58 protein-coding genes and 5 pseudogenes (1 of these 63 running past the window's edge) are annotated in these 55,678 nt (G+C 56.6%); 31 read left to right on the forward strand and 32 right to left on the reverse strand.

Annotated elements, in window-relative coordinates; genetic code table 11:
- The first annotated feature begins 69 nt into the window (after positions 1–69).
- Together ACYZTR_RS11130 and ACYZTR_RS11135 are read left to right on the forward strand one after the other, a co-directional pair.
- On the forward strand, positions 70–528 hold the full coding sequence (locus tag ACYZTR_RS11130) for a GNAT family N-acetyltransferase (RefSeq protein WP_461978777.1): 459 nt from the start codon (positions 70–72) through the stop codon (positions 526–528).
- A 157-nt stretch (positions 529–685) separates the two neighbouring features.
- Positions 686–820 (forward strand): annotated as a pseudogene (locus ACYZTR_RS11135) (glucarate dehydratase); the annotation flags it as partial.
- Here the strand turns inward: ACYZTR_RS11135 and ACYZTR_RS11140 are convergent.
- Positions 795–932, reverse strand: a pseudogene (locus ACYZTR_RS11140) (DUF7693 family protein); the annotation flags it as partial. The pseudogenes ACYZTR_RS11135 and ACYZTR_RS11140 sit on opposite strands and share 26 nt — an antisense overlap.
- A gap of 109 nt (positions 933–1,041) precedes the next feature.
- Between ACYZTR_RS11140 and ACYZTR_RS11145 the strand changes: the two are divergent.
- Positions 1,042–1,431 (forward strand): c-type cytochrome, encoded by a 390-nt coding sequence (locus ACYZTR_RS11145; RefSeq protein WP_461978779.1) that lies wholly within the window; start codon positions 1,042–1,044, stop codon positions 1,429–1,431.
- An 86-nt stretch (positions 1,432–1,517) separates the two neighbouring features.
- Entirely contained in the window at positions 1,518–2,645 is a 1,128-nt protein-coding gene (locus ACYZTR_RS11150) for a sterol desaturase family protein (RefSeq protein ID WP_461978781.1), read from the forward strand.
- A gap of 840 nt (positions 2,646–3,485) precedes the next feature.
- Here ACYZTR_RS11150 and phnE (ACYZTR_RS11155) read toward each other — a convergent pair.
- From phnE (ACYZTR_RS11155) to ACYZTR_RS11185, 7 genes are all read right to left on the reverse strand, one after another.
- Positions 3,486–4,253 (reverse strand): phosphonate ABC transporter, permease protein PhnE, encoded by a 768-nt coding sequence (gene phnE, locus ACYZTR_RS11155; RefSeq protein WP_461978783.1) that lies wholly within the window; start codon positions 4,251–4,253, stop codon positions 3,486–3,488.
- Entirely contained in the window at positions 4,250–5,077 is an 828-nt protein-coding gene (phnE, locus tag ACYZTR_RS11160) for a phosphonate ABC transporter, permease protein PhnE (RefSeq protein ID WP_461978785.1), read from the reverse strand. Before phnE (ACYZTR_RS11160) ends, phnE (ACYZTR_RS11155) begins: the two co-directional genes overlap by 4 nt.
- On the reverse strand, positions 5,071–5,868 hold the full coding sequence (locus tag ACYZTR_RS11165) for a phosphonate ABC transporter ATP-binding protein (protein WP_461978787.1): 798 nt from the start codon (positions 5,866–5,868) through the stop codon (positions 5,071–5,073). Before ACYZTR_RS11165 ends, phnE (ACYZTR_RS11160) begins: the two co-directional genes overlap by 7 nt.
- Complete coding sequence (locus ACYZTR_RS11170; RefSeq protein ID WP_461978789.1) at positions 5,865–6,716, reverse strand: putative selenate ABC transporter substrate-binding protein; 852 nt, start codon at positions 6,714–6,716, stop codon at positions 5,865–5,867. Before ACYZTR_RS11170 ends, ACYZTR_RS11165 begins: the two co-directional genes overlap by 4 nt.
- 175 nt (positions 6,717–6,891) lie before the next feature.
- Positions 6,892–8,607, reverse strand: a complete 1,716-nt coding sequence (locus ACYZTR_RS11175; RefSeq protein WP_461979654.1) for an amidase — start codon at positions 8,605–8,607, stop codon at positions 6,892–6,894.
- A gap of 114 nt (positions 8,608–8,721) precedes the next feature.
- Positions 8,722–9,150 carry a nuclear transport factor 2 family protein gene (locus ACYZTR_RS11180; RefSeq protein ID WP_461978790.1) on the reverse strand — a complete coding sequence of 143 codons (429 nt, stop codon included), beginning with the start codon at positions 9,148–9,150 and terminating at the stop codon, positions 8,722–8,724.
- Between the two features lie 319 nt (positions 9,151–9,469).
- Positions 9,470–9,598: a hypothetical protein gene (locus ACYZTR_RS11185; protein WP_461979931.1), complete on the reverse strand. Its 129-nt coding sequence runs from the start codon at positions 9,596–9,598 to the stop codon at positions 9,470–9,472.
- Here ACYZTR_RS11185 and ACYZTR_RS11190 point away from each other — a divergent pair.
- Together ACYZTR_RS11190 and ACYZTR_RS11195 are read left to right on the forward strand one after the other, a co-directional pair.
- Complete coding sequence (locus ACYZTR_RS11190) at positions 9,587–10,108, forward strand: hypothetical protein (RefSeq protein ID WP_461978792.1); 522 nt, start codon at positions 9,587–9,589, stop codon at positions 10,106–10,108. The two genes, ACYZTR_RS11185 and ACYZTR_RS11190, sit on opposite strands and share 12 nt — an antisense overlap.
- 101 nt (positions 10,109–10,209) lie before the next feature.
- Positions 10,210–10,404, forward strand: a pseudogene (locus ACYZTR_RS11195) (AraC family transcriptional regulator); the annotation flags it as partial.
- Positions 10,405–10,662: 258 nt separating this feature from the next.
- Here the strand turns inward: ACYZTR_RS11195 and ACYZTR_RS11200 are convergent.
- From ACYZTR_RS11200 to ACYZTR_RS11225, 6 genes are all read right to left on the reverse strand, one after another.
- The gene (locus ACYZTR_RS11200) at positions 10,663–11,163 is read right to left on the reverse strand and encodes a GNAT family N-acetyltransferase (RefSeq protein WP_461978794.1); all 501 of its coding nucleotides are present in this window, start codon (positions 11,161–11,163) and stop codon (positions 10,663–10,665) included.
- Between the two features lie 213 nt (positions 11,164–11,376).
- A complete protein-coding gene (locus tag ACYZTR_RS11205) occupies positions 11,377–12,105 on the reverse strand; it encodes a class I SAM-dependent methyltransferase (RefSeq protein WP_461978796.1) in 729 nt (242 codons plus the stop codon).
- 118 nt (positions 12,106–12,223) lie between these two features.
- Complete coding sequence (locus ACYZTR_RS11210) at positions 12,224–12,571, reverse strand: DUF6463 family protein (RefSeq protein WP_461978798.1); 348 nt, start codon at positions 12,569–12,571, stop codon at positions 12,224–12,226.
- Between the two features lie 152 nt (positions 12,572–12,723).
- Complete coding sequence (locus ACYZTR_RS11215; protein WP_461978800.1) at positions 12,724–13,269, reverse strand: DUF2867 domain-containing protein; 546 nt, start codon at positions 13,267–13,269, stop codon at positions 12,724–12,726.
- Between the two features lie 102 nt (positions 13,270–13,371).
- Positions 13,372–13,692 carry a DUF1330 domain-containing protein gene (locus tag ACYZTR_RS11220; RefSeq protein ID WP_461978802.1) on the reverse strand — a complete coding sequence of 107 codons (321 nt, stop codon included), beginning with the start codon at positions 13,690–13,692 and terminating at the stop codon, positions 13,372–13,374.
- 261 nt (positions 13,693–13,953) lie between these two features.
- Positions 13,954–14,574 (reverse strand): DJ-1/PfpI family protein, encoded by a 621-nt coding sequence (locus ACYZTR_RS11225; protein WP_461978804.1) that lies wholly within the window; start codon positions 14,572–14,574, stop codon positions 13,954–13,956.
- A 126-nt stretch (positions 14,575–14,700) separates the two neighbouring features.
- Between ACYZTR_RS11225 and ACYZTR_RS11230 the strand changes: the two genes are divergently transcribed.
- A complete protein-coding gene (locus ACYZTR_RS11230; RefSeq protein WP_461978806.1) occupies positions 14,701–15,255 on the forward strand; it encodes a TetR/AcrR family transcriptional regulator in 555 nt (184 codons plus the stop codon).
- A 268-nt stretch (positions 15,256–15,523) separates the two neighbouring features.
- Here the strand turns inward: ACYZTR_RS11230 and ACYZTR_RS11235 are convergent, their stop codons facing one another.
- Positions 15,524–15,961: a GNAT family N-acetyltransferase gene (locus tag ACYZTR_RS11235; protein WP_461978808.1), complete on the reverse strand. Its 438-nt coding sequence runs from the start codon at positions 15,959–15,961 to the stop codon at positions 15,524–15,526.
- Between the two features lie 1,167 nt (positions 15,962–17,128).
- Between ACYZTR_RS11235 and yiaY the strand changes: the two genes are divergently transcribed.
- Positions 17,129–18,277 (forward strand): L-threonine dehydrogenase, encoded by a 1,149-nt coding sequence (gene yiaY, locus ACYZTR_RS11240; protein WP_461978810.1) that lies wholly within the window; start codon positions 17,129–17,131, stop codon positions 18,275–18,277.
- A gap of 108 nt (positions 18,278–18,385) precedes the next feature.
- On the opposite strand, the gene ACYZTR_RS11245 is transcribed toward yiaY, so the two are convergent.
- The 8 genes from ACYZTR_RS11245 to napE form a co-directional block, all read right to left on the reverse strand.
- A complete protein-coding gene (locus ACYZTR_RS11245) occupies positions 18,386–18,556 on the reverse strand; it encodes a hypothetical protein (protein WP_461978812.1) in 171 nt (56 codons plus the stop codon).
- 87 nt (positions 18,557–18,643) lie between these two features.
- On the reverse strand, positions 18,644–18,859 hold the full coding sequence (locus tag ACYZTR_RS11250; protein ID WP_461979933.1) for a hypothetical protein: 216 nt from the start codon (positions 18,857–18,859) through the stop codon (positions 18,644–18,646).
- Between the two features lie 308 nt (positions 18,860–19,167).
- The gene (locus tag ACYZTR_RS11255; RefSeq protein ID WP_461979656.1) at positions 19,168–19,650 is read right to left on the reverse strand and encodes a LysR substrate-binding domain-containing protein; all 483 of its coding nucleotides are present in this window, start codon (positions 19,648–19,650) and stop codon (positions 19,168–19,170) included.
- Positions 19,651–20,363: 713 nt separating this feature from the next.
- Positions 20,364–20,960: a cytochrome c3 family protein gene (locus ACYZTR_RS11260; protein WP_461978814.1), complete on the reverse strand. Its 597-nt coding sequence runs from the start codon at positions 20,958–20,960 to the stop codon at positions 20,364–20,366.
- 9 nt (positions 20,961–20,969) lie between these two features.
- The gene (locus ACYZTR_RS11265; RefSeq protein ID WP_461978816.1) at positions 20,970–21,455 is read right to left on the reverse strand and encodes a nitrate reductase cytochrome c-type subunit; all 486 of its coding nucleotides are present in this window, start codon (positions 21,453–21,455) and stop codon (positions 20,970–20,972) included.
- Between the two features lie 11 nt (positions 21,456–21,466).
- A complete protein-coding gene (napA, locus tag ACYZTR_RS11270) occupies positions 21,467–23,971 on the reverse strand; it encodes a nitrate reductase catalytic subunit NapA (protein ID WP_461978818.1) in 2,505 nt (834 codons plus the stop codon).
- Positions 23,968–24,228, reverse strand: a complete 261-nt coding sequence (locus tag ACYZTR_RS11275) for a chaperone NapD (RefSeq protein ID WP_461978820.1) — start codon at positions 24,226–24,228, stop codon at positions 23,968–23,970. The genes napA and ACYZTR_RS11275 overlap by 4 nt, the downstream gene beginning before the upstream one ends.
- A gap of 33 nt (positions 24,229–24,261) precedes the next feature.
- Entirely contained in the window at positions 24,262–24,429 is a 168-nt protein-coding gene (gene napE, locus ACYZTR_RS11280; RefSeq protein ID WP_461978822.1) for a periplasmic nitrate reductase, NapE protein, read from the reverse strand.
- Between the two features lie 279 nt (positions 24,430–24,708).
- Here napE and ACYZTR_RS11285 point away from each other — a divergent pair, with 279 nt between their 5' ends.
- The gene (locus tag ACYZTR_RS11285; RefSeq protein WP_461978824.1) at positions 24,709–24,945 is read left to right on the forward strand and encodes a hypothetical protein; all 237 of its coding nucleotides are present in this window, start codon (positions 24,709–24,711) and stop codon (positions 24,943–24,945) included.
- Between the two features lie 445 nt (positions 24,946–25,390).
- On the forward strand, positions 25,391–25,756 hold the full coding sequence (locus ACYZTR_RS11290; RefSeq protein ID WP_461978826.1) for a histone-like nucleoid-structuring protein, MvaT/MvaU family: 366 nt from the start codon (positions 25,391–25,393) through the stop codon (positions 25,754–25,756).
- A 90-nt stretch (positions 25,757–25,846) separates the two neighbouring features.
- Here ACYZTR_RS11290 and ACYZTR_RS11295 read toward each other — a convergent pair whose 3' ends face one another.
- Entirely contained in the window at positions 25,847–27,175 is a 1,329-nt protein-coding gene (locus ACYZTR_RS11295) for an SDR family oxidoreductase (protein WP_461978828.1), read from the reverse strand.
- A gap of 202 nt (positions 27,176–27,377) precedes the next feature.
- On the opposite strand from ACYZTR_RS11295, the pseudogene ACYZTR_RS11300 reads away from it, so the two are divergent.
- A pseudogene (locus ACYZTR_RS11300) lies at positions 27,378–27,485 on the forward strand (DUF2188 domain-containing protein); the annotation flags it as partial.
- 47 nt (positions 27,486–27,532) lie between these two features.
- Here the strand turns inward: ACYZTR_RS11300 and ACYZTR_RS11305 are convergent.
- Entirely contained in the window at positions 27,533–27,919 is a 387-nt protein-coding gene (locus ACYZTR_RS11305; protein WP_461978830.1) for a low affinity iron permease family protein, read from the reverse strand.
- A gap of 58 nt (positions 27,920–27,977) precedes the next feature.
- Between ACYZTR_RS11305 and ACYZTR_RS11310 the strand changes: the two genes are divergently transcribed.
- The 4 genes from ACYZTR_RS11310 (at position 27,978) to ACYZTR_RS11325 (ending at position 32,116) form a co-directional block, all read left to right on the forward strand.
- The gene (locus tag ACYZTR_RS11310; protein WP_461978832.1) at positions 27,978–28,193 is read left to right on the forward strand and encodes a hypothetical protein; all 216 of its coding nucleotides are present in this window, start codon (positions 27,978–27,980) and stop codon (positions 28,191–28,193) included.
- 546 nt (positions 28,194–28,739) lie between these two features.
- Positions 28,740–30,116, forward strand: a complete 1,377-nt coding sequence (locus tag ACYZTR_RS11315) for a cytochrome ubiquinol oxidase subunit I (RefSeq protein WP_461978834.1) — start codon at positions 28,740–28,742, stop codon at positions 30,114–30,116.
- Between the two features lie 11 nt (positions 30,117–30,127).
- Positions 30,128–31,129, forward strand: coding sequence for a cytochrome d ubiquinol oxidase subunit II (cydB, locus tag ACYZTR_RS11320; protein ID WP_461978836.1), 1,002 nt, complete (start codon positions 30,128–30,130; stop codon positions 31,127–31,129).
- A gap of 297 nt (positions 31,130–31,426) precedes the next feature.
- Positions 31,427–32,116, forward strand: a complete 690-nt coding sequence (locus ACYZTR_RS11325; RefSeq protein WP_461978838.1) for a glycosyltransferase family 2 protein — start codon at positions 31,427–31,429, stop codon at positions 32,114–32,116.
- A 92-nt stretch (positions 32,117–32,208) separates the two neighbouring features.
- On the opposite strand, the gene tnpC is transcribed toward ACYZTR_RS11325, so the two are convergent.
- The 6 genes from tnpC to ACYZTR_RS11355 form a co-directional block, all read right to left on the reverse strand.
- Positions 32,209–33,735: an IS66 family transposase gene (tnpC, locus tag ACYZTR_RS11330; RefSeq protein ID WP_461978840.1), complete on the reverse strand. Its 1,527-nt coding sequence runs from the start codon at positions 33,733–33,735 to the stop codon at positions 32,209–32,211.
- 61 nt (positions 33,736–33,796) lie between these two features.
- Positions 33,797–34,132: an IS66 family insertion sequence element accessory protein TnpB gene (gene tnpB / locus ACYZTR_RS11335; protein WP_461978842.1), complete on the reverse strand. Its 336-nt coding sequence runs from the start codon at positions 34,130–34,132 to the stop codon at positions 33,797–33,799.
- On the reverse strand, positions 34,129–34,452 hold the full coding sequence (gene tnpA / locus ACYZTR_RS11340) for an IS66-like element accessory protein TnpA (protein ID WP_461978844.1): 324 nt from the start codon (positions 34,450–34,452) through the stop codon (positions 34,129–34,131). Before tnpA ends, tnpB begins: the two co-directional genes overlap by 4 nt.
- 459 nt (positions 34,453–34,911) lie before the next feature.
- Positions 34,912–35,727, reverse strand: coding sequence for a DUF1206 domain-containing protein (locus ACYZTR_RS11345; RefSeq protein ID WP_461978846.1), 816 nt, complete (start codon positions 35,725–35,727; stop codon positions 34,912–34,914).
- Positions 35,728–35,884: 157 nt separating this feature from the next.
- Positions 35,885–36,319: a hypothetical protein gene (locus ACYZTR_RS11350; RefSeq protein ID WP_461978848.1), complete on the reverse strand. Its 435-nt coding sequence runs from the start codon at positions 36,317–36,319 to the stop codon at positions 35,885–35,887.
- A 63-nt stretch (positions 36,320–36,382) separates the two neighbouring features.
- Entirely contained in the window at positions 36,383–36,553 is a 171-nt protein-coding gene (locus ACYZTR_RS11355) for a DUF7693 family protein (protein ID WP_461979658.1), read from the reverse strand.
- A gap of 209 nt (positions 36,554–36,762) precedes the next feature.
- Here ACYZTR_RS11355 and ACYZTR_RS11360 point away from each other — a divergent pair, with 209 nt between their 5' ends.
- From ACYZTR_RS11360 to ACYZTR_RS11395, 8 genes are all read left to right on the forward strand, one after another.
- Positions 36,763–38,199, forward strand: coding sequence for a J domain-containing protein (locus ACYZTR_RS11360; RefSeq protein WP_461978850.1), 1,437 nt, complete (start codon positions 36,763–36,765; stop codon positions 38,197–38,199).
- Positions 38,200–38,336: 137 nt separating this feature from the next.
- Positions 38,337–38,915, forward strand: a complete 579-nt coding sequence (locus tag ACYZTR_RS11365) for a diguanylate cyclase domain-containing protein (protein WP_461978852.1) — start codon at positions 38,337–38,339, stop codon at positions 38,913–38,915.
- A 479-nt stretch (positions 38,916–39,394) separates the two neighbouring features.
- Positions 39,395–40,039: a hypothetical protein gene (locus tag ACYZTR_RS11370; protein ID WP_461978854.1), complete on the forward strand. Its 645-nt coding sequence runs from the start codon at positions 39,395–39,397 to the stop codon at positions 40,037–40,039.
- Positions 40,039–40,470, forward strand: coding sequence for a phage holin family protein (locus tag ACYZTR_RS11375; RefSeq protein WP_461978856.1), 432 nt, complete (start codon positions 40,039–40,041; stop codon positions 40,468–40,470). Before ACYZTR_RS11370 ends, ACYZTR_RS11375 begins: the two co-directional genes overlap by 1 nt.
- A complete protein-coding gene (locus tag ACYZTR_RS11380) occupies positions 40,467–41,291 on the forward strand; it encodes a DUF3618 domain-containing protein (RefSeq protein ID WP_461978858.1) in 825 nt (274 codons plus the stop codon). Before ACYZTR_RS11375 ends, ACYZTR_RS11380 begins: the two co-directional genes overlap by 4 nt.
- A 362-nt stretch (positions 41,292–41,653) precedes the next feature.
- Positions 41,654–42,583: a ZIP family metal transporter gene (locus ACYZTR_RS11385; protein WP_461978860.1), complete on the forward strand. Its 930-nt coding sequence runs from the start codon at positions 41,654–41,656 to the stop codon at positions 42,581–42,583.
- Positions 42,584–42,787: 204 nt separating this feature from the next.
- Complete coding sequence (locus tag ACYZTR_RS11390) at positions 42,788–43,099, forward strand: hypothetical protein (protein WP_461978862.1); 312 nt, start codon at positions 42,788–42,790, stop codon at positions 43,097–43,099.
- A 16-nt stretch (positions 43,100–43,115) separates the two neighbouring features.
- The gene (locus ACYZTR_RS11395) at positions 43,116–44,276 is read left to right on the forward strand and encodes a carboxylate-amine ligase (RefSeq protein ID WP_461978864.1); all 1,161 of its coding nucleotides are present in this window, start codon (positions 43,116–43,118) and stop codon (positions 44,274–44,276) included.
- A gap of 91 nt (positions 44,277–44,367) precedes the next feature.
- On the opposite strand, the pseudogene ACYZTR_RS11400 reads toward ACYZTR_RS11395, so the two are convergent.
- A pseudogene (locus ACYZTR_RS11400) lies at positions 44,368–44,520 on the reverse strand (arginine deiminase family protein); the annotation flags it as partial.
- A gap of 325 nt (positions 44,521–44,845) precedes the next feature.
- Between ACYZTR_RS11400 and ACYZTR_RS11405 the strand changes: the two are divergent.
- From ACYZTR_RS11405 to algG, 8 genes are all read left to right on the forward strand, one after another.
- Entirely contained in the window at positions 44,846–45,943 is a 1,098-nt protein-coding gene (locus ACYZTR_RS11405) for a carboxynorspermidine decarboxylase (RefSeq protein ID WP_461978866.1), read from the forward strand.
- Between the two features lie 27 nt (positions 45,944–45,970).
- On the forward strand, positions 45,971–47,215 hold the full coding sequence (locus tag ACYZTR_RS11410; RefSeq protein ID WP_461978868.1) for a saccharopine dehydrogenase family protein: 1,245 nt from the start codon (positions 45,971–45,973) through the stop codon (positions 47,213–47,215).
- Positions 47,216–47,902: 687 nt separating this feature from the next.
- Positions 47,903–49,213, forward strand: coding sequence for a nucleotide sugar dehydrogenase (locus tag ACYZTR_RS11415; protein ID WP_461978870.1), 1,311 nt, complete (start codon positions 47,903–47,905; stop codon positions 49,211–49,213).
- A 60-nt stretch (positions 49,214–49,273) separates the two neighbouring features.
- On the forward strand, positions 49,274–50,755 hold the full coding sequence (locus tag ACYZTR_RS11420; protein WP_461978871.1) for a glycosyltransferase family 2 protein: 1,482 nt from the start codon (positions 49,274–49,276) through the stop codon (positions 50,753–50,755).
- Positions 50,756–50,820: 65 nt separating this feature from the next.
- Positions 50,821–52,035, forward strand: coding sequence for a PilZ domain-containing protein (locus ACYZTR_RS11425; protein ID WP_461978873.1), 1,215 nt, complete (start codon positions 50,821–50,823; stop codon positions 52,033–52,035).
- On the forward strand, positions 52,032–53,432 hold the full coding sequence (locus ACYZTR_RS11430) for an alginate biosynthesis protein AlgK (RefSeq protein WP_461978875.1): 1,401 nt from the start codon (positions 52,032–52,034) through the stop codon (positions 53,430–53,432). The genes ACYZTR_RS11425 and ACYZTR_RS11430 overlap by 4 nt, the downstream gene beginning before the upstream one ends.
- A gap of 41 nt (positions 53,433–53,473) precedes the next feature.
- Entirely contained in the window at positions 53,474–54,862 is a 1,389-nt protein-coding gene (locus tag ACYZTR_RS11435; protein ID WP_461979660.1) for an alginate export family protein, read from the forward strand.
- Positions 54,863–54,948: 86 nt separating this feature from the next.
- Positions 54,949–55,678, forward strand: the start of a protein-coding gene (algG, locus tag ACYZTR_RS11440) for a mannuronan 5-epimerase AlgG (protein ID WP_461978877.1). It continues 788 nt past the right edge of the window; 730 of the gene's 1,518 nt are visible here — the first part of the coding sequence; its start codon is at positions 54,949–54,951; its stop codon lies off the right edge, out of view.

Genomic DNA, 55,678 nt, shown 5'->3' on the forward strand with positions numbered 1-55,678 from the left:
TGCGGTGCTAGCCTTTCAGGCTGATCAGCCCCAGGCACTTTCGACAGCTTTCGTACGGAGACGACAACCATGGATATCCAGGCCCTACGCGGCGACGCAACCCACATTGATAAAATCGCCAGCCTCTTCGACGCCTATCGAGGCTTCTACGGCCAGCCGTCGAACCTGCCGCAGTCTCGCGCGTTCATCGCCGAGCGTATCGCCCGGGATGAATCCGCGATTTTCTACGTCCAGGCCCCCAGCGGCGAAGCGCTGGGTTTCGTCCAGTTGTACCCGACGTTTTCCTCCATCGACGCACACCGCACATGGCTGCTCAGCGACCTCTTCACAACCCCCGCCGCCCGAGGGCAAGGGGTAGGAACGTTGCTGATGAACACCGCGCGAGCCTTTGCGGCGTTGACCGGTGCCAAAGGCATGGTGCTGGAAACGGCCACGGACAATTTCAGTGCGCAACGGTTGTATGAATCCTTGGGCTATGTGCGCGATACGGGTTACTACACCTACTGCCTCGATTTGAAGCAAGGCTGAGCCAACCGCTGCCGGTTACATCAGCTCCACGGCAACTGGTCACAGGAAACTTCGATTCGCATGGCTGAACTGCTGGGTGATACACACACACACACACACACACACAGGCGCTGGCCAAAATGTGCGTCACCTTTGGCCTTGGCGTGTCCATGCATTCCTGGGTCTGGAGCTGGACCACGATCAACTGGGCAAGCTGCATGACCAATACCTCACCTGCGGCATTCGTCAGCGCGATGACGTGAAACAGATGCAGCGTTACAAGCCGGAATGGTCAGGCGCCAGCCCTCGATATCGACTTGTAACTGGCCGGGCTCGGATTGTTCGTCGAGGCGCAGCAAAGGGCAGATGCCTATCGCGGCGTCGCGCAGTGGCTGGTAAACCTCGCGGGCGGTCAGAGGCGGCACGTGTGTCTCCAGTGAGTTCGTGGCGTAGAAACGGGGTGCACAGGATAGACGATCATGGTGAAATCTCCGCGAGCTTCTGCTCTGGACACCCACTGATCTGGAACCCTACATGAAGAAAGCCGCCGTACTCACCTTCGCCTTGATACTCAGTACGGGGCTGTTCAGCACGCAAGCACATGCGGCCGGCGATGCTGAAGCGGGTGCGACACTGTTCAAGCGGATATGCGGTGGCTGCCATCAAGTCGGGGAGTCGGCACGGGGTTCTTTCGGTCCTGAGCTCAATGGCATTTTTGGGCGCCATTGCGGCAGCACGACCGACTACCAATATTCCGACGCGATGAAATCAGCCGGCATCGTCTGGACCCGCGAAACGCTGACCGCGTACCTCGAAGATCCCAAAGCAGTGGTACCCGGCACGCGCATGATTTTCTGGGGGCTCAGCGATTCGCAAAAGATCGAAAATCTGTTGGCGTACCTTCAGACGTTTCAGCAGCAGTAGGACTTTACGACATTCGTCAGGCGCGGAACACGCGGTGGTGCCAATCTGATTTACACTACCGCCCCTTTGACGGAGGGCAGCCGTTCATGGGTGTTTTCGCGCTTCTATATGACTACCTGATCAAGTGGGTGATCGGGCCTGTCACGGACCAGTTTTTTAGCATTTTCGATCTGAACGGCCGCTTCGGCATCGTGTTTCTCTGCTTGTCCTACAGCATCGCCTACAGCCTTTACCGATTCAGACAGTCTCGCGGGTTGACCGACGCACGTTCTTTCGGGCAGTTCATCGGCGGACGCCGGGTTCATTTTCATCGCTCGGCGTTGCTGGATTACCGGTACTACTTCGTGCGGGGCATCCTGAAAGTCGCGCTGGTGCTGCCCATTGTTGGCCTGGTTGACCCGTACGTCCTGCGCTCCGGCGACTACATCTCGTTTTTTACCCATCTTTGGGGCGCGCGCGTGCAGGTGGGGGAGAACCTCTCACTCTCCTTGCTCTACGGGCTGGGCGTGTTTCTGGTGCAAGACTTCATCCATTACTGGGCACACCGCGCCTTTCATTCCCGGTATCTGTGGGCGTTCCACAACGTCCATCATTCCGCGCCCGTCCTGGTACCGGCGACGGCAAGCCGAATTCACTTTGTGGAAAAAATTGTCGAAAAACTGATAGACACTGTCTGCCTCGGCGCCTATGCCGGGGTCTTTTGGTACGCCTGTGGCGGGGAGATCAGCCGGTATACCTTGTTCGGCGTGACCTATATGGTTTTCATCCTCAATGCATTGGCGGCCAACCTGCGTCACAGCCATGTCTGGCTCTCATTTGGGCCTGTGGTCGAGCATGTGCTGAACAGCCCCGCGCAACACCAGATTCACCACAGTGACGCGCCCCGACACTGGAACAAGAACTTCGGTACCAACCTGTCACTCTGGGACTGGATGTTCGGTACGCTCTACGTCACACACTCGACGCCCGAGCCCATTCAGTTCGGCACCGGCGAACAGGATCACGACCGTTACCTGACGCTCTATAGCCTGATCGTCACCCCCTTTGTGGACATAGCCCGCAAGATTCCCACCAGACGCGCCATGGAATGGGCGTCGCGTCTCTCCGAAAGATTGAACACGGTGCCGCAGGCGACGGAAACATCAGCCCGTGTGTGCCACCGTGCGGATTTCAATCAGCGAGTGCGCGAACGCCAGGCCCGTCACGCCGATTAGGGTGCCGGCCGGTCGGTGATCACCCACATACGCCTTGAATAAACCCACACATTGCTCGAAATGCTCTTGCGGGCTCATCAGAAGATCTCCATCACCTTAAGCTCGGTGTTTCCAGGACACACATGCGTAGCGGCGGGGCGGTGGATCAAGAGCGAGGCGGCCGACCTTCCTTTTGTTGATCGTGTGCATATCCGTTTCTGTGGTAATGGCCGCTATTGGTTTCGCTTTTACAGCGAGTCACTTGGAACAGCCCCAAGTAACCAAGGGCTCTTGCCCCTGACGTTCGGTGCCTCGCTAGTGCTCGGCATGCCCTCGCTCCGGTCCTGCTCCGTGGGCCCGCCGCCATCGGCCATCCATGGCCGGGGGCGGCTAACCCGGCATCCATGCCGGGTTGCCCACTGCGCAGAACCTGCGCTCGGCCTCTCGAGGGGGTGGTGCATCAAGATCAAGAGCTGCAGGCGAGCTAACGCTCGGCCTGTTGAGTGGTGAACAGCAGGTGTACGCCGATCTGCTTTATGTGGGAGCGAGCTTGCTCGCGAAGCTGTTGATCTTGCCGTTGCCGTTGCCGTTGCCGTTGCCGTTGCCGTTGCCGTTGCCGTTGCTTTGGCTTCAGATCTGCCGCCCCTTTCCCAGAGGCCGAACTCAGGCGTTGCGCAGGGGGCACCGCGGCAAGGATGCAGTGGTAGCCGCCCCCGGCCATGGATGGCCGATGGCGCCGAATGGCGGGGTAAAAGCCTTTGGTGACTTTGGGCTTTTCAAAGTGACTCGCTGTAAAAGCGAAACCGCCACCAGCCATCACCGCAGAAACGGATATGTACCCCAACCTTAAGTGAAACAGCATTAGGCTTTGACCCAGCGTTGGCGGCTCCAGCTGCTCAGCGAATCGACGGCCAATACCAGTAACAGCATGGCCAGAATAATAGTGCTGGCTTGAGCTTCCTGGAACAGGCTGAGGCTGACATAGAGCATCTGCCCCAAACCACCTGCGCCGACGAAGCCGAGCACGCTGGCCATGCGGATGTTGTTCTCCCAGCGGTACAGGATGTAGGCCAGTAGCTGTGGCAATAGATTGGGCAGTGTGCCGTACCAGAAAGCCCACACGGCATTGGCGCCCTGCAGGCGGATAGCTTCGGCCGGTTCGGGTGGGGTGTTTTCCAGCGCTTCGGCGAACAGGCGGCCGAGCACGCCGGTGGTGTGCAGGGCTAATGCCAGGGTACCGGCATTCGGGCCAAGCCCGGCGGCAAGGACCATCAACGCGGCCCACACCAGTTCCGGAATCGCGCGCAGGGCGTTGAGCACAAGGCGCGACGCGCTCTGCAGCGGCCAGCCGAATCGCCCGGCCGCGGGTAATGCCAATAGCAGACCGAGCACCGCCGCGAGCAGGGTGCCAAGGGCGGACATGGCGATGGTTTCCAGGGCGCCAAGGCCGATGGCTCGCAGATGCGCCGTGCTCAGGTCCGGGCTGAGAAAACGCTGCGCATAGGCACCCATCTGGTTCAAATTGCCGGTGTCACCCAATTCGGTGAGGTCGATGCCCAGATAGGTGAACGACGCGGCGACCGCTGCGCCGATGCACAGGACCAGTACCAGGTTGAACAGGCGATTCACGCCAGTCTCCAGCGCAGCAGGCGGCTGAGTTGATCGGCGAGCAGCACCAGGACCAGGAAGGTCAATAACAGACTGGCCACTTCACCGCCGGCAAACATGCGCAGCGACAAATCCATTTGCTGGCCCAGACCGCCGGCGCCGACGAAGCCCATCACCACCGAGGCGCGGATGGCGCATTCCCAGCGGTACACCGTGTACGACAGCAGCTCCGCAGCGACATTGGGTAAGATCCCGTAGCAAAAGGCCGCGAGCCGACTACTGCCGGCCTGCAGCAACGCGTGGGCCGGGCGCTGATCGACCGACTCGAAAATTTCAGCGTAGACCTTGCCCAGCATGCCGCTGTAGGTGATGGCAATCGCCAGTACCCCGGCAGTCGGGCCGAGGCCAACGGCGCGCACGAACAGCAAGGCCCAGACGATTTCCGGCACGCTGCGCAGGAAGATCAGTAAACCGCGTACCGGCCAACGCAGCAGCTGGCCCCAATAGCTCGGATGGCCGGCACGGGAGGCAGCAGACAGTGACAGCGCCCGGCTGGCCAGCAGGCTGGCGGGGACTGCCAAGAGCAACGCCAGGGCCATGCCGGCTGTGGCGATGGCCAGGGTCTGCAGGGTGGCTTGCAACAACAGCTCAATGAATTCCTCGCCATGAGCCGGTGGCCAAAAGGCTGAGACAAATTTGCCAATATCGCTCTGACTGTCACTGGCTACCAGTACGCTCAGGTCCAACTCGCTGTAGTGGATGCCAGGCCACAGCAGGGCAAGGGCCAGCAGAATGAGCAGCAGGCGGGGGCGGGTGGCGGGGTCTCGGGTATCGCGCGTCAGCATCGGGGAATCTGCACACTCATGGGTGCCGGAGGAACCGGCGAGGCTTGCAGCTGTTCGTTGGCGTAGAGCTTGTCGAGCAGCTCGCGGTCGACAACGCCGGCCGGCAGGTCGAACAGGATCTGTCCATCACGCAGGCCGATGATGCGCGAAAAATGCACCAGGGCCAGTTCCACCGCGTGCAGGCTGGCGACCAGGGTGACGTTGTGCTCCCGGGCATGGTGGCAGAGCACCGAAAGCGTGTGCTCGGCGAGCACCGGGTCCATGGCCGACACCGGCTCATCGGCCAACAACACCTCGGGCGCTTGATATAACACGCGGGCAATGCCTACGCGCTGTAGCTGTCCACCGGACAGCTGCTGGCATTGCGCGAACAACTTGTCACTCAGGTCCAGCCTCGCCAACGCCGCGCGTACGCCCGGAATATCCAATGGATGCAGCAGGTTCAGCAGGCTCTTGCCCAGACCCCACTGGCCAAGCTTTCCGGCCAGAACCGCAGTGACCACGCGCAGGCGCGGTGGCAGAGGGGGCGACTGATGTATCAGACCGATGCGAGCGCGCAGACGCTGACGCGAACGGGCAGAAAGCTGCCAGGCTTGCTCGCCGAGCACCTGCAGCTCGCCGTTGTCCGGTCGCAGGGCGGTGGCCAGCAGGTTGAGCAGGCTCGACTTACCCGCGCCGGACGGGCCGATGATGGCGACCTGTTCGCTTGCACCGATGTGCAGGTCCACGCCACGCAGCGCCTGGACGCCGTTGGCGTGGGTAAGGCTGACCTGGGTCAGATGCAATGTCATTTGAGCAGGTCGGAGGCGCGTGCGGCTTCCTCGATACCCTTGTAGTTTTCAGGCTTGGTTTCGATGAAGCGGCTGGCGGCCTGCAGGTCCAGAATCTCCTTGTCCTTCGGGTTCGCCGGATCGAGCGCAAGAAAGGCGGCCTTTATCTTGGCCGCCAGCGCCGGGTCGAGCGTCCCGCGCACCGTCCAGTTGTAGTCGTAATAGGTCGGAGTGGTAGCAAATACTTTGACCTTGGTGGTATCGACCTTGCCGGCGGCGACCAGTTTTTCCCACACGCTGGCGTTCAGTACCCCGGCGTCTACCTTACCGGCCTGGACCCAGGCGACGGTGGCGTCATGGGCACCGGAGTAACCCACGCGGCTAAAGTACGTTTCGGGCTTGATGCCGTCCTTCAGCATGAAATAGCGCGGCATGAGACTGCCCGACGTGGATGACACCGAGCCGAAGGCGAAGGTCTTGCCCTTGAGATCGGCGAGGGACTTGATGGCTGGGTCGGCAGTGATGAACTTGCTGGTGAACTGGGCGTCCTGTTCGCGCTGTACCAGCGCAATGGCATTGCCGGTTTTCAGGCGTGCCTGCACGAACGTGAAGCCGCCCAGCCAGGCCATATCGATTCTGTCAGTGGCCAGCGCCTCGACCACGGCCGGATAGTCGCTCACAGGCACGAACTCGACTTTCATGCCTGTTTGTTGTTCCAGATAAGCGCCAAGGGGCTTGAACTTGCGGAGCAGTTCGGTCGGGGCTTCATCGGGAATCGCGCTGACTTTCAAGGTGTCGGCGGCCTGCGCCAGCAGGGTACAAAAAGACAGGGTTAAGCCGATGGCCAATGCCAGGTTACGCTTGAGCATGTAAGTTCTCCGTTTCATTAGCGCAAAAATGTCGCTGCGCTAGGCACACGCTGATTGCTGAATGGCGTTTGCGAGGGTAGACGAAACGCAGCGAATATATGTGATCCTGCGTCGTTGGCCTGCTTTGCCGTTAGTGGGCGGGATTGAAGCGTGTAATGCCCCAATCCCGCCACTTCTATTTTTTGCCAACCGGCAATGGAGGGGTGCGAGGCGGGATCAATCGTTTTGTCCCAATCGACTCGAACGCCGACGCCAAGCGAAGCAGCGTCGAATCGTCATAGGCACGACCGGCAAAGGTCAGCCCGACGGGCATGCCGATGTCCGGCATGATGCCCATTGGCACAGTGACTGTGGGAACGCCGAGGTGCCGGATGGCGAGATTGCCATTGGCGACCCATACGCCGTTACTCCACGCGATATCCGCAGACTTCGGATCGACATCGGCATTCGCCGGCCCCACGTCGGCTACTGTCGGGAATACCACCGCATCAAGCGCCAGCCGATCCATCCAGTCTTCAAGATCGATTCGACGCGTCTGTTCAAGTCCGCGCAGCCCGTCAGGCAATGTGGTGATCTGGTCCCACGGTGTGATGCCGCGCTCGGCCATCCTCACATATTCGTCCATACCTGCGGCAAGGTCGTCCTCCCGGTTGGGGAGCGTCCCGGGGTCGTGCGGGAAAATCAGCGGTCCATCGACATCGGCCAGACGGTTCAACGTGGGATCGCTATTGGCTCGCAGAAAATCATCGAACGCCCAGGCCGACAGGTCCCACAGCTCATGATGAAGGAACTCTTTGGACACCAGGCCCCGCGTAAACACCGTCGGCGCACCAGGACGATCACCTTCGCAATTGGAGACCAACGGGAAATCGACTTCGACCACTTCCGCACCGGCAGCTTCGAGTGCCTGGCGAGCGGCTTCCCAGAGCCCGATCACGGAAGGACGGGTGATGATTTGCTGCCCCGTCGGACCACCGATGCCAGGCGCATCGCCTGTCCCCGCTTCGGGATCCGCGTTGATGTACATGCGGGGAACGCCAAATCGCTTTCCGGCGAGCGCATCAGTATTCGCGGCAAGCGACCCATAGGAGGCGGGACGCACCGAGGCAACGCTCGGAATCGGCACCCAGGGTTGCATCCGCCACAGGTCGCCCCGAGTGTCGGGATCATCCGCCACCACCACGTCGAGCACCTCGAGGAGGTCGGCCATGGATCTGGCGTACGGCACGACAACGTCCATCGTCGGCGTCAACGGCCAGTTCCCGCGCACCGAGATCACCCCGCGCGAAGGCGTATAGGCGCACAAACCATTGTTCGAGGCAGGACCGCGTCCGCTCGACCAGGTTTCTTCAGCGAGGCCGAATGCCGCAAAACTGGCGGCGGTGGCAGTACCGGCGCCGTTTGATGAGCCCGATGCGAAAGGAGCGGTGAGATAGTCACCGTTGTACGGGCTCTGCGCACGGCCGTAGACCCCGCGCTGCATGCCGCCGTTTGCCATGGGCGGCATATTGGTCTTGCCCAGGCAGATCGCACCAGCGGCGCGAAGTCGCTCGATCGTGAACGCATCGCGATAAGCAGTCAGGTTCGCGAACGCGGGACTTCCAGAGGCGGCGGTGAGCCCCTTGACCAGATAACTGTCCTTGGCCGTGTAGGGAATGCCATCGAGTGGACCCAGCGTCTCGCCTTTGGCCCGACGGGCATCGGACGCCTGCGCCTCGGTGAGCGCCTCGGTGTTTCGAACCACCACCGCGTTGAGGGCGGTGGACGTGTCGGGTCCGTCGTAGGCGTCGATCCTGGCGAGGTAGGCCTGGACAAGCTCAACCGCTGTGGTTCGGCCAGACTCGAGCGCGGCACGCAGCTCGGCAATGGAAACCTCGGTGACCTCGATCATGCTGTTACCACCGGCGGCGTTGGGTTCAGGGACATCACTTATCTCAAAATGGGTATTCATCGGTGTTCTCGTTGCGCGGCTTTATGCGTTCTATTTGACACCACGCCGGGGTCATCAGGCTTTGCTGGCCGCCAGGTAAGCGCCAAGGCGTTGCCCCATTTGCTCGCCCAAGGCTTGCAGGCCACTCAAGGGACGGACCATCACCTCAAACTCAATGATTTTTCCTTGTTCGTTGAAGCGGATCATGTCGATGCCCTTCAGCTCTTTTCCGCCGACGTTGGCGCTGAATTCCAGGATGACGTTCAACCCGTCGGCCGTCGACAGCTCCCGGTGGTAGACAAAATCCTCAAATACCTCGATGACCGTGTTAAGAATCATCGATACCACGGCCGCTCCCGGGTAAGGCGTGTGAGCCATCGGCGAGCGAAATATCGCCTGTGGGTCCAACAAACCGGGCAAGGCGCTCAAGTCACCCTTGCTGATCATTTCATGCCAATGGTTCAGGGATTCTGCGGCTTTGGGATGCAATTTCAGTTCAGACATTTTCAACTCCTGTATTTTTATTGTTTTGCAAACGCTTCAGTGTTGCTCCGGATTTGGTTGCAAGCTATCGGGCGCCGGGGAGGGCGCGCGGGCTTGTGCGCTGCAGGCGAGAAAACCGAGGACGGCGCAGGTCAGCAGTTGCGGTAAGCGTGGGGAACGGCGCATCGGCAAACCTCATTGGGTACGGGACTCGCAATCAGGTGTTATGTATCACAGGTGTGGCAGAGGCATTAAGTGGGGGATTGATTTATTTTGTTCACGAAAAAGCCCGGCTTGTCAGGCCGGGCTTTTCGTTGAGTACTGCGGTAAAGCTATTCATTTATGCAGCGCGGTAGTTGATCAGGCGATCCGAGCCACCTTCAGCGACAACCGGGTGAGCAGGGGTAACGGCGAAAACGTTCACTGCAAACACCGAGAAAGCGATGCTTAGGAGGATTTGGCGTTTCATGATGGTGTGCTCCACACGCCGGCAATGATCATCCTGTCGTCCATTGAACAGGAGTTGAAAGAGGCCGTGGCTCAGGCCCGGCTGGCGACGCAAGCCGCGCTGGCACCTCTCGACGGCGCAACACCGGTGGAACAAGCGCTGATCCGTGCTCTGGAACAACGCTACCAGGCCGGTCAGGCGACCAGCCTTGAGCAACTCTTCACCTGGAACGATGCCTATGCGGCGTCCATGCGCGATGTCTACAAAACCTTTCCCGACGATCCCGACGTCACAGCGCTGTTTGCCGAAGCGATGATCGACCGCACACCCTGGCAATTGTGGGACCTGAAAACCGGTGAACCGGCGGCGGGCGCCGACACGCTTGGCCTATCGGGCCGATCTGGGACTGGACAACACACTCAGCCGTGCGTCCTGGCATCTGGACAATGTGTGGAGCCTGCACGGTTATGTGGAATGCCTGAAACGACTGGGTCGGGACGCCGAGGCAGCCGCTGCCCAGACGCGACTTGATCTGGCAATGGCCCGCGCTGATGTGGAAATCACGGCATCGTGTTTTTGTCGGGTTGGAAAGCGTTGTTGCAACTGACGCCCCAACGCGCCGGAGATTGCCTATGGATCGCTTGTCTACGTTGTTGTCGCAGTTCGGCGTGCGCGCAAACCTGTTTTACAACGGCAAGCTTTGCGGCATGGCCTTATGCGATGGCGCTGACCAGCGCGGTCATATTCAACTGCTGCAGGCGGGTTCCGTCACGTTGCTGGGGCCCGATCGGAAGGACTTGCTGCTTACTCAGCCCAGTCTGATTTTCTGCCAGTTGCTCCTTGTCAACGGCCAGAGCATCGCCCGGTTCGAGGGGCAATCACACACCACCCCTGGTCCTCGGAATCGGTGCATCAATTGCGGCGGTCGCACTGTGGGTCTGGTTTGGTTGCTGTGGCTCTTTGAGAATGCTGAGCGGTGAGAAGGCGTGAGTCCGGGCATTGGAAAGGCGGCTTTCGACCCAATATAGACGGCCAAGCGGAAGCACCGAACCTGGACGATTCATATTGGCCAGTCATTCACTCATCTAAATCGAAAGGCTAAACCGATACTCGTGCTCTGTCCCTTCTTGCCGAGATATAGGTTCGATCAAGAAGCCACACCGTTTGAGTACTTTTGCCGAGCCGATATTTCCAGCGTAGACGTTGGCAACCAGTTGTTTAAGGTTCCAATGCGACTGCGCCTCCTGGATCAGATGCCTCACCGCCAGCGTTGCCAGTCCCCGTCCGCAAGCACTTTGAGCAATCCGATAGCCGACTTCTGCCGACCGCTCGGGCATGTCGATGCCTTTCAGGTTCGCTCGACCCATTATTTTTCCATTAGGATCTTCGATGACAAATGGGTGCCAGGCTCCGGCGGCATAATCAGATAAATAAGCCGCAATGTGGTCGGTGACGCCCTGCACCGAGTAAAAAGCAGAAGCGCGCGCGTCAATGTAGCGCTCGAACCATTCGCGATTGTCCAGTTCAAAAGTCAGCAACGCCTCAGCATCATTACTTTGTAGTGTACGAATTTTGACAGGCTTCATGAGTCGCTCCCCTTTCTGGAAGAACTACTTGGATAATTGTGCAGTGGAACAACGGTCCGCTCTTGGCCGAAAGCTACCTGTCTTGAATGGCTGCTAGCGACCCAAAGCTGACATTCAGAGTAAGAAAATAAGTCAGTCCCCTTTTCCCTTTTGGTGCAGGCAGCTAACGTTTGAGTTCAGCGGCGGCCGAAGGCCGTCCGCTGGAACGAATGGTTAGACGCTTGTTGCGACAACACGGACCCTACCTCCAAGCCCTGGCTCGACGTGAACGGAAAAGCCGTTCGCCTGAAGTGCCGTGGATACCCACTCTGGCGAAAGCCTGAGCTTCCGATAGGCGCTGACCCGTAGCCGCCAAGTAGAAGCAATTCGTTCATGGAGCACATCGTGCACATTGACGTAATAGGGTTCGTACTCAAGAAAGCAGGTCAAGATTCGATCGGTGTCGCTCTTTACGGAGACAAAGCGCCCTTGGCCAACAAGTGGAGAGGTGTAGTCTCGGAACGTGGCGATGAACTTACCACCCGACCGCAACGATTGCGCAGCAAGAGAGAACAGCTTCTCGACGGACGCCAGTTCTGGCAGGTGAGTCAACGTGTCTCCCATGCACAAGATTAGATTTGCCTTTGCGTCGAGGTGGCGCTGAAATGACAAGAGGTCATCCTCGACCGCTCTGACGGGCAGCGCTTCAGCGTGCACCCGCAGCTCGTCAAGCAGGATAGAGGATGTGTCCACGGCGACCACTGAGCAGCCGCGGCGAGCCAATGGAATGGCGTGCATGCCGAAGCCCGCGCCGAGATCAACGGCGGTGGTTCCACTGGCTAGATTTGGGAGAACGGCTTCGATCTCGGCTTCGCCCCGAGATACGGCGGCATCAAAGCCGCCGGCCATCCACAGGTAGACAGGAGCGAGGTGGGTCTCGTAGTGATCAGCGACGGTGGCCATGAATGTGGGTTCCAAGCGTCTAACGTTCAGGTTAAGGGGCCGCGGTACGCGGTCCCAGTGAGCGGAGCGAGCGATTTGAACCGTTTGTTAGGTATTGATGCGCTTAAGGAAGCAAGCCTTACCCCGCCGCGATGAGTAGCGGAGAGACCAGGAGCGTTGCCCAGAACCCTGATTTTGGAACGGCAATGACGCAAATGATTGAGGTGATGAGCACGTAGATGCCAACGATTTTGAGTAGTGCGAGGTCGCCAACTGCTACGGCATGAATGGCTGCGTGCCCGGCGAGCATGAAAAGCGGCCCCAAAATGGTAAACCAGAGTGCAGTACGCCGAACTTCATGCGCTCTGAACTGGTCGACGAAGCCGGCGCTCACGGCTTCAGCGAATGCTGTTTTGAACTTGATAATACCGAATGGAATATGGAAGACGCCCAAGGCGAACAGGGTCCATGCGACGATGTTTGACATGTCTTATGCTCCGTAACGGTAAGGTGGAATGAGTGGGCCTAACGACCGAGTTGAGGGGCGCGCATGAAGCGGGCGAAGCCCGCAGATGGCGCGTCCCGCTCGAACGACTGGTTAGACCTCAGTGGGCTGCGCATGGCGACTGGGAGTTTTGCTCACGCCTCCGTGGCCATTGGCCAACCGATTCGTGCGGCACGACGGAGATTGGATTGAACGACCAAGCGGTGGAACGGGGCGATGACAAGAATATAGAGACGACCCAGGCGGTTGTGGCAATGGACCACGGTTGACAGAGTCAGGTGACGTTTGCCTCCCGCCGACGGCTGATTGGAACAGAGGACGGAGAGCCTGAAGTCCAGGTGCTTGTCGTCTTCTCCAAGGATAACTTCGGTCGGACTTGTGCCATAGATCCTGAAGATGCCGACGCGGCCTGTCTTGCTCTCCGCACCAAGTGACGCAAGTTGCTTGGCAGTTTTGAGGCCGAATCTGCCGACCACCGCATCTCGGACTGCCATGAGGCTGCTGACCCACGGTGCTTGTTGGGAGAAGATGAACCTCGCCAACAGTTCGGGATTGGTCGACGCTCCGGGCGGAAGCTCGATTGAGTAAGCATCAGCAAGATTCGTCGATGCGTAGGCTCTGGCAATTGCCGACTCCGGAGGAAGCGATACCGGCGTTGCGCGATGCTGTTGGGTTGACATGTGTGCGGTCCAGTGGTTGGGTTCTGAGGTCTAACGCGCCGTTGAGCGGCGCCGGAGCGCGTAGCGCGGAGGCGCCCGCTCCAACGGCTGGTTAGGCGTCATTCACATCGTTTCCAGCAGACGGAGATTCTTCTCTAAGTCCAATTCTTCCACCGTAACAGCAATTCCTTTTGAGTTGTCTGTGCGGAGATGAATGATCTTTTGGTACTCGGGTGAGTGGTACCAACTATTAAGCGCTTCCTTTGATTTGAATCGAATAACGACCGTCATCGAGCCTGGCTCACCCTCTAACGGTTCCGATTCGTAATCGGCTACGAGTATTTCTGCGCCGTGCGCTTCAAGCGTCGGAAAGACGGCGGGGACATAAGATTTAAAGCCTTCCGGCTTCGTGAGTTCGAAGTTGGCAACCAGATATGCGCTCATCAATTTATCCTTGACTCGTCGTGTTAGTAACTTGGTTTTGTCATTTCGTCGAGGAACCTAGCCGCTGCAGGATAATGGGACGGCTGCGTGACGCCTAACGATTAAGTGTGGGGTTCACGGCAACTTCAGGTTCCAGGCACTAGCGCATCAGGAGCGGAGCTCGCATGGATCGTGGCGATGCCGTCCGGATAACCAATGTCCACACCTTGATGAGGTCCAGAGCCCGCTGAGCGATCAAAGCTTCCGAAGGAACAGCATGAATTAAGTGGATGTTGTTGAGGCGCCAACTTCTCCTTGTCGGATACTGAGCCCGATCAAGGCATCATAGAGCTCTTGCTGCCCAGCTGGCAGAACAGGGAGCAACGTCGCACGGCGCTTGTCGACATCGAACCAGGATTCAACCAACCATCCCACCAGATAGAGCGCCGAAAGGCATCCGCCAGCGGTTGCAATGTTCCCCTGGCATACAAGAGGCTGGTCCACGGGCTCAAGTCCCAGAGCTTGCAAGCTCGATCGTGCATCCGGGTGTGTAGTTGCTTGGCCGCTGAGCAGCCCAAGCCGTTCGAGAATGAAGGCTCCGGCGCATATGGAGCCGATTCGCTGGCGTCTGGGATCAAGTTCAAACGACGGCAGGAAATCTGGAGCGGCAAGTGCGGCGGGTATCCCTTCCTTGCCGCTGACGAACAGTACCGCGTCGGCGTTATTGGCCTCGGAAAGCGGACCGTGCACCGAAACAGGCAGGCCGTGCGCCGATCGCACGATAGAGCTAGAACCCAATATTCGGACGTGCCAGTCCTCAGTGTTGCGGCCTAAAATGTCCCACATCAGGAAGAGGTCGATATCAGTGAATTGGTCGAAAGCAACCAGAACGATTTTCTTCAAGGCGAGCTCCATGAAAAGTGCTGGCGTGCAAAACGCAACGGCCATCTTTGCTGGTGTTCGCAGCGTATCAATCGGTTGCGCACCATACACAGTCTGTATGGCGCTAAATATGGAGCGAAATAACTGGTGAGAAAACTAACTCGTAACCATTGGATCGCGGCTGGTTTTGAGGCCCTCGACCAAATAGGGCATATTGGCGTTTCGGCCGAGAGTCTATCGCGCCGATTGAATGTGACCCGCGGATCGTTCTATCACCATTTCCGCAATCGCGAAGACTTTGTCCGCACCTTGCTGGCCGCTTGGGAAGACGACTACACGGAGCGCATGCTCGCTTATGCGGCGCAGGGTCGTAGCGCGGGCGAAATCTTGAAACGCTACTTGAGTATTGCCGCTGAGAAACAACCTGGGCGGGAGGTTTCCATCCGAGCCTGGTCGCTGCACGATCCGTTGGTAGGCGAGTTTCAGCAGCGTGTTGACACAAGACGACTGGACTTCGCGATACGGACGTGCCGCCGCTTGGTCCATATGCCAGGCGAAGCAGAAGTAATTGGTCTGGTGGCCCATCTGTGCCTGATTGGAGGTCAACAGGCAGGGCTGCGGCGTGATGCCGCTCGCTTCAACAGTTTCCTGCATCGAGCCTTTTCACTTTTCGAAGGGGCTCTTCCACCGTGGCGGGCCTAAGTCATGAACTAAATTGGGTAACTGAATAAATAGAGGTCGCGTGCCTGCCTAGCCTGGGTCAGTACAAGAGAAAGCGGTGTAGTCTTTCATCGCCCGAGTTACAGACTGAATCGCCCCTAATTTCGTAGTCACTCGATGACCGCTTCTGGCCGATTGCTGCTTTTCATGAAGGGCATTTGACGACCCAATGCGGACGCTGACCAGCATTTGGTTAAGGGGCGGGCTTTAGCCCGTCCCAGTGAGCGAGGCGAACGGTTTGAACCAGTTGTTATGCATGTTTTACTAGCCGTTTCTTTAAATGATACAGGTTAGTCCCGATGGGTCGATCCTCAAGAACACCATAAATCTCATACCCATGCTGCTCATAGAACTGTTTAGCATCAACGGTTTTTAAGAATGCAACTACTGCCCCATTGTTGGCGCCAATCGTTTCTGCTTTTTCCAATAGCATAGAACCGACTTTTCTACCGCGATGAGATTCCTTAACCCAAAAGGTATCAATTTCTAAGCCATCCCAGTAACAATTACAGCTTATTGCACCGATGTAGTCGCCTACTTCATCGTGTGCAACCACCATAAATATTTTATCTTCCGATTCTGGCGGTAGACTTGGATATTGAATTCGAAGATATTCTGAAAACCTATTATTCAGAACTCCTTGATCCTTTTCTGTTGGAGAATCCAATATATCAATCTTGATTTCCACTTTATTGCTCCGATCATTCAACTTTGAGTTGCCGTACGGCTTTTGGCATAACAATTAATTTTGCGACATGCGATGTCGCATAATATTCCATGTTCATGCGTAATCCCTTGAACAATCAAAAAATCGAGTCGGTAAACGCGACATCAAGAAGGGGGAAAGCGGCATATTTTTTTGCACATTACTGACGTATTAGCTGCGTGTCCATGGTCTGCTTGTGGCCGAAAGCTGCCTTTCGAAACACCCTCAGATTCATTTGTCACATTTAGATTGAGCTGCTTGATTTGGTCGGAGAGGTGGCGTCGTAGGGTAGGGGTTGCGGAAGCGACCGAAAAGATGCGGAAATGACACAGAGGTGGTGCAACAGAAGTCGCGTACCCCAGAAACGACAAAGCCCCGAATAATCAGGACTTTGTCGTATAAAGATGGCGGAGGCGATGTCTTTTATTTTGATGTTCATTGACGTCCATTAAGGTTCAATTTGGAGCGTAAAATAACTTTAAAAACAGTCAGTTATGAAGTTTTTTGTCTTTTGTGTTCCGCGTACAACCACGGAAAGCCAGGGGCCAAGGTATGGGCTGGAGTATGGGCTGAAACTCATCTAGATTGAGTCATCATCCTTTAAATTTCCCCTACAAAACGACTGGCTCTCAGTAGAATCCTCACAGCTTTCGTCCAGGCTGAATTAAGCATTAGCGCTCAACAGCACTGTCTAGAGCGGCGTTTTTCAAGATAGTTGTCGCGTCCACTGTCTCGCTAAGCGACTTTTACCACTACGGTCAGCTCCCTCGCCACAGGTGTGAAGTTCACCTGAAGTTCACCTGAATATCCTTAACTGACTGGCATTGGGGCAAGCCCGGCTCCCACAAGTCTCGCGTCGGCCTTGTCGGGGCGCATTACCTCCCAGTACTAAAGGAGGTGCCAATGAAAGCTAAAGGACCATTCCAGTCTGGCGCCATAGGTTTAGGGTTAATCCCATGATCAAAAGATACCGGCTGCGATGGCCCATCCACCTCTGCATCTTAAAACACTGTTCGCCTGAACACTTGATGCAGCACCGTCTCCCGCTGAACTTCGTCAATGATGACAATCAGACGAGCCTCACAGCCTGCGATATGAGTAGAAGACCTCACCTGATTTCCGGGTTTCCAGAATAAAAGAGGATTTATCATGAGCAGCACCTTCTTCATTCCATCCGTGAACATGATGGGCATTGGCAGTCTCGACGAAGCGATGCTCGCAATCCGCAAATATGGTTTCCGTAAAGCCTTGATCGTCACTGATGCAGGCCTGGCCAAAGCCGGCGTGGCCGCCAAGGTAGCCTGCCTTCTGTCCCAGCAGGACATCAACTCCACCCTGTTTGATGGCGCCAAACCGAATCCGACGGTCAGCAATGTCGAGAAAGGCCTTGAACTGCTTGGTCGCAGCGACTGTGATTTCATTATTTCCCTGGGCGGCGGTTCACCCCATGACTGCGCCAAAGGCATTGCCCTGTGCGCCGCCAACGGCGGGCACATCAGTGATTACGAAGGCGTGGATCAATCCGCCAAGCCACAGATGCCGTTGATCGCGATCAATACCACCGCTGGCACGGCGAGTGAAATGACCCGTTTTTGCATCATTACCGACGAAGTCCGGCACGTGAAAATGGCCATCGTCGACCGTAACGTCACCCCACTGTTGTCGGTCAACGATCCTTCGCTGATGGCAGGCATGCCCAAAGGCCTGACCGCCGCCACCGGCATGGACGCGCTGACCCACGCTATCGAAGCCTACGTGTCGACTGCGGCAACGCCGATCACCGATGCCTGTGCACTCAAGGCCGTGGAATTGATCTCGGCCAACCTGCGCACTGCCGTTGCCCAGGGTGACGATATGACCGCCCGGGAAAATATGGCCTACGCGCAATTTCTTGCCGGCATGGCCTTCAACAATGCTTCGCTGGGCTATGTCCACGCCATGGCGCACCAGCTGGGAGGGTTCTACGATCTGCCCCACGGCGTCTGTAATGCGATCCTGCTGCCCCATGTCGCCAGCTTCAACGCCAGCGTATGCCCGGCCCGGTTTAAAGACATCGCCAACGCCATGGGTGTCGACACTCAGCATCTGGATGCGGAAAAAGGCGCCGCCGCGGCTATCACCGCCATCCGTAAATTGTCTTCGGATGTCGGTATTCCGAGCGGCCTCGCCGAACTGGGCGCCAAGGCCGACGATATCCCGATCCTGGCAACCAATGCCATGAAGGATGCCTGCGGCTTTACCAATCCGCGTCCTGCTAATCAAGACGAGATCGAGCGGATTTTCCATACCGCGATGTAACCGATGTGAAGTGACGCCAGCCAGATCAAAAGCCCCGCCTTCGGTTGAAGTGCGGGGCTTTTTTTAAAAGCGCTGAAATTGAACCGAATCGTCTTTCCTCTATGCCGCTCAAATCGGAAAGTAATTCAGCCTGACCGTAATGGTGATGGTGATGGTGATGGTAATGGTGATGGTGATCATAAGAGTGTCCATGACTGTGTCATGGCCTGCGCGCCCACCAAACAGTGCGCTGATGTAATCTCCGACCATGCCATCACGACGAACAATATCAGGCTTCATAGGAATTCTCGGTGTTCAGCTTAAGCACCAACGGCGCGGCGCATCCCTGCGCCTGGACAACTTAGAAGCTGTACTTGGCGGTCAGCATCAGGTTGCGGGGGAACCGTAGGTGTCGCCACCATAGCTCACGGAATTGGAGATGGACGAGTAGTACTTGCGGTCGAAGAAGTTGTTGGCGTTGATCTGCAGATCCAAGTGCTGGTTGACCTCGTTTTGCTCTTCGAGCCCAATAACGAACGCATGCTTTCCCGGCCGAAGCAAGCTCCAGGCACAGCTAGCTGGCCAATCGAAGCAGCCCGACATCTCCTTAATGCCTAAAGCGATCAAGCGTAGCGGCTAATCAAGGCGTCAGGCGCCAGCGCCGAGAATGTCGTCAAAATACAAGTGTTAGTGGTGGATCATAAAGAAGAATACGTCGGCTATATCCAGTCCGAGATGAAAAAACTGTTTGGGGTGCATCTCCCTGCCAGCACATTAAGCTCTGTCCCTGGATTGGCCAGCAGCCGTTCAAGTCTGCCTGGAAAAGGCGACTCAATTCATCGCACTGGCACCCGGCATCGGCCGCTCTTGCTCCAGCCAGTCGAGGAACTCGGAAAAGCCGCTTGAGCGCTTCACCCGCTTTGGATAGACCAGCGTGTAGCGTCCGCCGGTAATGATGCTGCCAGAATGCACTCGCACCAGTTGCTGAGCGAGCAACTCATCGCATGTGAGAACGGGTCGACAAGCGCTATGCCCTGACTACATTTCACGGCGACGATGGCGGACTCCAGCGTATCAAACGTCAGATGTGCGTTATCGGGGCCGGTTGAACCTGGGTAGTATTCTTCCCATCGGCGCCAGTCCAGGCGATCCATGCTTGCGTCCACAAGCCGAGCGGTCTTGAGTACTTCTTCCGGGGTTGTCCCGGCGAGCAATGCCGGCGAGCACACCGGAATCAGTTGTTCTTCCCACAGTTCCAGTGCTTCGAAGTCGGGCCATGTGGCTGTGCCGTACGCGATCATGGCGTCGATCGATTCAAACGCAAAGTCTGGAAAACGGTGATACACCGTGTCGACACTGACGGTCACCTCCGGATGCAGGCGATAGAAGGCGATCGCCGGTCAGCAATCGTCTCGCGCGTGGGGTCTTGTTCGCCAGCAATCGCGTGACGAAGCCGAAGTGCCGCTGATGTAAGCCAGCATCGAAATCTGGCGCTCGCTTGTGCACGAACGCCAGACCGACCTTGGATGGCGCAACGACGGCTGTCTTTTCGTCGCGGGCACTGAGGCCGAACGTGACGGATACGAATCGTGGCTGAGCGTCGCGCGCAGCTTTTCGGTGGTATCGCGATGGAAAAGACATCGATAAATACACTTAAGGACTGGATAAGGAACGGCACAAAGAAGATCGTCAGTTGTAACCGCATCACTTTTAACTGCCGGTCTGATTTCTCATCCCGGCATTGCCCATGCCGAAGGTGATATTGAGAAAGACATCAGAGACAGCGCCCGTGACGGGTTGATGTATCGGCAGGATGGGAATTACAGGGCAAGCCAGCGACTAATAAATCAAACGCTGCCTTGCCTGTCCTGATACCTAGCTCTGGGGCGCTACCCGTGCTTCGCTACCGGTACCTTCAACGTAAACGTTCATGCCTTTGGTCAGCGACGGGTTGATTGTTCACGTTAGTCGAAAAAAACTGGCACGTGCTTTTATGCTCATCGCGGCTTGCTGCGATCAATACATTGAAAATTCTCGCCTACGATCACAACTACCAGGTTGCTAGCAGGCCTTTAGGCAGGTCTGCATTCGGCTCATCACTGCATCCTTACCAGCCTTTTACTCCGCTCATATCGGGCAGCTTGTGAGCGATGCCTTTGTGGCAGTCGATGCAGGTGGCCTCACCTTTGGCCAGAGACGTCGAGTGCATGGCAGAAGCGCGCTTGCTCTGGCGGGTGAAGTCCATGAACTCGAAGTTATGGCAGTTGCGACATTCGCGAGAGTCGTTGGCCTTAAGCCTGGCCCACTCGTGTTCGGCCAGTTCGCGGCGCAGGATGAGGAACTTGTCGCGGGTATCGATGGTGCCGAAAATCTTCCCCCAGACTTCCTTTGAAGCTTGCATCTTGCGCGCGATCTTGTGTGTCCATTCGTGGGGCACGTGGCAATCAGGGCAGCTGGCGCGTACGCCGGAACGGTTGGTGTAGTGAATCGTATCCTTCAGCTCGACGAATACGTTGTCACGCATTTCATGGCAGGAAATGCAGAACTCCTCGGTATTGCTCAGCTCGAGCGCGGTGTTGAAACCGCCCCAGAAAATGATCCCGGCGATAAAGCCCCCAAGCGTCAGAAAGCCCAGGCTGTAGTAGAGGCTTGGACGACGCAGAATGCCCCAGTAATCCTTGAGCAGGGCGAACAGTGCTTTCATGTTGCCTCCTCAAGGTTTCTGCGCGGCGTTGGCGTCGTCTTGCAATATTTTGTCGATGGTCTCGAAGCTGTTCCCCACGAGGGGTAGCACGTCTGTTTGCGGCACGTGGCATTGGTTACAGAAGTACCGACGCGGTGACACCGCCGCCAGTGCCTGGCCATCGCGGTCCATGTAGTGAGTGATGCTGATCATCGTTGCCTGGGTCCGTGCGCTGTTGGCCCGGCTGTGACAGGACAGACATTTGTTGCCGTTCATGTCGATCTGATAACCGCGAATGCTGTGGGGGATGGTGGGCGGCTGGTCGGGGTAATTGCGTTCTCGCTTGAGATCCTTGTTTTCTTCATTGGCGATGGGCGGGGCCGGCATGCTCTGGGTCAAGGTTCCACCGGGCCGGCGCCCGTCCGGCCCTGACGCATCGAGCGGGTAGTTGACTTGCGCAGCGATCACCACGCCCATCACAGCGAGCAGGAGCAACGGCAAGATTCGAAAAGGCATGACGGTTCTCCTCAGGCCACGCTGACCAACTCAATTCGGATCGCGCATTTTTTGTAATCGGTCTGCTTGGAGATCGGGTCGGTGGCATCGAGCGTGACCTTGTTGATCAGCTTGTTGGCATCGAAGAACGGTACGAACACCAACCCCTGAGGGGGTTTGTTGCGGCCGCGAGTTTCGATGCGCGCTCGGATTTCACCGCGTCGGCTGATCAACTTCACTTCACTGCCTCGCCGTGCCTTCAATGCTTTCGCATCTTCGGGGTGCATGTAGACCAGCGCGTCAGGCACCGCTTTGTAAAGTTCCTCGACGCGTTGGGTCATGGTACCGGTGTGCCAGTGTTCGAGGACGCGTCCGGTGCTCAGCCAGAACGGGTATTCGGCGTCCGGGGCTTCGGCCGGCGGTTCATAGGGGAGGGCGAAGATAATCGCCTTCTTGTCCGGGTATCCGTAAAACTGCACCTCGCTGCCTTTCTCCACGTAGGGGTCCAGCCCTTCGCGGTAACGCCAGAGGGTTTCTTTGCCATCTACCACCGGCCAGCGCAGGCCTCGTTCGCTGTGGTAACGGTCGAACGTAGCAAGGTCATGGCCGTGGCCGCGGCCGAATTGAGCGTACTCCTCGAACAAACCTTTTTGCAGGTAGAAGCCAAAGGCCTTGGCTTCATCGTTTTTGTAGCCGGCTTCCATTTGCTCGACGGGGAACTGATCAACCTGGCCATTCTTGAACAGCACCTCGAACAGGGTCTTGCCCTTGTGTTCAGGCGACTTGGCCAGTAATTCGGCGGGCCAGGTTTCATCGGTGGTGAAACGCTTGGAAAACTCCAGCAACTGCCACAGGTCCGACTTGGCGTCCCCCGGCGCAGTCACCAACTGATGCCAGAATTGCGTACGCCGTTCGGCGTTGCCAAACGCCCCTTCCTTCTCAACCCACATGGCGCAGGGCAGGATCAGGTCGGCGGCCTGGGCGGAAACGGTGGGGTAGACATCGGAGACAATCACGAAGTTATCCGGATTGCGCCAACCCGGCAGGACTTCCTGCATGATGTTCGGCCCGGCGTGCATGTTGTTGCTGGCCTGGGTCCAGTAGACGTTGAGCACGCCGTCCTTGAGCATGCGGCTCTGTTCTACTGCATGGAAGCCGGGTTTTTCCTGAATGGTGCCGGCGGGCAGCTTCCAGATTTTTTCGGCGGTGGCACGGTGCTTGGGGTTGGTCACGACCAGATCGGCGGGTAAGCGGTGGGAGAAGGTCCCGACCTCGCGTGCCGTACCGCACGCTGACGGCTGGCCGGTCAACGAGAAGGGGCTGTTGCCCGGCTCGCTGATTTTGCCGGTCAGTAGATGGATGTTGTAAATCAGGTTATTGGCCCAGACGCCGCGAGTGTGCTGGTTGAAGCCCATGGTCCAGAATGACACGATCTTGCGCTTGGGATCAGCATACAACTCGGCCAGGTTTTTCAGCCGTTCAGCCGGGACACCCGTCTCCTTGGCGGTTCGCTCCAGGGTGTAGGGTTTGACAAAGGCGGCGTACTGTTCGAAGGAAATATCCGTCCAGGTATTGGCCTTGTCCGCATTTTTCGCTTTCATTTCCCGTGGATCGTCAGGGCGCAGGCCGTACCCGATATCTTCAGCGCCTTTGGCAAACCGGGTGTGCTTGCTGATGAAATCCTGATTCACCGCGCCGCTTTCAATAATATGATTGGCGATGTAGTTAAGGATCATCAGATCGGTTTGCGGCTTGAACACCATGGGGATGTCGGCCAGTTCGAAACTGCGGTGTTCAAAGGTGGACAGCACCGCTACTTTCACGTGAGGCTGGCTCAGGCGCCGGTCGGTGACCCTGCTCCAGAGCACCGGGTGCATCTCGGCCATGTTCGAGCCCCAGAGTACGAAAGCGTCGGTGGCTTCGATGTCGTCGTAGCAACCCATTGGCTCATCCATGCCAAATGTGCGCATAAACCCCATAGCCGCCGAGGCCATGCAATGCCGAGCGTTGGGGTCGATGTTGTTGCTGCGAAAGCCTGCCTTCATCAGCTTGTTGGCGGCATAACCTTCCCACACCGTCCATTGCCCGGAACCGAACATGCCTACTGATTCAGGACCCTTGCTCTTCAAGGCGTCCTTGAATTTCGTTTCCATGATGTCGAAGGCCTTCTCCCAACTGATCGGTTGGAACTCGCCCTGCTTGTCGTACTGGCCATTCGTCATGCGCAAGAGCGGTTGGGTCAGGCGATCGACGCCATACATGATCTTCGATAGAAAATAGCCCTTCACGCAGTTCAGTCCGCGGTTGACCTCTGCCTTGACGTCGCCATGGGTGGCGACCACTCGGTTGTCTCGAGTCGCGACCATCACGCTGCATCCGGTGCCGCAGAAACGGCAGGGCGCCTTGTTCCAGTCCAGGGTGACCATGTCCGCTTCGGTCACCAGATTACTGGCGGAGGTCACAATCGGCAGGCCTGCAGCGGCGGCCGCAATGGCGGCGGCCTGGGCCTTGACGAATGCTCGACGGGTGATGCTCATTCGGTGTCTCCTTCGGGTTCGAGGAGTTCGTGATAGATCAACGCGGCGTTGAGTACGCCCGGCAGGTTGTTGATCTGTTCAATGCATTGAAGGATCTGGTTTTCGTGTACGGCCTCAAGGACCACCACCAGTTTCCCAGCAGCACTTTCCTGATGCAGCTCCAGGCCGTCCAACAGGCGCAGGTTGGCTTTAACAGCGTCGAATAATTCAGGCCGGGCAAGTACTACGAGACTGGCAATATGCAGGGCTTCGTCCATGTGCTGACTCCAATAGGCCCCAGGAAAAGGCTATTAGTTGGGGGGTCCCGGTGGGCCATACAGCATCTGGAAAAACCACACGAGAAAGCCGTAACCGCCGACGATAGCAACCGACAGCAGCGGAAAGAGGCAGACGACAAGAAAAAGGAACAGCCGGGTCTCCTTGCGGCGCTCGGGTTTGTGTTCTTCAACCAATGGCATTGAGCAATCTCCTGCCGAACTTGCACTCAGACTAGATCACAAAGTTTTCGCAAGTTTGCTGGCGCGGGCTTTTAACGACCGGCGGTGATTCTTCCATGCCTGGGTGTTATATAGGTTATAACGCCTTACATTTTTATTTCATCGAGTGCCTCACGTTGGCTTCTGGGCGTACGCGATCGACCATCGGCAGGACGAGTACAGGGGGCTTTCCCATTTGAACTAGGAGTCGACTATTAAGTCTGGATACATAGCTGCACTTCTCCTATCGAGGATCCCACCATGCGCAAATACACCCTGGAATACCTGTTCAACGGCGAGCCCCGCACGCACATGTTCGAATTCAAGCAGCTTCAACTGCCCGTACATGAGGCGGCGATGCACCTGATACAGCTGCATTTTGGGGATGGAGAGAACAGCCTGATCATGCCCACTGCGGACGCGACGCCGGAGGAAATTTTAGAGCAGGCTGAGCTGGTAGGGCTGACGCAGATTAAGGTCGTCGATCAACCCAGTTGATGCCAGGCCAGCGACCAGCAACGCGCGCAGGATCGCCAGATGTTTTCGCTGCTTCTACCTCACGTCGCGCTGCCATCAGTTCAACGACGAGGCGCTGTCGAGAAAGCCGTTAGCATCAAACGAATGCGTCAGTGACGTGCTCAGCAGTGAAGTCTAAACAAGGCCGATAAACGACAAAATAACGAGGACGATCACAACTGCCCCGACGATGTAGATAATGTTGTTCATGAAAGCTACCTCTCTATCTGAATAGGAATTCGACACCAAGGTGTCTAATACAAACGACACCTTCGCACGCAATTCCGTTCCACAAATCAGTCTCAAAAGCGGCGTCATCGCAGCAAAATTCCTTATTTGTGATTTTTCAAACATTCTCTCGTCACCGCTTCATGCACATCGCTGTTTTTGGTGTAACGTTAGGGGATCGATCACATAGAGATTGCCCATGTCTAAGCTCGCAGAATTTCGTCAGCTTGAAAAACACCTGGCAGAACAGCTCCAAGCGCTCGAAACCATGAAAGGTGATACTGGCCTCAAGCAGGAAATCGAATTCGAAAAGAAGCTTCGTGATCTGCTTGCCAAGTATGGCTACAGCTTGAAAGATGTGATTAGCCTTCTTGATCAACAGGGCGGCCGTCGTGCACCAGCGACCCCGTCGAAGAGCAGCTCTCGCAAGCCTCGCCAGACGAAGGTCTATAAAAATCCTGAGTCCGGCGAGGTGGTTGAAACCAAGGGTGGCAACCACAAAACACTGAAAGAGTGGAAAGCGAAATACGGCTCGGACACGGTAGAGTCCTGGCTCACCAAGTGAAATTGGTTTGAGTACAAAGGGCCCTCAGGGCCCTTTTTTACGTTCAGTGGTAACGGCAAACTTCTCTAATGAGTGGCGTACCCCAAGTTGCTAGCGGGAACGCTCTCGCCGTCCATGACGATTAAGCGCGTAGAGGCATCCGCCTACCAACAATGTTGCGCTTACTAGAACCAGCAAGGAAGGTCCGTGCTTAGCTGCACGCCATCCTCCTTCAATTCGGCGTTCACCGCTTGGCGGCGCAAACAAGTTGCCTGAGGACGATGCGGACTGCGGACTACGCTCCAGGCCCAAACGAGTCAACCATCCTGACAGGAGGGGGAAGCCAGGTACCAAGAAATGCGCCAGACGGGCCATCGTGGCGGCAACTCCCACAGTGGTGTTGGGCCTTGGACGTAACGCACAGGCAACCATTGCCTGGGCGACGAGATGCGGATCATAGATGGGTGGCGGTGGCTTGAGCACATGACCAGTGAAATTACCGCCATCACGAAATCCAGGCGTGTCCATAACGGCTGGATAAATGTCGCACACATGGATGTCAGGGTATCCATTCAACTCTCCGCGTAACGCTTCGCTTAAACCGCGCAAACCATATTTACTGGCCGAATAAGCTGCGGCGTAAGGCTGCGCTACCCAACTCCCCAAGGACAAGGTATTGATCAGAATCCCGCGTTTTTGCGCCTTGAAATATGGCCATGCCACATAGGCGCCGCGCAGGTAACCGAGCAGATCTGTTTGCAACACCTGCTCATGGGCTTCAAGAGGTGTTTCCTCGAAGCTGCCCACCGCTCCGACACCTGCATTGTTAATCCATATCTCGATGCATCCGCCGCCAAACGCGGCAGCTTGATCTGCCAATGCTCGCATCTGTCCGCTGTTCGTAACATCGGTGCGAACTGCTAAGGCCGTGGCACCGCGTGCAGCACATTCGTCGACGACTTCAGCGAGTGCCGCTTCGTCACGTGCACCCAGCACCAAGCGAGCGCCCTCACTGGCGAACGCATGAGCCGCCGCCCGGCCTATGCCGCTGGATGCCCCAGTGATAACCACCAGTTTGTTATAGAGAGGGCTTGTCGTGTCTCTGCGGTGCACATCACGATGGTCTTTAACTTCTGATGAGGGTAACTCTACTTGGGCGTTGTATCGCACTTTGTTCAGTTTCAGACGTGCACCATCAATCAGGATCAACGTCAGGTCTTCGATGGTGCCGGCGACTCGATCTGGAAATACCGGTTCGCCTGTTGGATCAAGTTCGTCATACAAAAATTGCTGACCTTCCAGCCACCCGACGGCGGTCATTAATTCGGGGCCCAAGTAATATTTTCCGTCGAGAAAGAATCCAGGAAAATTTCGTGTGCGCTCGAGGCTCTCGACGGCGTAACGCTCGCCTGGCTTCATGCCGGTTGATGAGTCGATCATGGTCATATCCTCAGGTTCGCTGGTGTTGCGATAGAGGATGGGCCGCAACCAATGTTCCATCGAGATGACTGAAAGGCTTTATAGGCATACCAAAGACTCTCGGGTTACGATTTTTTCAAACTCGTTGAAGTGCTAGATGTCAACCGATCACCACATTGCAGACGCGCTTGATTGAGCGGAGATCACCGCGATAGCCAGCGACTTTCTGCAGGGGAAAACAGCGTCGCTGAAGATTTACAAGGAAGACGGGACGATTCAGGAAGAACGCACATTCCCTCGTGCGGCAGACCCTCGAAAATCCAAGGGCTAAACGTGACGCGATCTAGCTGGCCGGTAAACGTGAGCGGCTGAGCCAGATCACACCGCATCCTCCTCACTTGAATCGATATTGACCTGACCAGCCTCGCCGAGCGAGCTGTACTGCTTGCGCAGTTTCCTTAGCTCTCTAGCGCCCATATTGTCCAAGGACAAGGTGGCGTTTTGCGCTTCCTTGGTAGCTCGAATCAGCTCATCGATTTTCAAATGTAAGATGTCGTTGTCCCGGTTCTGGGTATTCTGGATCAGAAATACCATCAAGAACGTGATGATCGTCGTCGACGTATTGATGATCAGTTGCCACGTATCGTTGTAATGAAAATAGGGGCCCATCAGTGCCCACACAATGATGAGACAAATAGCCGTGAGGAACGTCTTCGAGCTGCCTGCCCAATTGGAGAGTGCTTGGCAGAATTTTGCGAATTTCATGATTGCGAGCTCTAGGTTCGGTGATTGATAGACCACAGCAAGTCTTTGAAATTCTTTGTTGAAATTTCCTTTCATCGCCACACCCCAGCCCCTCGAGCTTTTTCGCCGTGTACGGGAGCAGTTGGCCGATCAGTTCGGAGGCGTGACGGCGTTCACCCGCAATCCGGCGAAAGGAATATCGCTGCTGGAAGACAATGAAAGATCAGAGGCCGACATCATCGTTCATGAGGTCATGGTTGAAGCTGTTGATCGGCTTTGGTGGCAAAGCTACTAACGCAATCTTGAAGAGCGTTTTCAACAGAAAGAAATTCTACTCCGTGCCACCGCCATAAATGTCATTCGCTAATCATCTTCGAGCTCGGTGGCGAGAGGGCGCGCCCTTACTTCGATACCGCGCTGCGCTCGCGCCCTGATCTCCTGCGCAAACCAAGGCACCCTACTGTTGCTGCACCAGTGTGAGATACCGACCGACCAGCATCCACCTACCGCCGGACAAGATCATCTCCTTGTGGAGATTTTTTTGTACGCAGTGAGGTAAGTTCCGCTGAGGAAGCTAATGTCAACGTGTGCTCCTCGCCAATTGCAGCCCAATCAGCTTGTCCCTGAAGCTAACTCCCGCTTGATTCCGCTTGTCCAGAAAGGGGCTTTGCTCGATCTAATCTGTCGGAATCATTGGCACTGAGGAGAGTCCACCAACAACTACTGCACTGGACAGGTGTCATGCCTATTCTCGCCATCATCTTTAGCCATCCCTGTAACCATTACGTGCTGCTGTTAGCACCTCATTTCTGTATGCGTTGGCCACAGCTCAGTGGACAGCATGGACGCAGTTGATTCGGCGCTAATGGCGGCGCGTGCCCAGTTCGCGATTACCATCAGCTTTCATATTGTGCTGGCCTCCCTCACCATCGGCCTGGCGAACTTTTTAATGGCGCTTGAAGCTCTTTGGCTGTGGCGCGGGCAGCAGATCTACCTGGACGTTTATCGTTACTGGCTAAAAGTATTTGCCCTCACTGTGGCGGTGGGCACCGCTTCGGGCCTGATTCTGGAGTATCAGTTCGGGCTCAACTGGTCGCGGCTTTCGACGCAGGCGGGTGACATCCTCGGCCCCTTGATGTTCTACGAAGTGCTTGCCGCGTTTTTTCTTGAGGCTGGTTTTCTTGGCATCATGCTCTTCGGATTGAAGAAAGTCGGCCCTCGGATTCATTTCTTCGCTACCTGCGCGGTGGCCCTCGGATCGCTGATCAGCGCGTTCTGGATCCTGTCAGCCAATTCCTGGATGCAGACGCCTGCCGGTTACACCATTGGCATCGATGGACGCTTTCTGGCCGAAGATTGGTGGGCGATTATCTTTAATCCGTCGTTCCCTTATCGGCTTGTGCACATGACGTTGGCGGCGTTCCTTGGCACCGCCACTCTGGTGGCCGGTGTCAGCGCCTGGCAATTGTTACAAGAGCCCCGGAACCCACGAGTACGCCTTCAATACTCCATGGCGCTGTGGGCGATTGTCATGCTTACACCCCTGCAAATCGTGGCGGGTCACTTTCATGGTCTGCACAGCCTCGACGTTCAGCCCCAGAAGATCGCTGCCATCGAAGCTTCCTGGGTTCGGCCGTCTGATGGTGCGGGGGAACCACTGCGCTTATTCGCCATTCCAGACATGGCTGAGCGGCGCAACCATTGGGAAGTTGCGATTCCACGGATAGGTTCGCTGTACCTGCGGCATGACTTGAGTGGCACCATCGCCGCTCTGGATGAATTCCCCCCACAGGACATCCCACCGGTGCTGGTGGTGTTTTTTGCTTTTCGCGTTATGGTCGGTCTGGGCTTGTTGATGCTGGGGCAGGGCATTGCAACTCTGGTATTGCGATGGCGACGACGGCTATACGCAGCGCGCTGGATGCTCCGATGGAGTGTGCTGATGGCCCCTGCCGGACTAATAGCAATGCTCAGTGGCTGGGTGGTGACCGAGGTGGGTCGCCAACCCTTTACCGTCTATGGATTACTGCGTACGGCTGACAGTCTGTCGTCGGTGTCCCGACAGCAAGTGGTCGGGTCAACATGGGTGATCCTGGCGTTTTACCTGCTGATATTCGGCGTTGGCCTCTGGGTGCTACTGCGAATACTGCGTGACCCTGCGCACAAGGACGAGCCCGGGCCGCAGCCTACCTTGGCTGACGAGACTGGGGATTCCTGAGGGCATGCGCCATGTTCGATAATGATGTCCTGACACTGCTGTGCGCTGCAGCCCTCGGGTTCTCGGTACTGAACTATGTACTGTTGGACGGCACTGATCTTGGCGTTGGCGTACTGCTCGGCCTTACTCGCTGTAGCAAGCAGCGACGTGCCATGGCGGTGACCATTTTGCCGATTTGGGATGCCAATGAAACCTGGCTCGTACTAGGGGGAGGCGGCCTGTTTGCACTTTTTCCGCTGGCCTACGCCATCTTGCTGCCGGCGCTTTATTTGCCCTTTATTCTGATGTTTTTGGCGTTGATTCTTCGAGCGGTAGCGTTGGAGTTTCGTGACTACGCGAGCAGCGCCAAAATCAAGCGTGGCGTCGACGGCTTGCTTTTGGGCGGTTCACTGCTCGCCGGTGGATCGCAGGGGATGGTGTTGGGTACGCTGGTACAGGGCGTACCTAATCATGCCGGGCAATACAGTGGTGACGGCTGGGAGTGGCTGGCTATGTTTCCGCTGTACTGTGGTGCAGTGCTCGTGGTGGGCTACACGTGGCTGGGGGCCTGCTGGCTTTATTGGCGTACTGAAGAAGATCTCCATCGGCGATCAGGTCGTCAGGCGAGAGCGCTGGCAATCGTAACCGTGGTGCTGTTGACCGTGTTGGTGCTCTGGACAGCGACATTGGATACTCGATATGCGCAGCGGCTTTCAGATGGTCTTGTCTGGCTGCCGGCAGCAACCTTGCTCACTGTATTGCTGATCGGCTTCATCCTGGGTTTGCGCAGCCGCCGGCACTATTTTCCCCTGTTCGCTGCATTGGGGGTTTTCGTTGTGGCATTCGCAGTGATGATCGCGGTGCTTTATCCACTCATTGTCCCTCCGCATCTGACTTTGCAAGCTGCCGCATCCAGTCCGACCAGCCAGATTTTCATGCTGGTCGGTTTCGCCGTGCTAATACCGGTGACGCTCATCTACAACACATACGGCTTCAAGGTCTTTAGCGGAAAGGTTCGTGCCGCTCGTGATTGACGTCAGTATGATTTCCAGTCTTGAGCTGCGCCGCATCATCGAATGCGGCTTTCTGCCTCTTTCTTGTAATTGCAAGGCGCCCAACCTGACCTGCCCTATGAAAGTTTTTGAGCTGAACGCTAACGCCTTTCATCGAGGGCCTCCTGAAGATTGAAGCTTCGGTGAGGGATGCACAGGGTTGAACTGATCTTGAACATTCCGGCTCTCCGGATGAGATCGCATATTCTTTAAACCTTCTGATGAAGCAATGAGTCGATAGCTAAAGACCTTAAGCTTTGATGGACAGAGGGAACATCAATGATCGGAGTAGTCATCCCCGCACATAACGAAGAACAGCACATCAAGGCCTGCCTGACATCCATCTTGCTGGCTACGAGACATCCAAGGCTTGGAGGACGTCCAGTACACGTTTTGGTCGTCCTGGACGAATGTTCAGACAGCACTGAACACTTGGTGCTATCTGAAGACATCGAAACGCTCAAGGTTTCCTTTCGAAATGTAGGTAAGGCAAGAGCGACGGGAGCAGAGGAGTTACTTAACGCTGGGGTTCAGTGGTTGGCGTTTACAGATGCGGACACTGTCGTTCCTCACGATTGGCTGGCTCGGCAAATCGAGTTCATGGCTGACGCAGTGTGTGGAACTGTCGAAGTAGACAGCTGGGTTGATCATGGTGAGTTGGTGCGTTCCAGGTATTTGGAGCTGTACCAATTTATTGAGAATCATCGTCATATCCACGGTGCCAATCTTGGGCTGAGTGCCAACGCGTATCGAAAAGCTGGTGGATTCCAGCATTTGGCTGCGCACGAGGACGTTCGCCTTGTTGCTGATTTGGAGAGGATCGGCGCTAGCATAGTGTGGACGGCGACCAACCCAGTGATCACCAGCGCACGCAGGAATTTCAAATGTCGTGGGGGCTTTGGTGACTATCTTGCGTCCCTCGGCGCGGCGCTAAGATTTCCCCCACTTGATCCGCAAGCGAATGCTTAAGGCACTCTCTAGAAGCGAGCGGGAGATTGAATTTGGAATACATCGATTATGTGCAATGGCCGTAAGCGTCCGCCGAAGTCACCTTGCGTGACTCAGGCAGATACCCACTGATGCGGCAGCAGTTGGTCGATCTCACTCGCTCGCTGCGTCGGCAGCCGCGTCAGCACATCTTTAAGATAGGCATACGGATCGTGCCCATTCATGCGCGCCGACTGGATCAAACTCATGATCGCCGCCGCCCGTTTACCGCTGCGCAGCGACCCGGCAAACAACCAGTTCGAGCGTCCAAGTGCCCACGGCCTGATCTGGTTTTCGACTGGATTGTTGTCGATGGGTACAGCTCCATCTTCTAGGTAGCGCGTCAGCGCGACCCAGCGTTTAAGGCTGTAATCCAAGGCTTTGGCCGTCGCTGATCCGTTGGGTACAAGATCGCGCTGGGTCAACATCCAGTCGTGCAGTGCTTTCGCTAACGGCACCGCTTTTTCTTGCCGTATCCGCCAGCGATCCTCATCGCTCATGTCGCGCGCTTGGCGTTCAACTTCGTACAAGCCGCCAATAGAGTGCAGCGCCTGTTCTGCCAACTGACTTTTATTCGCCACGTGCAGATCGAAAAACTTGCGGCGTGCGTGGGCCATGCAACCAATTTCGGTCATGCCCTTCTCGAAACCGGCTTTGTAGCCAGCAAAATCGTCGCACACCAGCTTGCCGTTCCATGAGCCGAGGAAGTTACGTGCATGCTCACCGGCGCGGCTCGGGCTGAAGTCATAAACCACTGCCTTAAGCGCCGAGAACGGCGTGGTGCAGTAAGCCCAGACATAAGCGCGGTGAGTTTTCTTCTCTCCGGGCGCAAGCATCTGCACCGGAGTTTCGTCAGCATGGACAACTCGTTGGGCCAGAACAGCTTCTCGCAAGGCATCAACCAATGGCTGAAGCTGTACACCGGTCTGCCCAACCCATTGCGCGAGAGTTGAGCGCGCGATGGCCAAGCCGGCGCGGCCAAAGATTTTCTCCTGCCGGTACAGCGGCAAGTGGTCGGCGAATTTCGCCACCATTACGTGAGCGAGCAGACCTGCTGTAGGTATTCCCTTGTCGATTACCTGGGCCGGCACCGGTGCCTGGATCAGTGTTTCGCACTGACGGCAGGCCCATTTTCCACGCACATGCTGTTCGACGGTGAACACGCCCGGCGTGTAATCCAGCTTCTCGCTGACGTCCTCGCCGATGCGCTGAAGTTGGCAGCCGCAGGCGCACTGGGTGTTTTCCGGTTCGTGATGAATTACGGTGCGTGGAAACTGCGGTGGCAGCGGCGCGCGCTTGGGTTGCTGGCGCTTCTCTTCTGGAGCGGGAGCTGGTCGGAGGGCCTTCAACTCGGCGTCGATAGCCTCAAGATCAGTGTTGAGCAGATCGTCGAGCAAGTTGCCTTGCTCAGGGCTGATCTGCTCGCTGCGCTTGGCAAACCTGTGCCGCTTGAGGATGGCGATCTCGTGGGTCAGCTGTTCGATGATGGTTTGATCGCGGTGGATCTTTCTGCCCATGGTGTCGACCTTCGACATCAACTGCGCAGCGAATGCACGCAGTTGGTCGGGGGTCATCTGATCGATAGTGGGCGAAGAAGTCATGCCTTGGATTTTACCAAAGCAGATCGCTTACGGCAGTAGGCCAAGAATCTAATTACAGTTTTTACAGCAGTGTGATTGTGCCGGCAGCACCAACACGCTGCCAAGGCAAACCTAATACCAAGGCCTGAAGTTGCTCGGTATCCAGCTCTATCTCACAACCTTGCCGAATGCCTGGCCAGTGGAATTTGCCTTGGTTTAACCGCCGTGCAGCCAGCCAAACACCAATCCCGTCATGAACCAGGACTTTCATTCGGTTAGCACGTCGATTGGCAAAGAGATAAGCACAGTGCGGCTTCGCCGCACCGAATACTGCAATCACTCTGGCCAACGCGGTCTCGGTACCGGCACGCATATCCATGGGCTCGGTGGCGAGCCAGATGGCATCAATGCGGATCACTGGGCAAGCTCTCGGACAAAACGAGCACACCCGCCAGGATCTGAGGATGGCCACTTCACAGTGAGTTTTTGCGGCCCGAAAGGAACCTCGATGCTGACCGACATCTGCTGATCGGGCTGGGTTGCGGGCGCAAGCTTCATCGGAACAAAAGCAGGCAAAGCCGGCGCCTGATGATCACGATAAGCAGGTATCCACTTTCGAACCAGGTTGGCGTTAATGCCGTGACGCAGGGCCACGCTGGCCATCGACACGCCAGGTTGCAGGCATTCTTGGACGATCTGGGCTTTAAAGGGTTTGGGATAAGAGGTTCTTTGGCGCATGGCAATCCTGATGATAGGGGCGATAGTGTCCACGTATTTTTAAGTGGACAACATCGCCCTTATCGCTGGGATCGGGTAGGTGACTTCGCCGGACGCTTACCAATGGCCCGCCATGTAATGACGGTGATTTCGGCGTGGTTCATCGGATCGCAGGAAGAGAAAGATTGTCCGGACTGCTGACGCTACCGAGTTTCTGACGAGCTAATTTTGGCCTTGATGGATCAGGGCCAGATTTTGCCAAGTAGCCTCCAAAAACCCAGAGAGGCACCTATGCCCAAAATCATCAGCGCAAGGGATCTGCAAATCAGCCTCAATGATGCGAGTGAAGAGGGGATGTTCAAGTGCTATGGGCGTTGGCTCACAAACTCAACAACGAATACGCCGGGAAGGTGGGCAACATCGTGGAGGCGAGCGATTCCCGCCAGTCGCGAGAGGCCGAAAACGAACCATAGTACGCAGCTATGATCTCGGTACTCCAGGCACGTCCATGTTTATCTTGCGCCAAATGGCTTCGGACAAGCTGTAAACCGCAAAGGCGATCAGCCCCAAGGCCATCACCATCAGAATCACACCTCCGGCCGGTAAGTTCTGGAGGGCATCGAGGGCGTCCTTCATGCCCGGTGGATCTATGGTCTTGTAATTCGAGCCGCTTATTATCAGCAGCAGGGCGATCTCGATAAAGACGACTCCACGGGCTATAAGACCGAACCGAGACACCGGACGTACGTATCGCATAACGTCCTCGTCGGCTTCAAAATATTTTTCGAACGACGACTTCCAGCCTTTGATGATGTGAGCGATGCCTACGCCGAGTGGTATGAGTGCGACTAGGTACACCAATACATTTGAGTGTTCCCAGGACAAGAGATACGCCAATAAATCCTTTGTTTGTTCCCCTCCGGAGTTGCCCGAGTTTCTGATGCCGCCAATGAGTAGGCCCGATGCAAAAAATGCTAGCGCACCATTGACTATGCCTCCTGTTAACAAACCTGCACGAATCACCAGGCCCTTGAGTTTTTTACCGTGGTGATCAACGTCCCGTGTTGCTTGCAACACTCGCCAACAGGCGAAGGCGAGCAGGCCAGCCACCACTAGCCCGACTAAAACATAACCGAATGGCTGGCTTAACAATGCCTCCAGGCTTTTGTGACTATCCTTCGGTTTTGTCGAATCTAGAGCCGCCAGCAGAGCGAAGATACCAATGATGAGATAAAGAACGCCTCTGGCGGCATAACCTCCCCGTGCGAGTACAACAAGGCTCTCTTGCGCGGACATAGCATTTAATTCCACAGATGTAATATAGAAGCAGACCTGTCTTGTCAGGAGGGGTTCGATTAAAGATAGGCTTTGATCCGGTCGGCGCATGAGGGGTGAGCAGGTCAAGGACCTAACTATTAGTAGCCCTGCGCCCAGTTTTTGGCTATCGCAGGCGTCAGCGCAACAAAAGGCCTGCAGCTCGGGCTCGCAAAGCCATCACAAGATTCGCTGGCATTTTTTTAATTTCGTCAGGCCAGAGCGCCAAGTGCCCCCGAAATTCTTTCGATTCATCATCGTATTTTGAAATGTCAGCGAGCACGAAGCTGTATCGACTGAGGTAGGCCGCAGACAAATCATCTGCCAAAGCCCTGGCAGGCTCTCCGTCTAACGCCAGACACCATTGCGCAATTTCAATTATTTGTTCACTTGGTGCTCGCGGTGTTACACCAAGTATGAAATTCAGGATGTATTTGTTATAGAGCAGAGCGCCTTGCTCGGGTTCACTCGTAGGATTTCCCGGACAATGTCGTCGTTCCCAAGGAAGGATGTACACCATTTTGTCCATCATAGTCTGAAGAACATAATCCGACGGCTTCACCAATCGATGCATAATCTTCTCCTGAAAAAACACACGTTCAAGGTATGGTAGCTCATCCGTAGAAGCCAATAGCCTCTATGAGGAAAACATACCGGGATGTGTACCAGGCTCGATGAATCTCGGATTGCGTCGGCCATAGCGCCGCCAGGTTTCAAGAGACCCGATACGACCGTCAGGCGACCTGCAGTATTCACAGTAGTCCAGGGTGTCGCAGTCGTTGAAAAACGTGAGAGGCCAGCCATCAATCTCAGCTTATGGCATGGGAGTAGAATTTGCTCTTCTGAATAGTGGCGAATTGCCCTAGAATTATCCCGTTCTGTTGTTTTTCAAGCGAAGTCCGAAACCTTGCAAACGTTGAAAAGCGTTACCACTCGATAGGCTGAAATTTTAGCCCGAGCGCAATAGTTGGTGAGATCTGGCACGCAAGCAGCATGATAAGACAGGTACGAGACGCTATGGGGAGTAGGGATCCGAAAGGCTACTATGCCATTCTCAGGGTAGATAACGACGCTGATGGTGCGTTTATCAAAGCCGCCTATCGTCGTCGGGCAATGGAACTACATCCTGATCGGAACGCGTCAGCAGGCGCGACCAGCCAATTTCAGCACCTCAATGAAGCTTACGCCGTACTCTGCGAACCAGAGTCTCGAGCCGAATATGACACGATGTCGGTCGAGGCAGCCAAAAAGGTCTGCGCCGAAGCTTTCGAGGCGCCCGAGCCAATCGTCTGCTCATGTTGCGGCAAAGTCTCTGCCCAGCCTCGTTACGTGATTTTCTTAAAAGCCAAGAGCTTCCTGGTTTTCACGGTACGTTCAATGACTCAAGGGGTTTTTTGTAGCCCTTGTGCCGAAAAAAAGGCACTTCAGGCCACCGCGATTACCTGGGCCTTGGGGTGGTGGGGTTTTCCGTGGGGCCCGATTTATTCCGTCCAGGCCCTATGGGTCAATATGCTCGGAGGCAAGCGACCGATGTTGCCTAACGCGCGATTGGCTGCCCATCAGGCCCGTTTTTTCGCCGCCACAGGCCGCCCCGATATGGCGCGCGCAGTTGCCTTGGATGCGCTTAGCTTGGCGCAAAAAATTCCTCGCAGGAAAAAGTCCGACGGTCGTTACGCCGATGACGAAGGGGCCAAGTTACGCGCACACATTGAATCGTTTTTAGACGCGCTCGGCGGCAGTAGTGTCCGCCTTAGGAACGCGTGGAAACTCACGCAGCGTCGGTTTTTTGTGCAGGTAGGGGTAGTCGCTGTAATTGCCGCTGGCATTTCCTCTGTGATACTGAATGCGCAGCCGAACACTTATGCTCCGCCGCGAAGCCCTAAGCCATACGTGGCTGAAGCTACGGCGAATGTCGACCACGGCAAGCAGACTTTAACTGCCGGGATACCTTCTCCGAATGCGGCTGGGACGAGCTCAACGCGCAAGCCTGTGGCGCAGGGGGACTCGACGATCGCTGGCACTCCAGTTGTCAAACAAGCCTGGGTCAGGCCACCGAAAGCACCAAACGGGCAACCTTGGCCGAAGTTGGCCTCTTATTTGAAGGGGTTCCCTCACACCCACTCTAAAGGGCGTTCGACCGTCACCATCGACAATGGACAGAACAATTCGGACGTCTTTGTAAAGCTAGTGTCCCTAAACGGAAATCACGCTAAGCCGGCCCGCTTCGTGTTCATTCCTGCACACGGACGTTTTACGGTCAAAGCCGTCACACCTGGTGGTTATGATGTGCGCTATAGAGATCTAGTTTCCGGCTATCTGTCGCGCTCCGAACAGTTCACGCTTGAAGAAAAAAAGACTTCTCAAGGTACGCGCTACAGTGACCACACGCTGAAGCTGTATAAAGCCCAAAACGGCAATATGACCACCTATAATCTTGCCGAAGATGAATTCTGATTATCGGGTGGCCGACCCAACTCTGATTTGAAAATATTGGTGTGAGGCTGTGGCTAGCGTCATCAACCCTCTAAAACGGGTCTTACAAAACTCAACACCCGCTGACGTCAAGGAGGCTGGCCAAGGCTCTCGTGCTAATGCCGGTGGTATTGATTCGGCATTTCAAGGCGATAGAAAGGGCAGAAGTCGAACACGAACGCTCGGCCTATCTCGCAACCCATGACGTGCTCACCCAATTGCCTAATCGCTACCTCTTCGCCGATCGTTTTGATCAGGCCTTCTCCGATTGGAAAGCGAACGGCGTTCCGTTTGCCGTGCTGTTGATCGACCTGGATCACTTTAAGGAAATTAATGACAAGTATGGCCACGAGGTCGGCGATCAGGTTCTGCGAGCGGTCGCAAATCGAATGCTACAAGCCACTCGCTCGTGCGACACCGTTGCTCGGTACGGCGGAGATGAGTTCGTGATCCTGATTACCGACCTTTCCAACCTAGAGAGTGCTGAATTGAAGGCTGCGAGGGTATTGGAAACCATCGCGCAGACAGTCGTGACGAGCGCAGGAGAACTATCAATTTCGTGCAGTATCGGTGTCTCAATGTGTCCGAATCATGGCCAGAGTCTCGATACGTTGCTCAAAGCGGCGGATCAGGCCATGTATGGCGTCAAGCAACTGGGGCGAAAGGGCGTTGCATTGACTGGAGTTGATGCGGTCTGAGTTCTCTGGTTGCCTTGACACCTCCACGAAACAGTCAGTGAACCGTTCTCGTTCCGATAACAATGTAGATTTACTCGCTCCAATCTCAAGTCAACGCTTGCAAGTGAGGGAGAGTCTACGAACTCCTGCCTTCGGCTACAGTAGCATGATGGTTTTTCGGAGTAGTCAGACGATGATTTTAGTTGTCGACGGTATCAGCGCCAACGGGAAAGCCACCTCGTGCGCAAAGCATGGAGGGCACATGTCATTCCTGATAATGGACGTTTTAAGGACTATCCGACTGCAGGACCCCGTCGAAGCGGCAACTTTCCGGGCAGAGCGAAACGTAGATCGCGATTCAAACGTCGGCTGTAGTGCATCGCTCATCATTTCATTGGAACTCCCCATAACGCCTCTCCGTCATCTGCAATGAGGGGGGCTGCGGGTACTTCGTGGCGAACCCTGATACCGCTTTTTCCATTCAGAAGGCGAGGGACGACATGAATACTTCAGACAGCACCACTGGGAGTCAGCCAGATAAACCCAACTCCGGAGGGCCAGAGCAGAACTTTGAACACTTGAAAGAAAACGTGACTGAGGTGCTTGGCGGCGCAAGGCAGCAAGCTGACGCGCAGTTTGGCCAATATCGAGATACGGCAGCAGACCAGATTGAGGCATTGGCCAAAGGAGCGAAATCAGTCGTATCTGAACTTGAAAGCAAGGACACGCTCGGCATGTCCGACTACCTCGCGGACATGGCGGAGTCCATGAGCGGCTTAGCCGGGAGTCTACGTGGAAAGAGTGCCGAACAATTGCTTCATGACGGGGCTGATCTTGCGCGTAACAACCCGGCGTTGTTCATCGCCGGCAGTATTGCGTTGGGCTTTGGCCTGTCGCGTTTTCTCAAGGCCGGAAGCTCGCCTGCGGCGACATTCACTGACGCCAGCGACCCGGCAGCAGGCAACTCAATGCCTCCAGCAGGCGGGTTCGGCGCGCAAAGACCCTATGAAACTTCAGTTCCGTCACGCGCCGATCAAGGCCTGGACACTGGCATCACGCCAGCCTCGCCGAATGAGCAAGACCCTCCATCGGACTTCCCAACGAACTCGACACTCGGTTCAACAACCTTCAAAGGAGCACTGTGATGAACAGAGAAGATTCAGATTTTCCTGGCTCAAGACCAGTGTCCGTGCCTGATCCCGACGCTTCGGTTGTCGGGCTGATACGGCAGCTATCCCGCGAAGTGCCTGCGCTGTTTACCAAGGAACTCGCTTTGGCCAAAGCTGAGCTTCAGGCCAGCCTCACGACGCTCAAGGCCGGCATTGCTGGTGTCGCGGGTGGTGCGATTGTGCTGCTGGCGGGGTTCATCATCTTGTTGATGTCCGCCGTCTACGGCCTGAGCATCATCATGGCGCCTTGGCTGGCAGCGCTGATTGTCGGTGTCGTGGTGATGATTGTTGGGTTCGCCATGCTGCAGTCAGGGAAAAAACAATTTGATCCGTCCCACTTCAAGCCTGATCGCACGCTGGATGCCTTGAACAAAGACCAGGAAGCGCTGCGGAGGAAAGTCTCATGAAAAGTGAATTCGAAACCGAGTCGCAGAAAAGCCCTGAAGCCATCGAGCGTGAAATCGACGCGCAGCGGGCGAGTATCGGCAACATCGTTGATGCATTGGAAAGCAAATTTACGCCAGGGCAGGTGTTCGATCAGGCGTTGTCCTTCATGCAGAGCAATGGCACGACGTTCCTGACCAACCTGGGCACCAGCGTTCGTAATAACCCCGTTCCCGCTGTGCTGACGTCGGTCGGGTTGCTGTGGTTGATGATGAGTCAGAATCGTCCACCGACCCCACGCCCCGGTTATCAAGTTGGTCCCGATCAGAACAGGGTTGGCGAGTGGGCCGATGGCCTTGCTGATGGCATCGATAGCGCACGTGATCATTTGCACCAGACTGCGGACACGCTTAAAGAGGGCTACCAGACCGTTAAAGGCAAAGCGGCGAACCTGGGTGACAACCTGGGGGCTGCCAGCGAAAACATCAGCCATGCCGTGCATGACGCCAGCGATCGTTTGGTGCGTAGTACCCAAGTGATGAGCAATCAATTCAGCCATTTACTTAAGGAGCAGCCACTGATGGTCGCCGCTGCGGGGATCGCGTTAGGGGCGATGTTGGGGGCAGCCTTGCCCTCGACAGCCACAGAGCAACGCTACCTGGGCAAGACCAGCGCAGGCCTCGCCGACAAGGTAAAACAGCAGGCACGGGAGGGATTTGAAGCGGTGCGCGATACGGTGACCAAAACCACTGATCATTCGGACGTGGACGTGAATCCGGAAGGGGAGAACCGCACAGCATCCGATACGTCCACTGATCTTTCTCGAGGATTGGGAACGTCATAAAAAGGTTGTATGAAAAGCGGGAGGTTCGATAGTGACCTCCCGCTGTTCACTGGGACGTATCTGCGGTGAATGGCCGAACGAGTATCGACGCCTGTTAGGCCTGAGGAAATTTGTCATGTTCCTGCATAACAAGCGACTTCAACACACCGGCATGCGCTGCCCTTCTGTTGCTCAAGAGTGGAGGTGCATCAAATGAATTCAGATCCAAACGCCTTTATTGCAAAGGCCACACAGGACTTTTCTCGCGTGTTCAATGCCACTGCCATTGCGTTCGAACTGGACGCTTTGCAAATATCAAAACAGATGGATATGGCTGCACCGAGATCCACCCATAAGCGCTCCAATGGGAAATAGGTGTGCTCATGTCGGAACATTCTTCGCCTGAACGAACTCCCTGGCAATCCCGGTTTGACCTGGGAAAAAGCGGTGGTTGGCTGAGCATTTTTTTCTGGTCAACGCTGGTGGGGGTCACTGTTCTTTTGCTGGTCAGTGGTTTCAGCGCCTTCACTGAGGCAAACAGGGTCAACCTGCACTACGCCTTTTGGGGGGGCTTATCGGGCTTTGCCGCGACAGCGCTCGGTGCAGTTGTTGCTGTGGCCTTGCGCGACATCGCTGCACGTACTCAGGACATCATGCTGGGTTTTGCAGCCGGCATGATGCTCGCCGCCAGTTCCTTCTCACTCATCCTCCCTGGCATCGAGGCGGCGCGGTCCATTTGCGGCAATAAGCTCTTAGCTGCCTGTGTGGTGGTCCTGGGATTGGGTGTGGGCGTGGCACTGATGATCGGTCTGGATCGCTTTGTCCCCCATGAGCATCAGCAGAGTGGGCGCAAAGGCCCGGATGCTCAACGCATCAATCGTGTCTGGCTCTTCGTGTTGGCCATCACGCTGCATAACCTGCCCGAGGGAATGGCCATCGGCGTCAGCTTTGCCAATGGGGATATGAAAGTTGGTTTGCCGCTAACGACTGCGATTGCCATTCAGGACATACCCGAGGGGCTCGCTGTTGCATTGGCTTTGCGGGTGACTGGCATCTCAACACTCCGGGCGGCGTTGATCGCTGTCGGATCAGGACTGATGGAGCCTTTAGGCGCTGTAGTCGGCCTTGGCATCTCAACAAGCTTCGCACTGGGATACCCGGTTGCTTTGGGTCTTGCAGCGGGAGCGATGATTTTTGTTGTTTCTCATGAGGTGATTCCCGAGACACATCGTAATGGTCACGAAACGCCGGCGACATTGGGGCTAATGCTGGGTTTCGGGGTCATGATGTTTCTCGATACAGCGTTGGGCTGAGCACCCTGGCGTATGACGAATCGCCCTTGTTCAGTGAGTGTGAGTCCACTCATAAAGGGTACCGAAAGACACTGTTATTTTCTGTATGCACGCCTCGATACTTGGCTGCTTTGCCATACCGATCAAATACCTCTGGTCGGCCCTCATGAACCCACGGCGAATTTTGCAGATCCATTCAGAAGTACTTCCAGGATTCATGCCGTCATGAACTCTTTTAATAACCTGCTGACGCCAGCTCAAGAGCGAAGACTTTTTGCTCTGGATGTGTGGCATCGCGCGCTCGAGAACTGCTCTCTGCGTAGGGACTGTCCAGATACCTATCACGAGGAACTGCTTCGACAGGCGGACGAGATGGATCGTAAAGGTATTGTTGAGTGGGAGGAGTGGAGGGACTTACGAGTTCAGGCGGATCAGGCTTATTTGCGTGCAGTCGCGGGAGAGGATTACCACTCGGTTGATCTCCGTAGGACGATGTGTGAAACGTCGGCTCTGTCGATTGACCTGAATCTCGTTTAGGGGACAGGGAGGAGCAATGAACGGTCAGCTGAAGTTTGGTATAGAAGAAGAGTATTTCATAACCGACCTGGTCACCCGACAGATGCCTGGGAATCTGTCCTGCGAGGTGAGTGACAAGTGCAAAGCTGAATTGGGGCAAAGCTTTGCGTACGAGATGTTCCAAGCACAGATCGAAGTAGCCTCGCCTGTTTTCACGAGTCTTGCGCAAGCAGCGGATTATCTCGCTAACGCGCGCGGCACGTTGCAGCATTCTCTCCAGCCTTTTGAATTAGGTTTGCTGTGTGCCGGTAGTCATCCCTTGGCGGACTGGCGTATGCAACACGCCACAGACCAAAGTCATTTTCAGCAGCTGTTCAAAGATTACCAACGCGTAGCACGGCGCAGTCTGCTATCGGGGTTGCACGTACATGTGGAAATTCCGAATCACTTGGATCGAATTCAGGTGATGAACGAGGTGCTTCCGTGGATACCTTTACTACTGGCCTTAAGTAGCTCCTCACCCTTTTGGGATGGTGCCGACAGCGGATTTGCAAGCTATCGCCAGACAGCCTGTGATGAATGGCCCCGGATGGGCGTACCTGAGTTCCTTGAGGACCATCTCGCCTATGACGCCTACATCGCATTTTTGATTTCAACCGGCTCGATGAAAATGCCAAGCGATTGCTGGTGGGGGGTGCGGCCCTCTGCCAGGTACCCGACGCTGGAACTGCGAATGACGGACGCATGTCCGCGTTTAGAGGACGCTTTGTGTATCGCCTCTTTTTTCCGATTAATGATCGCCTACGCTATCGATCAACCTCGTCCAGGATCGGACTACTCGCAAAAATCCAGATGGATGCTGATGGAGAATCGATGGAGAGCTAAAAGATCTGGAGTCTGCGCAGCGTTCCTGGTTGAGGGGTACGACCGGCCATTTACGATTGAACAATGGCTTTTCATGACAGAGCAGATCTTGGGAGAAACAGCTCGAGCACTGGGTGTAGAGAACGTTTTTTCTCAGCTTCGGCGAATTATCCGTGAAGGCACCAGTGCAGTGCGGCAACGTTGTGTCTACGAAGAAAGCGTAGGCAGTGGACGGAGTGTCCATGAAGCCCTCTCACAAGTAGTCGATCAGCTGCTGATGGAAACAGCGGGAGCAAATCGCGAACTGAAGGGTTTGCCCCCCCAGCACCAGTGAATAACCTACGGACGCTAGAAGTGATTTCCACCCTAGAATTACGCCACGTCATCGAGGGCCCACCTGCAACGTCTGTGGCCTCCTTTTTGAGTTAATAATCGTCGCGAATGATCGGGCAGGTCATGCAATGGCCGCCGCCACGTCCGCGAACGAGTTCGCCGGCGCTGATGGTAATGACTTCTACGCCGGCCTTTCTCAACAACGTGTTGGTGTAAGTGTTGCGATCATACCCAATCGGCCCACCCTCATAGATCACCGTCTCAGTCCTATACCCGCCACATATAAGGTTGATTGGCGGGTACGGTAGAGGTTCCAGACAATAGGGAGGGGCTACGGAACATTCTGACGAAGGCTCCTTGAAGGTGAGAGCGTTACAATAGCCGTTGACTACGCATGGAGAGGGATCCAGTGGCAAAGGCAGCGACCTGTTCGGCGCCCCAAAGAGCAACAAGCTCCTCGCTCCCGTTCAGGTGGACTCAGCGAACAGCGCTTTCTGCTCTTTCGATATGTAGTCAGTGAAGGCACAATGCGCATCCTTTTTTGGTTGGCCTTGCCGGAGGCGCCTCGAAATGATCAAAACGCCGTACTACCTCATCGACAAGCAAAAGCTGCTGGCGAACATGCAGAAGATCGCCTATGTGCGTGAACAGTCCGGGGCCAAGGCCCTGCTGGCACTCAAGTGCTTCGCCACCTGGTCGGTGTTCGACCTGATGCAGCAATACATGGACGGCACCACATCGTCGTCGCTCTACGAGCTCAAACTCGGTCGACAGAAGTTCGCCGGCGAGACTCACGCCTACAGCGTGGCCTGGGCCGACGACGAGATCGAGGAGATGCTCGAGAACTGCGACAAGATCATCTTCAATTCCATTGGCCAATTGCAGCGCTACACTGACGCTTCAGCAGGCAAGGTCCGCGGTCTGCGGGTCAATCCGCAAGTGAGCAGCTCGGATTATCTGCTGGCTGACCCCGCGCGGCCGTTCAGCCGTCTGGGCGAGTGGGACCCGGTGAAGATCGAGCAGGTCATCGACCAGGTCTCTGGCTTCATGTTCCACAACAACTGCGAGAACGGCGACTTCGACCTGTTCGACCAAATGCTGTGCACCATCGAAGAGCGATTCGGTCATCTGCTGCACAAGGTCGAGTGGGTCAGCCTCGGTGGCGGCATCCACTTCACCGGTGACGGCTATGCGCTGGACGAATTCTGCGCGCGCCTCAAGGCCTTCTCGCAAAAATACGGCGTGCAGGTCTACCTGGAGCCGGGCGAAGCCGCCATCACACAGAGCGCGTCGCTGGAAGTCACCGTGCTCGACACCCTCTACAACGGCAAGCACCTGGCGGTCGTGGACAGTTCTATCGAAGCACACATGCTCGATCTGCTGATCTATCGCCTGAATGCCAAGCTGGCGCCCAGCGAGGGCGTGCACACCTACATGGTGTGCGGCAAATCCTGCCTGGCCGGAGACATTTTCGGTGAATATCAATTTGATCGTCCGCTGGCCATCGGTGATCGGCTGTCGTTCATCGACGCCGCGGGTTACACCATGGTCAAGAAGAATTGGTTCAACGGCCTGAAAATGCCGTCCATCGTAGTGAAACAACTCGACGGTACTGTCGAGGTGGTTCGTGAGTTTGGTTACAACGACTACATGTCCAGCCTTTCGTAAGCTGGCAGAGAAGGAGAGAGAGAAAAATTGAAGAAGAACGTGCTTATCATTGGTGCAGGAGGTGTCGCCAAGGTGGTGGCCCACAAGTGCGCGCAGCACAACGATGAACTCGGTCGTATTGCTATCGCGTCGCGCAACATCTCCAAGTGCCAGGCCATCATCGACAGCGTCAAGGCCAAGGGTAGCCTCAAAGTGCCCGCCGAAATCCAGGCCTTCTCGCTGAACGCCCTGGATGTCGAAGCGACCAAGGCGCTGATCCGCGAAACCGGATCGCAGATCGTCATCAACGTCGGTTCCGCGTTCCTCAACATGTCGGTGCTGCGTGCCTGCATCGACACCGGTGTAGCCTACCTGGACACCGCCATTCACGAAGAACCGGGCAAAATCTGCGAGACGCCGCCCTGGTATGGCAACTACGAGTGGAACCACCTCGAGGAATGCAAAGAGAAGAACATCACCGCCATTCTCGGCGTGGGCTTCGACCCGGGTGTGGTCAACGCCTATGCAGCGCTGGCGCAGCAACAGTATTTCGACCGCATTGATTCGATCGACATTCTTGACGTCAATGCCGGTTCCCATGGTAAGTATTTCGCCACCAATTTTGACCCGGAAATCAACTTCCGCGAATTTACCGGACAGGTGTGGAGCTGGCAGAACAGCCAGTGGACGAGCAACACGATGTTCGAAGTCAAACGCACTGACGACCTGCCGGTCGTAGGGGCGCAGAACCTGTACTTGACCGGCCACGATGAAGTGCATTCGCTGTCGAAGAACCTCGGCGTGCCCAACGTGCGTTTCTGGATGAGCTTCGGCGAGCACTACATCAATGTGTTCACCGTGCTCAGGAACCTCGGCCTGCTCTCTGAGCAACCGGTCAAGACCGCTGAAGGCCTGGAAGTCGTGCCGCTGAAAGTGGTCAAGGCCGTGCTGCCTGATCCGAGCTCGCTGGCCCCTGGCTACACCGGCAAAACCTGCATCGGCGATCTGGTCAAGGGCACCAAGGATGGCCAGCCGCGCGAGGTGTTCATCTACAACGTGGCCGATCATGAAGACGCCTACGCAGAAACCGACAGCCAGGGCATTTCCTATACTGCTGGCGTGCCGCCCGTGGCCGCAGCCCTGCTGGTCGCCCGCGGCGAGTGGGACGTGCAGCGTATGGCCAACGTCGAGGAGCTGCCGGCTGAGCCGTTCCTCAAGGCGCTGGATGTGATGGGCCTGCCGACCCGCATCAAGGATGAGAGTGGCGATCGTCCTTGGAGCTGCAACGTTTAATGCACCGAAATTACAGGTGAGTCTCGTTTCCCGCTCTAAACGCAAAAACGCCGCTCTTTGAGCGGCGTTTTGCTGTGTGCGTCATTTGTTGAGCTTGTTGATTGTTGCGGGCGAGATCAAGGTTGAGTGACTTCCTCAGAGTGTGAAGCGGTCTCAACACGCGCTTACGTTTGAATTAACTATTGCTCGTAATATTAGCGCCAATAAATAGTTATTAAAAAATTGACATGTTTCATCCGCTTTACAATGTGCGATGAATTCAAACAGGCACGCTTTCAATGTTGTTACGTTGGTGTCGCGCAGTGTCAGAGCTTTAGACGTGTCTATTCAGAAAGTATCGTTAGCGCCTGCTTGATTTTGGTGCGTGGATATGTTTCGTTAAAGTTGTCATGCTCAGAAACTTCTATATCAATCTGATTTTATTAGTGTTTTTCTTGAGAGCTAACGTGTTGTCGATGTTGGCATTCGCTTTGCTGATCTAACTACACATGTTGTCGGCGCGAAGTGTTAGAAATTTTTTTAAAAAAGACTGTGCCTATGTGATGTTTGTCTACACTCCAATTTCTACGAGTGGGATTGAAAATAAAGTTGTACCTAACTGCCGGTTAGTTGGCGCGCTAGAGCGACTGTTGGCCGGCGCGGCATGCCGATGGCCTTCCTGAATCAGGGTATACGGGGGATTCACCAATGCGGATCAGCATATTTGGTTTGGGGTACGTGGGTGCTGTATGTGCGGGATGTCTCTGTGCTCGCGGTCATGACGTAATCGGGGTGGATGTCTCGCAAGTCAAGGTCGACCTGATCAACCAGGGTAAGTCGCCCATCGTTGAGCCAGGCCTGGAGCCGCTGCTCGAGCAAGGGGTGAGTTTTGGGCGGCTGCGAGGTGGCGGTGATGTGAAGGCGGCAGTGATGGGCACGGATATGTCGTTCATCTGCGTCGGTACGCCCAGCAAGAAGAATGGCGATCTGGATTTGGTCTACATAGAGTCGGTCTGCCGCGAGATCGGCGAAGCCCTGCAAGACAAGGGCAGTTGGCATACGGTCGTGGTGCGTAGCACGGTGCTGCCGGGCACCGTAAAGAACGTGGTGATCCCGATACTTGAAGACTGTTCCGGCAAGAAGGCCGGGGTCGACTTCGGCGTGGCGATCAACCCGGAGTTTCTGCGCGAAAGTACCGCGATCAAGGATTACAACTGTCCGCCCATGACGGTGATCGGTGAATTCGACCAGCGCAGCGGTGACATGCTCGCCACGCTCTATCAAGAGCTGGACGCGCCGCTCCTGCGCAGGAGCATCGAAGTGGCGGAGATGATCAAGTACACCTGCAACGTCTGGCACGCGACCAAAGTGACCTTCGCCAATGAGATCGGCAATATCGCGAAGGCCGTCGGCGTGGACGGTCGCGATGTAATGGACGTGATCTGCCAGGACACCAAACTCAACCTGTCGCGTTATTACATGCGCCCCGGCTTCGCGTTCGGCGGTTCCTGCCTGCCCAAGGATGTGCGTGCGCTGAATTATCGCGCCGGGCAAATGGACGTCGAGCACCCGCTACTGGCCTCGATCATGCGCAGCAATGCGGTGCAGGTACAGAGAGCCTTCGACATTATCAGCAGTTACGGCAAGCGGCGTGTCGCGCTACTCGGCCTGAGTTTCAAGGCGGGCACCGATGACCTGCGCGAAAGCCCGCTGGTGGAGTTGGCCGAGATGTTGATAGGCAAGGGCTACGACCTGCATATCTTCGACCGCAACGTTGAGTACGCGCGTATCTACGGGGCCAACAAGGAATACATCGAGTCGAAGATTCCGCACCTGGCTTCGCTGTTATGCCCTGACCTTGCGAAGGTGATCGAGCAGGCGGATGTGATCGTGCTGGGTAACAGTGACGAATCCTTCGAAGCCATTGCGCTGCAGGTGCCCGAGGGCAAGCAGGTGGTCGACCTGGTGGGCTTCATGCCGCACGCCAGTGACGATCGGCTCGAGGGTATCTGCTGGTAAACGAGGCGCGCGAGCTGGTGCGCTCCAAGCAACATGGTGTATCGAGCAGGGGTCATATCTATGGCTGATTCCAGGGTTTACTTGCGCGAAGCGGCGGGCTGGCTGTTCTACGTCACCGCGCTGATGGGGCTTGCACTGTTGCTGCCGCGCACAGTGTTCGATCCCGAATCCAGGGACTTTCTCCTGTTGCTGGGTGCGGTCGGTATCTGGCGTTATTCGATGGGCGCGATCCATTACCTGCGGGGGATGCTGTTCCTTTATCTGGTATTCCCTTATTACAGGCGCAAAGTCACCAGGCTGGGCGGCAGTGCCGATCCGTCGCAAGTGTTTTTGCTGGTCACCAGTTTCCGTATCGATGCGTTGACCACGGCGCAGGTCTACGGCTCGGTGATCGAGGAGGCCATCGGTTGTGGTTACCCGACAACGGTGGTCTGTTCCATCGTCGAGCTGGCTGATGAGTTGCTGATCAAAGCGCTCTGGGACAGCTATACCCCGCCGGAGCAGGTCAAGCTGAGCTTCGTGCGGATTCCCGGCACCGGTAAGCGCGATGGCCTGGCCCATGGTTTTCGGGCGATCTCCCGGCATTTGCCGGATGCCGATGCGGTGGTGGCGGTGGTCGATGGCGACACCGTGCTCTCGCCCGGGCTCGTGCGTCAGACCGTGCCCTGGTTCAAGCTGTTCCCGAAAGTTGGCGGGCTGACCACCAATGAGTTCTGCGAGGTGCGCGGAAGCTACCTGATGAGCCAATGGCACAAGCTGCGGTTCGCCCAGCGCCACATCAATATGTGTTCGATGGCACTGGGCAAGCGAGTGCTGACAATGACCGGACGAATGTCGGTGTTCCGCGCCCAGGTGGTGACCGACCCCGGCTTTATTCAAGACGTTGAAAGCGATTATCTGCAGCACTGGCGCCTGGGGCGTTTCCGCTTCTTGACCGGTGATGACAAGTCCAGTTGGTACAGCCTGATGCGGCTGGGCTACGACACCTTTTATGTGCCCGATGCGGCGATCAACACGGTTGAGCACCCACCGGAAAAGAGCTTCTTCAAGGCCAGCCGCAAGCTGATGTTCCGCTGGTATGGCAATAACCTGCGGCAGAACTCGCGGGCCCTGCACCTGGGCGTGCAGCGGTTGGGCTGGTTCACCTCGCTGGTGCTGTTTGACCAACGCGTATCGATGTGGGCCAGCCTGCTCGGGCCGTCAATAGCGATCATTGCCAGCCTCAAATACAGCGCGGCCTACCTGCTGATCTATGTGCTCTGGATTGGCGTGACTCGCTTGATCCTGAGTCTGCTGTTGCTGGCTTCGGGGCACCCGGTCGGCCCGGCTTATCCATTGATTCTCTATTACAACCAGTTGGTCGGCGCCATGGTGAAGATCTATGTGTTCTTCCGTCTCGACCGGCAATCGTGGACACGCCAGAAAACCAGACTCGACCGCGGGCTGGCCAGCTATCAACGCTGGTTCAATACCTGGTCGTCGCGGGCCATGACCTTTTCTGCTGGCAGTGTGTTTTGCGCGTTGCTGATGTGGATTGTGTAGCGCAGGTATCAGGGCAGTCGGCAGGCCGTGCCGGATCGGATTCAATCGATGGGAAGGAGCGCGTTATGAACACAGCTGTTATTGCTGTTGATGACAATGTCGTGCATGAGTCGGAGGTGCAGCGTCAGCATGCGCGGCTGAATCTGCCGGCGAGAATCGAGTTTCACGGGCCGGGCCGGGAGGCGTTCGATTGCGAGCTGATCGACTTGTCGGCCGGTGGCTTCAGCCTGAATCAGCCGGACACACCGCTGATCCTGGGCCGACAGCACAAAGGCAAACTGGTGTTCCAGGTCGATGCGCTTGGGTTTGCCATCGACGTGGAGTTTGTCGTGCGCTCGGTATGCAGCGAGGGGCTGCGGGTGGGTTGCGAGTTCCACAACCTGCCTCCGCGCGCGATCTCCGCATTGCGTTATCTGATCACCTCCTACCTCTCGGGAGGGGTGATCAGCCTGGGTGACATGCTCGCGACCCAGCAGCGCGACAACTTCACCAGGCCGCGAAAGCACGAAAGCGGCAACGGCCTGGGCTTTTTCGCACGCTTGCGGGCGACCACGGTGAGCCTGCTGATTTTCCTGGTGGGACTGGCTGCTTTTGGTTATGTGCTGCAGCAGTTGTATGGCATTTATTTCGTCACGCGCGCCGAATCGGCGCGGGTCAACGTGCCCGGCCAGTTGATCGGCCTGCCGCGCGACGGCAGCGTCAAATCGTTGGTCAAGGTGGGGGCGGTGGTGTCCAAGGGTGCCCCACTGGCGACCTTTTCCGCCTCGCTGCTGGATGTAATGAAAGGCAACCTGCCGCCCGGGCAGGCGACCCCGGAGAACCTCGAGCGCCTGTTCAGCCGGACCCTGCAAGGTTCGCTGACCAGCCCTTGCGATTGCCGGGTGGTGGCGCAGCTGGTGCCGGACGGCCAGGTCGTCGGCAAGGGCACCACGGTATACGAGTTGATGCCGATCGACGGTGTGGCGACCATCGAGGCGCGCTTCCCTTACAAGAATTTTGCCAAGATCCAGCCTGGCAAGGCAGTGAGCTTCCAACTGGTCGGTGAAGAACAGCCACGCACGGGCAAAATCGCCACGGTGGTGCTGGACAACGGCGGCCTGGCCTCCGACCTGCGGGTCACCATTGAGCCTGACAGCGCGTTGCAGACCGATCTCGCCGGGCGTCCGGTGGAGGTCAGTATCGAAAACCTGCAGAGCAATGCCTGGGTGAAGAATGCCTGGGCGGCCAATACCTGGGTGAAGAATGCCTGGGAGAATAAAGCCATGGCGGCCGGGAAATGAACGGCGCATGGCGATCGGGGCTGCGGTTTTCTGCGCTGGCCGCTGCTCTGACGATGAGTCATGGTTGCGGCACCCTGCCGGATCAGGGGGTGGCGCGCGAGGCCATGTTGCGCGGCGATTATGAAACGGCACGCAAGCACTATGCGGCGCTGGCCCAGGACGGCTATGCCGATGCCCAGGCCGGGATGGGCGACCTGACGGCGTCGGCAGGCGACCCGGCGAGCCTGAAAGAGGCTGAAGGCTTGTACCGGCAGGCCGCGCCGGAGTCGGTCAAGGCGCAGTCACGTCTGGGCCGCTTGTTGCTGCGTCAGGGACCGACTGATCCCAAGCAAGTGGGCGAGGCCCGGCAATTGTTGGAAGGCGCGCTGGATAAAGGCGAGTTCAGTGCGGTGGTACCGCTGACGTTGTTGTACCTGAGCTACCCGCAACTGGCGCCTGGGGTGGATCCGCAGCAGAAGGTCGATAGCTGGCGCGCCCAGGGCATTGTCGAGGCGGATCTGGCGCAGATTCTGATTTACCGCAATCAGGGCACCTATAAGGCTCACCTGCCCCAGATCGAGCAGATGTGCCGGGCTCGGCTGGCGTTACTCGATGCCTGTTATGTGGAGCTGGCCACCCTCAACCGAATGCGCGACCAGCCCAAGTCGCAAGCGGCCTTGCTGGTGGAATTGCGCCAGGGTTGGCGCGAGGGACGAGTAGCGCCCTTGCGGGTCGAGTCGGTGGCGCGCGTTCTGTCGTCGCCAACCCTCGAAGGCCCGGCCGATGCACAAAGCGCCCAGCGCCTGCTTGAGGAACTGGCGCCGGTCTATGCGCCGGCCTGGACCAGCCTGGCACGGTTGATCAACGACTACCCCGTGCAAGGCGATGCGCCGCAATTGCTCTCGGCCTTGCAGCGCGGGCGCGAGGCGGGCGACCCACGGGCGGAACTGCTGACCGGGCGGCTGTATTACCTCGGCAAGTGGTTGCCGCAGGACCCGCGCCTGGCTGAAGAGCATTTGCTCAAGGCGGCCGCGGCCGGTGAAGTCGGGGCGCACTACTACCTGGGCCAGTTGTACAGGCGCGGTTATCTGGGCCAGGTCGAACCGCAGAAGGCGCTGGAACATTTGTTGCTGTCGGCCCGCAACGGTTCGCCCAATGCCGACCTGGCCCTGGCGCACATGTTTTTCGACTCCCGCGGGATCAAGGTCAATCGGATCAATGCCTTTGTCTTTGCGCAACTCGCGCAGCGCCAGGGCGTGGTAAATGCGGAGCCAGTGCTGTCGGCCCTGCAGTCGGGGTTGACCCCGGCAGAAAGGAAAATCGCGCAGCCCTTGCTTGAGGGGGAAGCCCAGGCTCGTCTGACGGGCGCGGCTCTAGCCAGACTGCAAACTCCGGAAAATGGACAGGACTTACTATGAAGCAAGCATTGTTGGCAGGATGTGGTCTTGGGGTTTCGCTGATGTGCAGTGCCGGTCTGGTGCTGGCGGCGGAAGTGGCACCGAAGAATTTCGGTCTGGATGTGAAAATTACCGCCGAGTCGCAGGAAGACCGTGACCTGGGCACCGCGCCCGGAGGCACGGTCAACGGTGTTGGCATCGACTTGCGCCCCTGGGCCTATGGCCAGTGGGGTAACTGGAGTGCCTATATGATGGGGCAGGCGGTGGCCGCGACCGATACCATCGACACCGATACGGTGAACAACGGCGTCGACGAAAGTAACGCCCGTGAGACCGATGACAGCTACCTGGCGTTGCGCGAGTTCTGGGTCGACTATTCGGGTATCACCGCCTATCCGGGCGAGCATTTGCGCTTGGGGCGCCAGCGTCTGCGCGAGGACAGCGGCGAGTGGATGGACACCAACATCGAAGCGCTCAACTGGACCTTCGAGACCACTCTGCTGCGCGCCCACCTCGGTGCCGCCCAGCGCTTTTCCGACTACCGGACTGACGTGAGCGACCTGGCGCCCCAAGACGAAGACCGCACCCATGCGTTCGCCGACGTCTCTACGCAATGGATGCCTAATAACTGGTTCGGCCTGCGCGTGCATCACGTCGAGGACAACGGCAGCCTGCCCGATCCGGGCGAGCAGATCGATGCGCTCGACAAGACCTCCACCGGCAGCCTGACCTGGGTCGGTCTTGAAGCGAACGGCGACGGCTACAACTATCGCTCGACGATGCCGGTCAATTACTGGCTCAGCGGCACTTGGCTGACCGGCAGTCGCGACAACCTCAACAGCGTGGTCGACGCCAATGGCAACCGCATTGCTGCGGGGGAAAACAGTGGTGACGTCGACGCCTGGGCCGCGGACTTGGGCCTGCGCTGGAACATCGATGACCGTTGGCGCCTCGGCGCTGCCGCGGCCCGCGGCGAAGGCGGCGGTAGTGACAACGAGCAGCAGTTCCAGCAAACCGGCCTGCAGAGCAACCGCTCGAACTACACCGGCACGCGTTCGCGCGTACACCGCTTCGGCGAAGCCTTTCGCGGCGAACTGAGCAACCTCCAGGTGGCTACATTGTTCGGCTCCTGGCAGTTGCGCGAGGACTACGACGCCAGCCTTGTCTACCACCGTTTCTGGCGGGTAGATGACCAGCAGGACACCGGCGACGGCGGGATCGTCAATGCGGCACTGGTGGACGGTGAGAAGGACCTGGGCCAGGAAGTCGATCTGGTCATGACCAAGTACTTCAAACAAGGCCTGTTGCCCGCGAGCATGGTGGATTGGGTTGACGAACCCTCGGCACTGGTCCGCTTGCGCCTCGGCGTGTTCTTCCCGGGCGACGCTTACGCCAGCGACACCGATTCGAGCATGCACCGGGCGTTCATTGATTTCGTCTGGAAAATCTAGGCCCAGGTTGTTGCCCGCCGTGATGCCATCGTGGGCAACGGCGCCTTGATCACACCAGGTTGCATTTATTTTGATGAGTGAGGCTTATGGACAGTGTCGTCAAGTTAGGGCTGTTGCTCGCGGGTCTGCTGTTGGTGCAGACCGCGGGTGTCAGCGCGGCGGGAGTGGTCTTCGCGCCGCGCTATACCATCAGCGAGGCTCCGGGAAAATCCTTGCTGATCAGCGAGCCGAAGATCCCTGACCTGTCCGGCTACACGGCCGAGGCAGCCATGGCGAAGATTTCCTACAAACCCGCTGGCCGTGCCTTGATCCAGCCGATGCTCAAGGAAAACTCGCTCGACGAGTTCATCGGTGGCAAGGATCGTCTCAAGGAATGGGTGGTGCGCCAGCAGCGAATGCCGGTGGCGATCTTCATCGACCGTGGCTACATGAGCCTGACGCAACTGGCGCGCAGCCTGCCACCGACGGCCTTGCGCGAAACTGCGCCGGGGGTGTTTCTGGCGCGCTTGCCAATCGTCATACGTCCCGGCGGGACCCTGCATATCGACAAGTCGGTCAAGGAGTTGCGATTGTCCCAGGAGGGCGGTTCCTTCTTGGTCAATGACGGCAAGCTGTTTATCACCGACACCAAGGTCAGCGCCTGGAGCGAGAAGAACAACAGCCCGGCCTGGTACAAGAAAGAGGGGGAGTTCCGGCCCTTCCTGGTGTCCTGGGGCGGCACCGAGACTTACATCGTCAACAGCACCATCGCCAGCTTCGGCTACACCGCGAGCAAGAGTTATGGCGTGAGTATTTCCCAGTACAGCCCGAGCATGG

The organism is Pseudomonas sp. Hz4 (assembly GCF_054898165.1).

What these genes read in the sequence shown, in the direction of transcription:
- ACYZTR_RS11345 (WP_461978846.1), bottom strand. Translation starts at nt 35,727, where the DNA reads ATGTCCGCGCAAGAGAGCCTTGTTGTACTCGCACGGGGAGGTTATGCC.
- ACYZTR_RS11180 (WP_461978790.1), bottom strand. Translation starts at nt 9,150, where the DNA reads ATGTCTGAACTGAAATTGCATCCCAAAGCCGCAGAATCCCTGAACCAT.
- cydB (WP_461978836.1), top strand. Translation starts at nt 30,128, where the DNA reads ATGTTCGATAATGATGTCCTGACACTGCTGTGCGCTGCAGCCCTCGGG.
- ACYZTR_RS11150 (WP_461978781.1), top strand. Translation starts at nt 1,518, where the DNA reads ATGGGTGTTTTCGCGCTTCTATATGACTACCTGATCAAGTGGGTGATC.
- napA (WP_461978818.1), bottom strand. Translation starts at nt 23,971, where the DNA reads ATGAGCATCACCCGTCGAGCATTCGTCAAGGCCCAGGCCGCCGCCATT.
- ACYZTR_RS11370 (WP_461978854.1), top strand. Translation starts at nt 39,395, where the DNA reads ATGAATACTTCAGACAGCACCACTGGGAGTCAGCCAGATAAACCCAAC.
- ACYZTR_RS11430 (WP_461978875.1), top strand. Translation starts at nt 52,032, where the DNA reads ATGAACGGCGCATGGCGATCGGGGCTGCGGTTTTCTGCGCTGGCCGCT.
- ACYZTR_RS11200 (WP_461978794.1), bottom strand. Translation starts at nt 11,163, where the DNA reads ATGAAGCCTGTCAAAATTCGTACACTACAAAGTAATGATGCTGAGGCG.
- ACYZTR_RS11265 (WP_461978816.1), bottom strand. Translation starts at nt 21,455, where the DNA reads ATGCCTTTTCGAATCTTGCCGTTGCTCCTGCTCGCTGTGATGGGCGTG.
- ACYZTR_RS11170 (WP_461978789.1), bottom strand. Translation starts at nt 6,716, where the DNA reads ATGCTCAAGCGTAACCTGGCATTGGCCATCGGCTTAACCCTGTCTTTT.
- ACYZTR_RS11380 (WP_461978858.1), top strand. Translation starts at nt 40,467, where the DNA reads ATGAAAAGTGAATTCGAAACCGAGTCGCAGAAAAGCCCTGAAGCCATC.
- ACYZTR_RS11315 (WP_461978834.1), top strand. Translation starts at nt 28,740, where the DNA reads ATGGACGCAGTTGATTCGGCGCTAATGGCGGCGCGTGCCCAGTTCGCG.
- ACYZTR_RS11185 (WP_461979931.1), bottom strand. Translation starts at nt 9,598, where the DNA reads ATGAAACGCCAAATCCTCCTAAGCATCGCTTTCTCGGTGTTTGCAGTG.
- ACYZTR_RS11350 (WP_461978848.1), bottom strand. Translation starts at nt 36,319, where the DNA reads ATGCATCGATTGGTGAAGCCGTCGGATTATGTTCTTCAGACTATGATG.
- tnpC (WP_461978840.1), bottom strand. Translation starts at nt 33,735, where the DNA reads ATGACTTCTTCGCCCACTATCGATCAGATGACCCCCGACCAACTGCGT.
- ACYZTR_RS11405 (WP_461978866.1), top strand. Translation starts at nt 44,846, where the DNA reads ATGATCAAAACGCCGTACTACCTCATCGACAAGCAAAAGCTGCTGGCG.
- ACYZTR_RS11215 (WP_461978800.1), bottom strand. Translation starts at nt 13,269, where the DNA reads ATGTCAACCCAACAGCATCGCGCAACGCCGGTATCGCTTCCTCCGGAG.
- yiaY (WP_461978810.1), top strand. Translation starts at nt 17,129, where the DNA reads ATGAGCAGCACCTTCTTCATTCCATCCGTGAACATGATGGGCATTGGC.
- ACYZTR_RS11390 (WP_461978862.1), top strand. Translation starts at nt 42,788, where the DNA reads ATGAACTCTTTTAATAACCTGCTGACGCCAGCTCAAGAGCGAAGACTT.
- ACYZTR_RS11260 (WP_461978814.1), bottom strand. Translation starts at nt 20,960, where the DNA reads ATGAAAGCACTGTTCGCCCTGCTCAAGGATTACTGGGGCATTCTGCGT.
- ACYZTR_RS11385 (WP_461978860.1), top strand. Translation starts at nt 41,654, where the DNA reads ATGTCGGAACATTCTTCGCCTGAACGAACTCCCTGGCAATCCCGGTTT.
- ACYZTR_RS11205 (WP_461978796.1), bottom strand. Translation starts at nt 12,105, where the DNA reads ATGGCCACCGTCGCTGATCACTACGAGACCCACCTCGCTCCTGTCTAC.
- napE (WP_461978822.1), bottom strand. Translation starts at nt 24,429, where the DNA reads ATGCCATTGGTTGAAGAACACAAACCCGAGCGCCGCAAGGAGACCCGG.
- ACYZTR_RS11220 (WP_461978802.1), bottom strand. Translation starts at nt 13,692, where the DNA reads ATGAGCGCATATCTGGTTGCCAACTTCGAACTCACGAAGCCGGAAGGC.
- ACYZTR_RS11325 (WP_461978838.1), top strand. Translation starts at nt 31,427, where the DNA reads ATGATCGGAGTAGTCATCCCCGCACATAACGAAGAACAGCACATCAAG.
- ACYZTR_RS11165 (WP_461978787.1), bottom strand. Translation starts at nt 5,868, where the DNA reads ATGACATTGCATCTGACCCAGGTCAGCCTTACCCACGCCAACGGCGTC.
- ACYZTR_RS11360 (WP_461978850.1), top strand. Translation starts at nt 36,763, where the DNA reads ATGGGGAGTAGGGATCCGAAAGGCTACTATGCCATTCTCAGGGTAGAT.
- ACYZTR_RS11285 (WP_461978824.1), top strand. Translation starts at nt 24,709, where the DNA reads ATGCGCAAATACACCCTGGAATACCTGTTCAACGGCGAGCCCCGCACG.
- phnE (WP_461978785.1), bottom strand. Translation starts at nt 5,077, where the DNA reads ATGCTGACGCGCGATACCCGAGACCCCGCCACCCGCCCCCGCCTGCTG.
- ACYZTR_RS11375 (WP_461978856.1), top strand. Translation starts at nt 40,039, where the DNA reads ATGAACAGAGAAGATTCAGATTTTCCTGGCTCAAGACCAGTGTCCGTG.
- ACYZTR_RS11305 (WP_461978830.1), bottom strand. Translation starts at nt 27,919, where the DNA reads ATGAAATTCGCAAAATTCTGCCAAGCACTCTCCAATTGGGCAGGCAGC.
- ACYZTR_RS11290 (WP_461978826.1), top strand. Translation starts at nt 25,391, where the DNA reads ATGTCTAAGCTCGCAGAATTTCGTCAGCTTGAAAAACACCTGGCAGAA.
- tnpA (WP_461978844.1), bottom strand. Translation starts at nt 34,452, where the DNA reads ATGCGCCAAAGAACCTCTTATCCCAAACCCTTTAAAGCCCAGATCGTC.
- ACYZTR_RS11130 (WP_461978777.1), top strand. Translation starts at nt 70, where the DNA reads ATGGATATCCAGGCCCTACGCGGCGACGCAACCCACATTGATAAAATC.
- ACYZTR_RS11275 (WP_461978820.1), bottom strand. Translation starts at nt 24,228, where the DNA reads ATGGACGAAGCCCTGCATATTGCCAGTCTCGTAGTACTTGCCCGGCCT.
- ACYZTR_RS11420 (WP_461978871.1), top strand. Translation starts at nt 49,274, where the DNA reads ATGGCTGATTCCAGGGTTTACTTGCGCGAAGCGGCGGGCTGGCTGTTC.
- ACYZTR_RS11145 (WP_461978779.1), top strand. Translation starts at nt 1,042, where the DNA reads ATGAAGAAAGCCGCCGTACTCACCTTCGCCTTGATACTCAGTACGGGG.
- ACYZTR_RS11425 (WP_461978873.1), top strand. Translation starts at nt 50,821, where the DNA reads ATGAACACAGCTGTTATTGCTGTTGATGACAATGTCGTGCATGAGTCG.
- ACYZTR_RS11175 (WP_461979654.1), bottom strand. Translation starts at nt 8,607, where the DNA reads ATGATCGAGGTCACCGAGGTTTCCATTGCCGAGCTGCGTGCCGCGCTC.
- ACYZTR_RS11415 (WP_461978870.1), top strand. Translation starts at nt 47,903, where the DNA reads ATGCGGATCAGCATATTTGGTTTGGGGTACGTGGGTGCTGTATGTGCG.
- ACYZTR_RS11435 (WP_461979660.1), top strand. Translation starts at nt 53,474, where the DNA reads ATGTGCAGTGCCGGTCTGGTGCTGGCGGCGGAAGTGGCACCGAAGAAT.
- ACYZTR_RS11245 (WP_461978812.1), bottom strand. Translation starts at nt 18,556, where the DNA reads ATGAAGCCTGATATTGTTCGTCGTGATGGCATGGTCGGAGATTACATC.
- ACYZTR_RS11295 (WP_461978828.1), bottom strand. Translation starts at nt 27,175, where the DNA reads ATGATCGACTCATCAACCGGCATGAAGCCAGGCGAGCGTTACGCCGTC.
- ACYZTR_RS11250 (WP_461979933.1), bottom strand. Translation starts at nt 18,859, where the DNA reads ATGTCGGGCTGCTTCGATTGGCCAGCTAGCTGTGCCTGGAGCTTGCTT.
- ACYZTR_RS11395 (WP_461978864.1), top strand. Translation starts at nt 43,116, where the DNA reads ATGAACGGTCAGCTGAAGTTTGGTATAGAAGAAGAGTATTTCATAACC.
- ACYZTR_RS11210 (WP_461978798.1), bottom strand. Translation starts at nt 12,571, where the DNA reads ATGTCAAACATCGTCGCATGGACCCTGTTCGCCTTGGGCGTCTTCCAT.
- ACYZTR_RS11365 (WP_461978852.1), top strand. Translation starts at nt 38,337, where the DNA reads ATGCCGGTGGTATTGATTCGGCATTTCAAGGCGATAGAAAGGGCAGAA.